Below are 43,587 nucleotides of genomic sequence, written 5' to 3'. Positions count from 1 at the left end.
CGTCGGGCCCCGGCGGCTTGGGCGATCGAGCCGATCCCGTAGCCGAACGCCCCGGCCACCGCGAATGCCAGCGCCATCACGGTCGTCAACGATATCCCGTTCCGTCCGCGGCCAGGCAGCGTACGGCGAACACGGTCGTCGGCTGGACAGCACGCCGGCGAGGGTCGCGCAGGCCGCGACCATGAGGCGTCCTCGGCCGGGCGCATTCATGTTCAATACGTGCCCGGCCGAGCTGCGGGTCGGATCGAATGTCGCCATGTAGATATGACACATCGACGCTTTGACAGCTTATCGAACATGATTACCATCTTCATTTAGCGCCAAGTGGTGCTGCTGACGATGGGAGCTTGTGTATGCGTTTCCGATCAGGGTTGCGAATGGCGGCATGCGCCACGGCCGCTACGGTCGCGGCGATCGCGGCGGCCGCACCGGCGCAGGCGTCGCCGGTGACAGTCATCTCCGAGGGCCACGTCGACGCGGTCGACGTCGGCTACGAGAACGGTCATCTGCAGATCGTGATCCACGACGAGCGCACCGAGCCCGGTGCGGAGCTCGACCCGGCACGCGTGGTGCTGGTGGCGAAGAAGGAGTCCGCGACGCAGGTGCCGAGCGACCCGGCATTCGGCTTCCTGGGTTCACCGGGCTCGACGGTCTACCTGCTGCCGGAGACCCAGGACGAGAACCTGCTCTGGCCGGGTCTGTCCACTGAGGACCTCGAGCCGGGCGTGTTCGTCAACGACGCGGTGACGATCCGGTTCAAGCAGTTCATCGGCCCCGACGGCGTCAGCCTGTTCACGTTCAACCCCGACGGCTCGCCGAACAAGCTGGTCGACAGCGAGGACGGCCTGCCCGACAACGTCACCCTGCTGACCGGCGCCCACATGCACGAGAACTGGGCGTTCGAGAAGGCCGGCACGTACCGCATCAAGGTCGACGCGACCGCGAAGCTCGCCTCCACCGGCGCGACGGTCACCTCGCCCGCGGTGTGGATCACCTTCTGCGTCAAGAACAAGTAAGGAACCCTGATGAGACTCGTACCCCGCATGTTCGCCGTGCTCACCGCGGCGACCCTCGGCGCCGTAGCGGCGGTGACGCTGCTGTCCGGCCCCGCCTCCGCCGCGACGATCACCACCGGCCACGTCGACGTCCTCGACGTCGACTACGAGGCCGGCGCCCTGTCGCTGAACATCAAGACCCACGCGCCGATCAGCCCGGAGACCGACGACCTGGACCCGGCCGGCACCGTCCTTCGGGTGCTGCCGTCATGGACGACGACGGTGCCCTCGGGCGCGGCGTGGTCGTGCCTCGGCCCGGCCGGATCGACCATGTACGTGGCACCGCAGGCGTATGACGCCAACAAGCTCTACGCCGGTTGGGACACCAACGACGTCGCCGCCGCGCAGGGCCCGATCAAGCTCGAACTCGTCAGCGTGGTCTCCAGCCCGGCCGGTGGGCGGTTCACGCTGTACACCACCGCGACCAGCGGCCTGTCCGTGGTGCCCACGTTCCGGCTCAACAGCAACACCGCGGCCGGCTGCAACGTGCCGGTGTGGCCGGGCGGCATCGGCGCCGCCACGCACGGCCACGGCAACTGGGCGTTCTCCCAGGCCGGCACCTACACGCTCACGTTCAAGGCCACGGCGCAGAACGGCGCCGGCGCCACCTCCGGCAACGTCGCCTACACCTTCCAGGTCGGCTGATGGGCGCCGCCGGGCGGCGGGCCCGCGTCCGCCGCGCGGCGGTGCTCGCCGTCATCGCCGCACTCCTGGCCGGCTGCGCGGCGAAACCGGTGCTGCGGGCGCACAGCGAACGGCTGCAGGTGGTGACCACGACCGGCCTGCTGCGCGACCTGGTCCGGCAGGTCGGCGGCGACCGGGTCGACGTCGTCTCGCTCGTGCCCGACGGCGGCGACCCGCACACCTACGAGCCGACCCTGCGCGACGCCCGCAACGTCGTCTACGCCGATGTCGCCTTCAGCAACTACGCGCTGCTGGAGGAGCACAACGTCATCAAGACCCTCGACGCCAACCTGCGCCAAGGCGCGACCAGCGTGTCGCTGGCCGAGGAGTCGGTGAAGTACGCCGCGGAGATCATCCCCCTGGTCGAGCACGCGAACCTCGACACGGTGTGGCTGGGCCTGCGGGTCCGCGGCGACGGCGCCGGGCTCGGGGCGACGCGTGCCTCCGACGTGCTCGTCTCCGCCACCACGATGACCGGACCGGGCCAGCTCTACGCCTACCTCACCGGCACCTTCGGTGACACCGACGTGTACGTCGACTCCTCCGACGGTTTTCGCGACGACACCGTGACGCTGCCGGCGGACGCGCACACCCATCTGTCGTGGGCGTTCACCAAACCGGGCATCTATCGGCTCACCCTGCAGGCGAAGCTGCGGATCACGGACACCGGCGAGCCGGCTCCGCTGGGGAAGACCACCTACACGTTCGCGGTCGGCGTCAACCCGGCGAGTGCCGGCATCGCGGGTGCGACCGTTCTGGACGAGGGCCACGCCGACCTGACCGTGGACGTGGACACGGGCCGGCTCGGGGTGCTCTACGACCCGACCGGCGGCGGCGAGCAGGCGCAGCGCTGGTACGCCGCCGACCAGGTCGTGATCGACGTGCCGGGCAAGGCGCTCGCCGAGATCCCGGCCGGCCCGCAGTTCCGGTTCCTCGGCCGGCCCGGGACGCCGGTGTACCAGCTGCCGCAGGCCGTGCTCGGCAAGCACGTGCACGGCGAGATCGACCCGCACCTGTGGCAGAACGTCCGCAACGGCATCGCCTACGTGAAGCTCATCCGCGACACCTTGATCGGCCGGGACCCCGCCGGCGCGCCCGCCTACCGGGCCAACGCCGAGCGCTACCTGACCGAGCTGCAGGCCACCGACGACTACGTCCGCCGGACCATCGCGGCCATTCCGAAGACGAACCGGTATCTCGTCACCACCCACGACGCCTTCGGCTACCTCGCCGCGGCCTACGACATCACGGTGGCCGGGTTCGTCACGCCGAACCCGTCGGCCGAGCCGTCGCTGGCCGACCGTCGCAAGCTCACCGAGACCATCCGCCAGCTGCGGGTCCGGGCGGTCTTCCTCGAACCGAACCTCAGGGCCCGCTCGTCCACGCTGACCCAGGTCGCCGCGGAGCAGGGCGTGCGGGTGTGCCCGATCTACGGCGACACCTTCACCGGCGCCGTGCGGACCTACGTACAGATGATGCGGTTCAACGCCGACTCACTGCTGACCTGCCTGGGCCGATGAGCCCCCGACCACTGTTGGAAAGACAGAAGACGATGTATCGGTACCGCACCGCCACCGCCGTTCTCGCCGCTGCCCTGGCGGTGGGCGTCAGCCCGCCCGGGGCCTGGGGGAGTCCGTCGGACGATCCGCAGCTGAGCCAGAGCCTCGACCCCAACCAGCAGATCGTGCACGGTCAACGGGTCCTGCAGACCGGCCACGTCGACATGGGACCACGGTTCGACAACGGACGCTGGCGGTTCCTCATCCACGACGACGCCCGCAAGGCCGACCCCGGCGCGGCCAGCGTGTGGCGCTACCCGGATGAGACCGTGCTGCAGGTGGCCGACGCGGCGAAGCTGCCGGTCCCCGCCGACCCCGCCTACGCGTTCATCGGCGTGGAGCCCGCGACGCCGGTGTGGGTCGTCCCGCAGACGCAGAACCCCGACGTCGTCTGGGTCGGCTGGAACACCCAGGACCCGCAGGTCATGCAGCGCATCGACCGCGGCGTCACACTGTCACTGACGGGCGTGCAAGGGCCCGGGATCGTCACCGTCTACCTGCACTCGGGCGACTTCGGCAAGCCGCAGATCCTGTGGGACTCGCGCAAGACCGACCCGCAGCCGTTGTGGGTGGACGTGAACACGCACACGCACGCGAACTGGGTGTTCACCAAGCCCGGCGTCTACCTGCTGCAGCTGCAGGCCAGGGCCCAGCTCCGCGACGGCACCGCAGCGATCGACACTCAGCTGGTCCGCTTCGCCGTCGGCACCGCGACACCGGCCGCCGACGCGCTCACCGCGACGTGGTCCGGTCCGGCGGCCGACGACACGTCAACACCGCCGGCGAGCCCCGCCCGTGTGGCTGCGAGCGCCGATCCAAGCGGGGCCGGCTCGGCACCCTGGCCTGTCGTCATCATCGCCATGGTCGCGGCCGCCGGGCTGACCGCCGGCATCGCGGTCGCGGCCCGGGCCCGGCGCGCCCGCCGCAGGGTCTTCGCCACCAGATCCGGATCCGGCCGATGAGCGCCGGCCTGGCCGTGGCCGGCTTGGACGTCGACCTGAGCCGCCGCCGAGTCCTGACGGCCGTCGACCTGCGCGTGGACCGCGGCGAACTGGTCGGCCTGCTCGGCCCCAACGGCGCCGGCAAGACGACGCTGCTGCGCACGGTGCTCGGCCTCGTCAGGCCGGCCGCCGGGCGGGTGACGCTCGACGGCACGGACGTGCGGGCCGCACGGGCCCGGATCGGGTACGTCCCCCAGCGCCACGAGTTCGCGTGGCAGTTTCCGATCTCGGTCGCCGATGCCGTCATGACGGGGCTGACCGGCCGCCTCGGCCTGCTACGACGCCCGGGCGAGACCGCCTGGCAGGCTGTCGCCGACGCGCTGGACCGGGTCCGGCTGACGGACCTGGCCGACCGGCCCATCGAACAGCTCTCCGGCGGCCAACGCCAGCGGATCCTGGTCGCCCGCGCGCTTGCGCTGCAGCCCGCAGTCCTGCTGCTCGACGAGCCCTTCACCGGGCTCGACATGCCGACCCAGGAACTGCTCGCCGAGCTCTTCACCGACCTGGCGCGGGAGGGCCGCGCCGTGCTCATGACCACCCACGACCTCGCCGGAGCGTTGTACACCTGCGATCGGGTCGCTCTGCTCAACCGCACCGTCATCGCCACCGGAACCCCCGCACTGCTGGCGGCCGACTCGGCGGCGTGGATGCGCACCTTCGACGTCTCCGAGAACAGTGCGCTGCTGCGAATCCTGAAGGCGGCCTGACCCGTGAACCCTGTCGAGTTCCTCACCGACCTGCTCAACCCGGACCTGGCGTTCCTGCCGAAGGCGCTGGCCATCGCCGTCATGTCCTCGATCGTCTGCGGCGTGGTCGGCTGCTACGTCGTGCTGCGGGGCATGGCGTTCATCGGCGACGCCGTCTCCCACGCGGTGTTTCCGGGCCTGGCCGTGGCGTTCGTCGTCTCCGGCAACCTCGTCCTCGGCGGCTCGATCGCCGGCATCCTCACCGCGATCCTGGTCGCGGTCTTCTCCCAGAACCGGCGCCTGCGCGAAGACACCCTCATCGGCGTGCTGTTCGTCGCGACGTTCGCCCTCGGCATCGTCATCATCTCCCAGGCACCCGGCTACGCCGGCTCCCTGCAACAGTTCCTGTTCGGCTCGATCACCGGCATCCCGACGTCCGACCTGTACGTCGTGGCGGGCACCGGCACCGCGGTCCTGGCCGTCATGTTCCTGTTCCACAAGGAGTTCGTCGCCATCTCCCTGGACCGGGAGAGCGCCCGCGCGATGGGCGTGCGCGTGTTCTGGCTCGACCTCGTGCTCTACGTCATCGTCACCCTGGCCGTCGTCATCAGCGTCCAGACCATCGGCAACATCCTCGTCCTGGCGCTGCTGGTCACGCCGGCGGCCACCGCCCGGCTCCTGACCGACCGTCTCGGCCGCATGATGGCCATCGCTCCCGGCATCGGTGCCGGCTCGGCCGTTGTCGGCCTGTACGTCTCCTGGTCCTGGGATCTCCCGACCGGCGGCACCATCGTGCTCGTCCTCACCGCGGTGTTCCTGACGGCATGGTTCGTCGCACCGGAGCGCGGGCTCCTCGCCCGGCGGCGGCGCGCGTCACTGCCGTGATGCAACAGCTTGATCGCTGAATGAAAACGAATGTCATCGCCGTTGATGCGATGCTCGACAATGAATGAGGTTCCTGATGCGAAGCGCGTTGCTGCGCCACCCCACGCCGCGCCGGCTGATCGCCGCCGGCGCCACCGTGGCCGCCCTGGTGTTCGCCGGTCTGTGGGCGCTCACCACGCCCGCGGCCGCGGCCGACCCACCGGTCAGCGGGCAGCGCCGGGTGCTCAACGACGTGCACACCGACGCGCTGGACGTGCGGTGGAGCGACGGGCAGATGCGGCTGCAGACCCGCATCGGGTACGAGCCGTTCGAGTACGAAGACCCGGCCCGGATCGTGTTCCAGCTCCGCGACACTCCGGACACGCAGGCCCAGGTGCCCGACGACCCCGCCTACGCCTTCCTCGGCCCGCCCGGCACCCCGGTGTGGCTGGCCCCGGAAACGCAGAACCCGGCCGTGATCTGGCCCGGCTTCGACACCGAGTCGATCGCGCCCGGCACGTTCGCCGGAGACACGGTCGACCTGCACCTGCGGGGCGTCAGCGGGCCGGGCACCCTCGAGGTGTTCTCGTTCAACCCGGACGGCACCCCGGCCCGGATCTTCTCGGCGACCGATCCCGCCTACACCTCCAAGACGCTGCAGACCGGCGTCCACGTGCACACCAACTGGTCGTTCACCGCGCTGGGCTGGTACACCCTCACCTTCGAGGCGACCGCCACCACCCCCGGCGGCGACAAGGTGAGCTCCGGCCCGGTCGCCTACACGTGGTACGTCGGCGGGGTCGCCGCGACCGACCTGGTCCCGATCGCCACCACGGCGAGTCTCACCGCGGCCCCGGACGGAGTCTCGGCCGGCGACCAGCTCACACTCACGACGCAGGTCACCCCGCCGGCCGCGAACGGCTGGGCGGAGTTCCTCGATGGCACCACCCCGCTCGGCACCGCCGACGTCGTCGACGGCACCGCGAGCCTCGTCACCTCCGCCCTCGCCGCGGGCGATCACACGCTGACGGCCCGCTTCGTCCCGCGGTTCGACAACCACTACGCCCCGGCGACGACGCCCGCCCTGCCGTTGACGATCGCCCCCGGATCCGGCACGTCACCGAGCACATCCCCGTCACCGAGCGCGTCCCTGTCGCCGTCGACGAGCCCGCCCGGGACCACGCCGCCGCCCACCGAGGGCACGACGACCGCGGTCCCCACGACCACCACCGGCGTCGGCACCCCGGCCCCGACCCGCACGACCTGTGTGCCGACGACGAGCACCACCACCGGCGGGGTGGTGCTCGACCAGGGCCACGTCGACTACGCCGCCCGCGTTGTCAACGGGCAGCTGGTGTCGCAGATCAAGGACGGCACGAAGGCCGGCTCGACCGTCTGGCGCAACCCCGCCGACGTGGTGTTCCACCTGACCGACCAGGCCGCCGCCAAGGTGCCCAGCGGGCCGTTCGACTTCATCGGCCCGGCGAACACCCCGATCTGGCAGATTCCGCAGACCCAGCAGCAGGGCGTGCTGTGGGCCGGCTGGAACACCGAGGAGGTCACCACCGCCCAGGTCACCGGCCCGATCACCTGGAAGCTCACCGGCGTGAACGGCCCCGGCGCCCTCTCCATCTTCGAGTACGACTCATTCGGCCAGCCAAAAGTCATCTTCAACAGCAAGGATGGCCTGCCCGACACCTACGCCATCCCGCTGGGCACCCACGCCCACGGAAACTGGGTCTTCACCGCCGCCGGCGCCTACCGGCTCACGTTCACCCAGAGTGCGACGCTCGCCTCCGGCAAGCAGTCGAGCACCACGCAGGTGGTCACGTTCGCGGTCGGCAACACCGACCCCAAGGCCCTGCTGCCGAAGCAGACCACCACGACCGGGTGCGGCGCGGGCGGTGGCCGACTGCCGACCACCGGCGTCTCGCTGCAGGGACCTCTCTACGGCGGCCTGTCCATGCTCGCCGCCGGCGTGGCGCTGGTGACGCTCGCCTCGATGCGCCGCCGGCCCGCAACGCCGCCCGCCACCCACGCGGCGGCACCGGGCGACGCGCCGGCCTGACCCAGACGTGGCCGGTGTGACCCTGGGCCGCGGGAAGCGTGAGAGCGGCCCTTCATCGCGGCAGTCGCGGACGTTCTTGGCCGGATGGTCGTGCCACAATCCTCAGCCATGCACGAGATCGTCACCGCAGCGCTGGTTCGCGAAGGTCGAGTCCTACTCGTCCACCGAAGTCCGAACCGCCGCGCTTACCCGGACGTGTGGGATCTGCCCGGCGGACACATCGAGCCAGGCGAGACAGAGCTGGCTGCGCTCGCCAGGGAGATTCATGAGGAACTGGGCGTGCGGATAGCAACAGGCTCGGCGACCCATCTGTGCCGGGTGGAGGCAGGCCGCGGCGAGGAGTCCGTGCGCTTCAGCGCCTGGCTTGTCGGCGAGTGGGAGGGGACACCGACAAACGTCGCTCCCGATGAACATGACGAGATCCGTTGGTTCCGTCCTGAGGAGGTGCCTCCGCTCGCCCACGAACTTGTGGGCCCGGCGGTGGTGGAAGCGATGCGGGGTGCCCACACCTGAACGTCAACGCGCCGTCATCGGCGGATCCGAACCCGCCGCGGCCCGCAAATACCACCCTGTGTAGTACCCGAGCGTCCCGAGCGTGACGCCGCCGCCCGCGGACTCCCAGCCGATCGCGCCGTCGGGCTGGCTGGCGATCCAGCACTGGCCCCGGCTGCGCAACTCGGTGCCGTCACCCGCTGCAGGGCGTCGTGCAGCCGCTGCGGTGTCCGAGGCCGATGGCCGGCAGCGGCGGATGCCGCACGGGGAGCACGACGACACGCCCCGCGTCAGCGCCTCCCGCGCCGCGGTCAGCGGCTGCAGCGTGAGCAGGTGCCGAAGATCTCCAGGGTGTGACCGATGTCGGTAAAGCCGTGTTCGGCCGCGATGCGCTCGGTCCAGCGTTCCACGGCCGGGCCGCGGACCTCGACGGTGGCGTTGCAGGAACGGCAGACGAGGTGATGGTGGTGGCTGGCGCCGCACCGGCGGTACAACTGCTCGCCGCCCGGCAGCCGGGTCGCGTCGACCTCACCGGCGTCCTGCAGCAGCTGCAGCGTCCGGTACACCGTGGTCAGGCCGACCTGCGCCCCGCGCTGACGCAGCAACGCGTGCAGCTGCTGCGGCGTGCGGAAGTCCGCGATCTCATCCAGGAGCGCGAGGACCTCTGAGCGCTGCCGGGTGTTGCGGGTCGCGCCGCTGATCATGTCATTCATGGCCACCCCAGCATATGTCGCGATGCGGGGTTCAGTGTAGGCGGCGCAGCGGTGCCAGGACCTCACGGCCGAGACGCTCGATGTTGGCGAGGGTCCGCCGCCGCTCGCCCGCACCTTCGACCATGAGCAGCAGCCGCCGCACCCCGGTGGTGCTGACGGTCGCGGCCAGCCGTCGCACGCAGCGCGCCGGCGGCCCGACCGGATGGATCGCGAGCAGGTGCTCCAGGTACGCGCCGGCATCGCGCCGTGGCGGTGCGGACCCGTCGATGCGCTCCGATCCGCCGGCGGCGGCCAGCCAGGCGGGCATCGTGCGGCGCAGTGCCGCCTCGGCCTCCTCGACGGTGTCGGCGACGAGGGCCAGGTGTGTCGAGGCGTGCCCGGCTCGCGGGGTGCCGGTGCCGGCCCTGGCGTACCCGTGCAGCATCGCGGCCTTTGCGGCGTCGTCGTCGTGCATGCCGAGCAGCAGCGGCAGGCCCCGGGCCGCGGCCAGCCCGACGGTCGATGATCCGGTGGCCGCCACCCACACCGGCAGCCCGCGCTCGGCGACCGGCACCATCGCGACCTCGCGGAACGGGAACCGGTGCCGGTCGCCGGCGACGGTGCCGGCGCCGGACAGCCCGGCCAGGAGCAGGTCGAGCGCGGCGGCGAACCCGTCGTGGCCGTAGCGGTCCAGGCCGGTGCCGAAGACCTCGAGGTCCACCCACGGGCCGCCGCGGGCGACGCCAAGGTCGAAGCGGCCGCCGGAGACGGCGTCGAGCAGGGCGGTCTCCTCGGCCAGGGCGATCGGATGCCGGTTGGGCAGGATGGCCGCCGCGGTGCCGACGCGCAGCCTGTCCGTACGCCCGAGCAGGTGCCCGGCCAGGACCACCGCCGACGGGCACGTCCCGTAGGCACTGAAGTGGTGTTCGGCCAGCCAGACGCCGTCGAAACCGGCCCGCTCCGCCGCCACGGCGTAGTCGACGGCGGCGCCGAGCGCCGCGGCGTGGGTGAGGCCGGGGAACAGGCCGGCGAGCAGGAACAGGTCGATCCGCAGCGCCGGGCCGGTCGGCACCGGCCCGGCGCCGCGGCGCGGTTCAGCAGTCACGCAGTTCCGGCGACTGGTTGAGCAGCTGCCCGCGCGGCGAGACGAAGGCACGGTGGCGCTCGCCGCCGACGGCCGACGGCGCGAACGCCGCGACCCGGTGGCAGTTCTGGAAGGCCAGGGTCACACCGAAGTGCCGCTCCAGGCCGCCCCGGATGGCGTCGCTGGCCAGCGCCCGCAGCAACTGGCCCCGCTCGGCCTCGGTCGGCGGCGGGACGCTGTGGTCGGCGAACTCGCCGCCCCCGGTGTGCAGGTCGGCGACGACGCCGCTGATGACCGTCCAGGCGTACGGCAGCGAGTCGCGCACGCAGGCGACGAACTCGGCGTCGTCGACCGGGCCGGCCTCGGCGCGCTCCAGCAGGGCGGTGGGGACGTCCAGGGACATGTGCTCCTCCTCGGTGCGATGTCAGCGCGCGGCGGCGGTCGCCGGCGCCAGGGTGAAGCCCGGGGCGATCTGGGCGGTCAGGTCGGCGCCGGCGCGGTCGTTGCCCCACGCGTGCGCGTTGCGCGTGTGGAACTCGGCGGCCTGCTCGGCGTACCGAATCCAGTTCTTTGTGCTTGTGTCGAGCGCGGCCTTGAGCTCGGCCAGGGCGTGGGCGTTGGCGGGTTCGAGCTCGCCGATCGGCAGGTGCCGGCCGCGCTCCGCGGCCTTGACGAAGCCGGAGCGGCCGAACCAGCACAGCAGGTCGTCGCCGACCTCACCCCGCAGGAAGTCCACGTCCTCGGCGTCGTCGACCTTGTTGCCGACCACGACGATGCGTACGCCGTGGTCGCGGGCGTAGCCGACGTACTGCCGGTACACCCCGACGCTGCGTACCGTCGGCTCGCACACGAGGAACGTGCAGTCGAAGCGGGTGAACAGGCCGGACGCGAACGAGTCGGCACCCGCGGTCATGTCGACGACGGCGTACTCGCCGGGCCCGTCGGCCATGTGGTTGAGCAGCAGCTCGACGGCGCCGACCTTCGAGTGGTAGCAGGCGACGCCGAGGTCATCAGCGGCGAACGGGCCGGTGACGGCGAGGCGCACGCCGCCGATGGCGCGCACGAGCTTCTCGTACAGCGGATTCGCCTCGGCCACGCCGACGATCCGCGAGCCGGGCCCGGGCGGCGTGGTCTTCAGCATCGCCGCGGCGGAGGGGATGCGCGGGTTGTCGCCGCGCAGGTACTCCTTGACCTCCTCCAAGTGATCCCCGAGCGCGGGCAGCAGCGCCGCCTCGTCCGGGTCGGCACCGAGCGCGACGGCCAGGTGCTGGTTGATATCGGCGTCGAAGGCCAGCACGCGCGGGGCGTCCTGGACCGCGAGGAAACGACAGAACAGCGCGGCGAGGGTGGTCTTACCACTGCCACCCTTGCCGACGAATGCGGCTTTCACCCCTTGTTGGTATCGGTTTCCATTTCCGGAGTCAAGCGGAACCGCCGAACGGCAACCGGCGTCCCTGACATGCAGTTATGCGCTTGTGGCAATGAATTCCACGGACTTGATTGCGACGATGTCCGTGGCCTAAGGTCTTCTTGGAAACGAATTTCATTACGGATACTTGATTGAAGGTGGCATACAGTCGTGGTACGTCGAGGTGTGACATGGTGGAGCGCCGGGGCGCTGTCGCTGGCGATGTTCCTGACGGCGTGCGGTTCGTCCTCGTCGCAGCAGCCGGCCGCGGCCCCGGCCAGTCCCGCCGGCGGGGCGACGGTGTCGGTCGTCGCGTCGACCAATGTGTACGGCGACATCGTCAAGCAGATCGCCGGCGACCGGGCGTCCATCACGTCGATCATCAGCAACCCTGACGCCGACCCGCACTCGTACGAGGCGAACACCCGGACCCAGCTGGAGCTGTCGAAGGCCAAGGTGGTCATCGAGAACGGGGGCGGCTACGACGACTTCGTCGACACCATGCTGAAGTCGGCCGGCGGCACCCCGAAGGTGCTCAACGTCGTCGACATCTCGGGCAAGAAGGCCGCCGACGGCGAGGAGCTCAACGAGCACGTCTGGTACGACTTCGCGACCGTGGAGAAGCTCGCCGACCAACTGGCGGCCGTGCTGGGCGAGGCCGACCCGGCGGGCGCGGCGACCTTCACCGCCAACGCCGCCACGTTCAAGCAGAAGGTCCAGCAGCTGCAGGCCAGGGAAGCGGCGATCAAGGCCGCCCACACCGGCGCGGGGGTGGCCATCACCGAGCCGGTGCCGCTGTACATGCTGCAGGCGTGCGGCCTGGTGAACAAGACACCGGCCGAGTTCAGCGAGGCGATCGAGGAAGGTACCGACGTACCGGCGAACGTGCTGCAGAAGACGCTCGACCTCTTCGCGCACAAGGACGTCGCGCTGCTGGCCTACAACGAGCAGACCGCGGGTCCGGAGACGGAGAAGGTGCTCAACGCGGCCAAGGCGGCCAACGTCGCGGTCGTGCCGGTGACCGAGACCCTGCCCGACGGCAAGGACTATCTCTCGTGGATGGGCGGCAATCTGACGGCGATCGAGACCGCGCTGCGATGAGCACCCGCACGACACCGGCAATGACCGACGCCGCGCGCGCCAGTGCCCCGGCACTGGCGTTGCGCGACGCGTCGCTGCGCTACGGCCGGCGCCGCCTGTGGCAGGGACTGAGCCTGCAGGTCGAGCCCGGCGAGTTCGTAGCGGTACTCGGCGCGAACGGCTCCGGCAAGACCAGCCTCCTGCGCGCCGTGCTGGGCCTGCAGCGGCTCGACACCGGCACGCTCATGGTCGCCGGTCACCCGCCCCAGCAGCGCCGCGACGACGTCGGATACGTCCCGCAGCAGCGCCACATCGATCCGCTGGTCCCGCTGCGCGTCCGTGACGTCGTCGGCCAAGGACTCGACGGCCACCGATGGGGCACCGGCTGGCCGCGGCCCGGCCGCCGTAGGCGGATCGAGGCCGTCCTGGCCGCGGTCGGCGCGACCAGGCTCGCCGACATGCCGATCGGGCTGCTCTCCGGCGGCGAGCAGCAGCGCGTCCGGATCGCGCAGGCGCTCGTCGCCGACCCGAAGCTGCTGCTGTGCGACGAGCCGCTGCTCTCGCTCGACATGCGCAGCCAGCGCACCGTCACCGCCCTCGTGGACAGCCGGCGCCGGACCAGCAGTACCGCGGTGGTGTTCGTCACCCACGAGATCAACCCGGTGCTGCCCTACGTCGACCGGGTCCTCTACCTGGCCGGCGGTCAGTTCCGGGTCGGCTCCGTCGACCAGGTGCTCAACTCCGCCACGCTGAGCGAGCTGTACGGCATGCCCATCGACGTACTGCACACGGGAGGACGGATCGTCGTGGTGGGCCTGCCGGAAACCGCATCGGACGCACATCACGCCCTGGGCGTCGCATGACCACGACCGGCTTCTGGGACCAGATCTTCAACTTCGCCGACTACCCGCAACTGCTGGCGCTCGTGCACAACTCGCTCATCGCCGGTGCGGTCCTCGGCGTGGTCGGCGGACTGATCAGCACCTTCGTCATGAAGCGCGACCTGCCGTTCGCCGTGCACAGCATCAGCGAGCTGTCGTTCGCCGGCGCGTCGGGCGCGCTGCTGCTGGGCGTGAACGTCGTGGCGGGCTCCCTGTTCGGCTCGATCCTGGCCGCCGTGGTCATCGGCGCGCTGGGCAACCGGGCCCGGGACCGCAACTCGATCATCGGCGTGCTGATGCCCTTCGGGCTCGGGCTCGGGGTGCTGTTCCTCGCGCTCTACAAGGGCCGGGCTGCGAACAAGTTCGGGCTGCTGACCGGACAGATCGTGGCGGTCGACACGCCGCAGCTGTCGTGGCTGATCGTGACCTCGGTGATCGTGCTGCTCGGCCTGGCGCTGATCTGGCGTCCGCTGAGCTTCGCCAGCACCGACCCCGAACTCGCGGCCGGCCGTGGTGTACCGGTCGCCGCGCTGTCGACGGTGTTCATGCTGCTGCTCGGCCTCACCGTGGCGATGTCGGTACAGGTCGTCGGCGCCCTGCTGGTGCTCAGCATCGTGTGTACCCCGGCGGCCGCGGCCATGCGCGTCACCGCTTCGCCCCTACTCGTCACCGTGCTCAGCGTCGTCTTCGCGGTCGGCTCGATGGTCGGCGGCATCCTGCTCGCCCTCGGCAGCAGCATCCCGATCAGCCCGTACGTCACCACCATCTCCTTCACCATCTACCTCATCTGCCGACTCGTCGGCGCCTACCGCAGCAGGCGCGGCTGGACGAGCGTGCCGATCGAGGCCGACCCCGAGCCGGATACCGCTGGTGCCGGCTCACGAGGAACGCGCACACCCTCCGCCCGTATCCCCACTGAGGGTGGAAACGTCAAGTATTGACAAATCCCGCTCATTGGCGGCAACCTCAACGAGCGTCGATTTCGGCGGTCGGCGGCCACTCACCGGATGACTGATCGGAGCGACGTGAGAAGGCTGCTGTGTAACATCCTGGCCGCGGCATGCGCCGCAGCCGTCACCGTGACCGCCGTCGGCGCCCCCGCGAGGGCCGCCGTCCCCGCCGACCTGACGAGCCTGGTCAATCCGATGATCGGGACGCAGAAGGAGGGGAACACGTTTCCCGGTGCGGCGCTGCCGTTCGGGATGGTGCAGGTCAGCCCGGACACGGGCTGGGGGACCGGCTACAACTACGACCACGCCAAGGTCTGGGGGTTCTCCCAGACGCACCTCTCCGGCGTCGGCTGCCCCGTCGCCGGGGAGGTTCCGCTCATGCCCACCGTCGGCGCGGTCAGCACGAACGACCCGAACACGTACGGGCAGGCGCTCAACCACGCCCAGGAGCAGGCCACGCCGGGCTACTACCGGCTCGGGCTGGGCAGCGGCGTGACCGCCGAGCTCACCGCCACGCTGCGGACCGGCTGGCAGCGGTACACGTTCCCGGCCGGTACCCAGTCCAACGTGCTGTTCAACACGGCGCAGGCGCGTGGGCAGGCGCAGGGGGCGAGCGACTCGTCGGTGTCCATTGTGGGCAGTGACACCGTCGAGGGCTCCGCGACCGTGAGCGGCTTCTGCGGCCCCTCGCCGGCGCACACGGTGTACTTCACCGCCCAGTTCAGCCGCCCGTTCGCCTCGTTCGGGACGTGGTCGGGCTCGACGTTCACCAGCGGCTCGCGGGCGTCGTCGGGCAGCGGCGCCAAGGGCGGCTGGGTGCGCTTCGACACCAGCTCCGACCGGGCCGTCACCGTGAAGGTCGGGCTCTCCTACACGGGGCTTGCGGGGGCGCGGGCCAACCTGGGCGCGGAGACGTCGGGCTTCAACTTCGACACGGTACGCCAGGCCGCCCACGACACCTGGAACGCCAAGCTGCACAAGGCGGAGGTCGACGGCGGCACCACGGACCGGCAGGTGGCCTTCTACACCTCGCTGTACCACTCCCTGCTGCATCCCAACCTCGCCGGCGACGTCGACGGGGCCTACCGCGGCTTCGACAACGCCGTGCACACCGCGTCCGGGTACACGCCGTACCAGACGTTCTCGCTGTGGGACACCTACCGCGCCCAGAACCAGCTGGTCGCCCTGCTGGAGCCGCAGGTCGCCCGCGACTCGGCGCTGTCGCTGCTCGCCGTCGACCGGGAGCTGGGCTGGCTGCCGCGGTGGGCGCTGGACAACACCGAGACGAACACGATGACCGGCGACCCGGTGACCCCGTTCCTCGTCGACCTGTGGTCGCGCGGGCTGCTGTCCGGCTACGAGGAGCAGTTCTACACCGCGCTGCGCAAGAACGCGTTCGGCACCCCGCCCGCCTCGACCGGGCTCAACGGCCGCAACGGCAACCCGTACTACGCGGCGCTGGGCTACGTGCCCACCGGCGTGGTCTGCAACCCCGCCAACCAGTTCGACCACGACTGCCAGTACCCGAGCTCGGCGACGCTGGAGTACGCGGCGGCCGACTCCGCACTGTCCATCATGGCCCGGGCGCTGGGCCACACCGCCGACGCGGACACCCTCGCCGCGCGCGGGCAGAGCTACCGCAACCTCTTCGATCCCTCGATCGGGTTCTTCCGGCCGCGTAACGCCAACGGGGTCTTCGCGCCGACGTACTCGCCGACCGACGGGGCACACACGTTCCACGAGGCCGGGGCGTACCAGTACCAGTGGCTCGTCCCGCAGGACCCCGACGGCCTGGTGGCGCTGCTCGGCGGCCAGGCGGCGGCGAACACCCGGCTGGACCAGTTCTTCGCCTACAACAGCCTGCTGACCGACCTGTCCGGCACGGCGCACAACACGTGGGTCAACGGCGCCTACGACTACTACAGCTTCACCACGTACAACCCGAACAACGAGCCGGACCTGCTGGCGCCGTACACGTACCTGTGGACCGGCCAGCCCTACAAGACGGCGACGGTGCTGCGCGGGGCGTACACGCTGTTCGCCAACGGCCCCAACGGCGTCACCGGCAACGACGACCTCGGCACCATGTCGGCGTGGTACGTCTTCGCCTCGCTCGGCCTGTACCCGCTCATGAACGGCGCGAACTTCTACGGCCTCAGCACACCCCAGTTCCCCTCGGCGAAGGTGACCGTCGGATCGTTCGGGTCCCAGCAGGGCGGTACCGTCACCATCAACGCGCCCGGCGTGAGCGACGCGAACCGGTACATCGCCACCGCGAGCCTCGGCGGCACCGCCTTCACCCGGACCTGGCTCTCCCAGGCCGACGTGGCCCACGGCGCCGCCCTCGACTACACCGTCTCCGGCACCCCGGGCGCCTGGGGGACCGGCGCCGGTGACAAGCCCCCGTCGGCGAACCACACCACGCCGCCGGCACCGCAGACGAACCTGGCCCAGAGCCGGACCGCGACCGGGTCCGCCTCCTGCGCCGCGACCGAAGGTCCGGACAAGGCCGTCAACGGCAGCGTCACCGGCGGCAACACCGACAAGTTCTGCTCGTCGGCCGGCCCGTCCTGGCTGCAGGTCGACCTCGGCTCGACGCAGACGGTGAGCAAGCTGGTCGTCAAGCACGCCGGGGCCGGCGGTGAGCAGGCCGGCTTCAACACCAAGGCGTTCAACATCCAGCTCTCCACCGACGGCAGCACGTGGACGACCCCGGTGACGGTCACCAACAACGCGGATCCCGTGACCATGCACCAGATCGCGGCCACGCCGGCGCGGTACGTCAAGCTCAACGTGACCACGCCGACCCAGACGTCGGACACGGCCACGCGCATCTACGAGCTGGAGGCGTACGGCGCCACGCAGACCAACTTCGCGCTGAACCGCCCCGCCACCGGCTCGACGGCGTGCGCGGCGAGCGAGGGCCCGGAGAAGGCGGTCAACGGCAGCGTCTCCGGCGGCAACAGCGACAAGTTCTGTTCCGGGGTCGCCGGGGCCTGGTTGCAGGTCGACCTCGGCGCGACCAGGACGATCAGCCGCTTCGAGCTCGCGCACGCCCAGGCCGGTGGCGAGTCCGCCGACTACAACACCAAGGCGTTCACGATCGACGTGTCCAACGACGGCACGACCTGGACCCGGGTCGTCACCGTCACCGGCAACACGGCCGCGAACACCACCCACCCGGTGAACGCCTCGGGCCGCTACGTCAAGCTCACGGTGGGCACGCCGACCCAGACGAGCGACGGCGCGACCCGCATCTACGAACTGCGCGCAATCGGGTGATTCCCCGGTTCACCCCCTAGTGTCCCGCGCCTGAAGTTCTTCGGCGGTCTTGGTCCAGATGAACGGGCGTGGATTGCTGCTCCATTCGGCGATCCACGCCCGGATGTCCGCCTCCAGGGCCTGAACGCTCTTGTGGGCGCCGCGCACAGCGGCCGGCCGGGCGCTGAGCATCGGCTCCCGGTCGGGCCGGTCAGCGGGGTGCCGTGCCGGCCCGCCGCGCCCGCCAGGTCAGCCGCAGCCAGACCACGACGAACGCCCCCAGCCCGGCCAGGAGCGCCGTGCCGATCAAGATCGGCGCGACCAGCCAGGTGAACAGGCTTGTGGTGGCCCGCTCCCCGTTGCCCCAGCCCTGGACCTCGGTGCCGGGTCGCAACAGGGTGCTGTCGATCGGCCCGGACACGGTGCGGCCGTCGCTCAGCCGCCACGTGCCCCGGCAGGCCTGGGTGGCCTTGGGTCCACTCAGGTCGCAGAACTCGACCCGGACGGCCACCCGCTCCGCCGCGATCGCCTGGCGGGCGAACATCACGGGCAGCACCAGGGCTGCGGCGATCAGCAGCAGCGGCATGAGCCGCCGTTGCCAGCGGGGCCGAGCGGCCATCCGCGCGGAGTATCCACCAGGGACGTACGCCGGGGGATGGGATGCCATGCTCCGGAGGCTATCAGCGGGGTCCCTCGTCCTGGTGTCCCTGGCCCTGGTCGCCGCTGGCGCCGGCCTGGGGCTCAGACGACGGCCAGCGCGTCGATCTCCACCCGGAACGCCGGATGCACCAGGCCGCTCACCTGCACCAGCGAGCTCGCCGGAGGGGCGGCCGGGTCGATGAACTCGTCGCGGACGGCCCGGAACACCGGCAGGTCCGCGAGGTCGGTGAGGAAGACGGGATGATGGGCTGGGTGAGCCCGGGCCGGGGGCGGGGGCGTGCCGCGCACGCCCCCGCCGTTGTGGTGTGGCGGACTAGAAATTGCCTGCCGTGTTGCACTTGGCCTTCTGCCGCACGCAGTCCTTGACCCGCTGGCCCATCGCCGTGTTGTCCCAGGCGAGGAACGCGTCGCCGTGGATCGAGGAGGCCATGCCCGAGGCCAGCGTGAAGCCGGCCGCGCTGCCGTGGGTCGGATACGCGATCACGAACGAGATGTTCGGGATGGCGACCGGGAACTGGCCCTGGCACTTGCCGTTGACCGCCGGGCCGAGGTGCGACTTGTGGTCCGGGCTGTCCAGGTGTACGCCGTCCCAGCAGTCCGGGAACACCAGCTGGTAGTTGAGGTACGCCGTCTGGGCGCACAGCGGCCAGTTGCCGTCGCTGCTGCGGCCGATCTCGCCGCCCGCGCCGGCGCACCAGAACTGGTTCGGCGAGCCCGCCGGCGTCGCCGCCTGGAGCTTGGCGTCGCCGGAGATCATCCGGAAGCCCTGCGGGAACGGCATCGTCACGCTCGGGTCCGGCAGCCGTGAACCGTAGTACACGGTCACGCCGCTGGGCTCGACGGCTACGCCGTTCTCGTAGAGCGTCGGAATCCAGTACGCCGACAGGTCACCGGCCGGCGAGCAGGACGACGCGCTGTTGTTGAGCAGGGTGTCGGTCGTCGTGTTCGCGTTGGTGCTTCGGTTGCCCAGGAAGCTGTGCATGTGCGAGGCGCCGGCCAGGCCGGGGAAGACGATCGGGTCGTCCTTGAACGAGTGGCTGTACGTGCACGCCGCGTTGAACTCCGAGACGCGCACGGCGTTGGCCGGGGCCGGGTGCGTCGGCAGCGCGTTGAACGCTGCCACCTGCGCCTGCCACTTGTTCTGGTCCATGTTCACCCAGCCGGCCCCGCTGCTGGGCGGGGTCGTGGTGCCGCCGGTGCCGAAGACCTGGAACTCCCACAGCGACACGCCGTACTGCGTGGCCCGCTTGGTCGTGTTGAGCTTGACGTAGCGGCCGGAGCCGTTCACGGTCAGCGTCTGGGTGCCGCCGGTGCCGTTCACCGTGGTGTTGATCGTGCTCCAGGCGGCGCCGTCGGCTGAGGTCTGGATGGTGAAGTCCGTGGCGTAGGCGTTCTCCCAGTTCAGCACGACCTTGGTAATGGTGGCGCTCGAGCCGAGGTCGACCTGGAGCCACTGCGGGTCGCTGAACGCGCTCGACCAGCGGGTGCCGGCGTTGCCGTCGACCGCGGCGGAGGCAGGGGTGCCGCCGTTCTCCGTCGATGAGGCGGTGGCGGTCTTGCCCTGGGAGATGGGAGTCTCGGCGGCGTCGGCGGAACGCAGCGCGAGGTTGGTCAAGAATGTGCCAACGAGCGCGGTGGCCGCAGCGCCGAGCAGAATTTTGCGCAGCGGGGATCGGCCCGCGCGTGCGGGTCGGGTCATGAAGCATCCTCCGGGGTTCGGCGGGTCGGCCGGGGGGCGGAGTCCGGCCGATCTTGCCAGAGAGCGCTCTCTGTGAAGTTCTCACTGTGAACCCGAGCCTTCACGCATGTCAATGCCTATAGCGAAATGGGAGAGCGCTCTCCCGCAGTGCCGCTTTATGACGAATTTATGACGAAGACGGAGAGCGCTCCCCGGCGAGGCGCTCCCGCGGCCAGAGATCCTCGCGGAGCTGGAGGGTCCTGGGCGGCTTCGACGACGACCTCGCCGGGACGGCTGAGGCCGTGGTGACCCGAACCGCGCTCGGCGCCCGCGCACACGGTCTGACCTAGCCTGACGACCATCGGGCCGATGCCGGCCGTCAGAGGGTACGGGTGCGGGCCTTGAGGTGGGCCCGCTCGCCCTGGCGGCCGAAGAGCACGAGCAGCTCGACCGGCTGGTCGCCGTCGGGTCCGAGCCAGTGCGGCACGAGTGTGTCGAACTCGGCGGCCTCACCCGCCTTGAGGATCACGCTCTGCTCGCCCAGTAGCAGGTGCAGCCGCCCGGCGAGTACGTAGACCCACTCGAAGCCCTCGTGCGTCTCCGGCTTCGGTTCGACGCCGGGCCGCGGCGGGATGATCAGCTTGTGCGCCTGCACCCCACCGGGCCGGCTCAGCGGCACGAACGTCATCCGGTCCCGCGTCACCGGCCGCAGATGGATACGCGGATCACCGGTCCTCGGCGCGCCCACCAGATGATCCAGCGGCACCGCGTAGACCTCGGCCAGCGGCAGCAGCATCTCCAGTGTCGGTTTGCGCGCGCCGCCCTCCAGCCGCGAAAGCGTGCTCTCGTTGATCCCGGTCTGCTCCGCGAGCTCGGCCAGGGTCAGCCCCCGGCGGTGGCGCAGTTCCCGCAGCCGGGGGCCGACCGCGGCGAGGACGTCCCGCTTCGCGCTGCTCATGTTCCCACCCTGCCGAACCGGCCCGGCCCGTCACCAGCCGAGTTGCCGAAACGGCATGCATCGTTGCGGCCCCGGCCCGGCCACGAGCAGTGTCAACGCATCGGGCCGGCCGCGGCCGGCAAGCCGCCACGATGTGCCCGATCTCCCTGCAACCATGAGGACTCGTCGTTCATGACTCCCGACATCGACACTGATCACCAAGGGGAAAGCCCGGTCCTGGACCCGCGGCGCTGGCTCGCCCTGACGGTGATCTCGGGGGCCACCCTGATGGTGGTGCTGGACAGGCCCGGGCGTTCGGCGTCTACGGCGCGCTGCAGGGCGCCGGCGGCGCGATCGGCCTGATCGCCGGCGACCTGCTCACCGAGTACGCCGACTGGCGCTGGTGCCTGTTCGTGAACACCCCGATCGCGCTCGCCGCCGCCCTGTTCGCTCTCGCCATCGCCTGCGTCGCACTGCTCATCCGCACCCGGCCCACCATCTCGCCCGCGCCCGCCGCGCTCATCGCCTGAGAGAGGTCACTCTGATGACCGAGACCACAGCCTCCGCCACGTTCTGGGAGCAGCACTACGCCGGCCTCGACACCGGATGGGGCACCCGCCCCAACGTCATCCTGTCCGGCCTCGTCACCGCCCTCGCACCCCGTCTCGGCAGGGCGCTGGACCTCGGCTGCGGGCACGGCGGCGACGCCCTCTGGCTCGCCACCCGCGGCTGGCACGTCACCGCCGTGGACGTGTCGGCGACCGCCCTCGACCGGGTCGCCGCGGGAGCCGCCGCCGCAGGCGTCGCCGACCGCGTCCACCCGGCCCGCCACGACTTGGCCCAGAGCTTCCCGGACGGCGCGTTCGACCTCGTCACCGCCACCTACTTCCACACCCCGATCGAGATCCCCCGCGACGATGTCCTGCGCCGCGCCGCCGCAGCGGTCGCCCCCGGCGGCCTGCTGATCGTCATCGAGCATGCATCGCTCGCACCCTGGTCCTGGCAAGCTGGCCAGGACATCAGGTTCCCCACCCCAGAGGAGTCCCTGGCAGCACTGCACCTGGGCGCCGGCTGGAAGACCGAACGATGCGACGCACCGAACCGGACCGCCACCGGCCCGGCGGGTCAGACCGCGACCGTCACAGACAACATCATCGCTATCCGCCGAACACCGTGACCTGACAGCCAGCCTCCTGCACCATCACGGCCTCCCGGTGCAGGAGCAGCCTGGCGGCACCAGATCGAGGTTTGTGAGGGCCGTCATTGCCGTCGCCGGGCGCGATGTCGCGCACCTGCTCGATGTACCCGGACCGCACCCACCAGGCCGGCTCGACGCTCTGCCCGACCGCTTCGCGGCCCGCGGCGCCGCCGCGGTTGTGGTCGGTACGGTCCAGAAGCGTGCGGGCGCGGTCCGCCGCGGCGGCCTCGGCGTGCTCGCGGGCCCGACGTTGCTCGGCCGGGGTCCCACCCAGCGTCCCGGCGATCGCGGCGGCGACAGCCCCGCTCGGGATGTTCTTGCCGCTGAGCACCTCGCTGAGGTAACTCGCCGAGATCTTCGCGGCCCCGGCGGCCGAGCGCAGGGACGGGCGTCCGGCGCGCTCGCGAAGTTCGGCGAACAGGTCCAGCAGATCGCGGTGGCGGCCCACCGTCCGGCGGTCGCCGCTCATCGTTCCGCCGCGATGTCCACCCGGACAGGGTATCGACACGCCTCACGCCGTTCGCTGCGCGCGCGCTGATTAGCGATCAGGTCGCCCGACACTACGCTCGCTGGATGCGCTACCTCAGCCGGCAGTTCGCCATCGGAGCCTTACGCCGCGGACACGGCATCGAACAGTTCCTCGGTGGCAGCGAGATCGGAGGCCAGCCCGCCATCCAGTGGGTCGCGATCAGCCCTATGAACGGTCAATACCGCATCTCGCTGCATACCGTGCAGGACCCTGATGACGACCAGGTAGGCGACCTGCCCAGCCTCATCTCGCTGGACCCAGTCGACGAAGCGTACGTAGGCGAAGGGCGAGAACTGGGCGCCAGTGAGGACGAGACCGAAGCGATATCGCTCGCCGAGCAACTCACGCACGCACGCCCCGGCCGCTGGGTCAACCACGCGGTAGCCGGCGACGAATACATGGATTATGTCCGAAGTCGGCGAGACTCTGCCCAAGCGGCGTAGCCGACAGAGGCATCACGAAGTTCACGCCAGAGCCTCGTTGTTATGAGCGAGGCCAGCATGGACCGCCACGCCGCGAACCGCCGGCTCAAACACTTGGCCGCCACCGCTGGCGTGGGGATGTCCCGGATGCACCCGCACAATGCTGCGGCACACGTTCGTGACGACCATGCGCGACGTCGGGAGCGAGTACGGTCGGCGCCATGACGGTTGTTGCACGCGTCGGATCGGTCACCCTCGACTGCGCCGACCCGCAGGCGTTGGCCAGCTTCTACCAGGCCGTCACCGGCGCCGATCGGGAATACGATGGCGACGAGGCGGTCGCGCTGGCCCCGGTTCAGCCCGGCGGGATCAATCTGTGCTTCCAGCGGGTCGCTCATTACCAGCCGCCACGCTGGCCTGGCCAGGCAGCGCCGCAGCAGTTCCACCTCGACCTGTACGCTGCCGATCCGACCGCTGCGGAAGCCCGCATGATTGAGCTCGGCGCTACCCGTGCGCAGCATCAGCCGGGTGGGGACCGCTGGACCGTGCTGCTCGACCCGGCCGGTCACCCCTTCTGCCTGGCGGCCGATCCGCAGCCGCCCGCTTGACAGCGCCCGGTTCCGTGCCGCGAGCCGTCAGGACGCGGAGGAGACGCCGGTCGGGTCGGTCGTAACACGATCCAGACGCCGGTTCGCGAACTGTGCCCCACCGCGACGCGCCGTCTGGAGACTTCGGCCAGCATGATCGGGTGCGGGGCGCACCCGATCAGTTCAGATGCGGGCATGCCCGGCACAGGTCATGAAGTGGTGCAGGCGTCGGTGACGGTCTTGGTCCACACCTCGGGGTGGGTGAACCAGAAGTCATGCGGTACACCGGGCACCGTAGAGAACCGCCCGTGCGGAACGAGTTCGGCAAGCTGCGCCAGAGGCCAGGACGGGCGGATGTCCTCGCCGGCGGCGATGAAATGCATCGGTACGCCGCAGTCGGCCAGCCCTCGCCACAGACCGGGCCGATGGATCCATTCGGTGAACGACTCGGCGAGCGCCGCATGGACCTCAGGCACCCAGTCAATGTCGACGACGGGCTCCGAGGCCTTACCGGCCTCGTAAACGTCGGACCACGTACGGTCACGCTGGGGGCCTCTACCGGCGATGCCGACCACCGCGGTTACCACCTCGGGATGCTCGACGGCGTAGCGCACCGCGAGGTCACAACCCCACGAGTGGCCAACCACGATCCAGGCGGGTGCACCCACCCTCGTACGAATGCTTTCAAGATCCTGGATTGCCTCTTCCATGGTGTGCGGGCCGCCGCCCGAGCGGCCAACCCCGCGCGGCTCCGGGTACCAGGCACGGTGGCCCAACGGAGCGATCTCGTCCCGCGCCAGATACTGAACACAACCGGGACCGCCCGTCAGCACAACGACGTCAGGTCCGTGGCCAGTCACCCCCACGGACAACGCAGCAGTTCCGACATCAACCGTCCGAGACTCCATGTCCACGAACGCTATCGACAACGGCCCGTCCGCTCATACCGCCGTGGGCGCGCAGCGGCCGGCCCGTGCTCGTCACAGCGGGTGACCAGCGGTTCACCAACGCGCTCGACTCTGCCGAGAAGAGGACGTCCTGTCGGGCTGGGTTCCCTTCGCTTGACGTGAGCGTTAGATCTCCAGCCGCAGTCCGGCCCAGCGGTCGAGCCATCCCTTGGCCTCCACGCGGCGCTGTACCTTCGCGCGGCCCGCTGCGTTGTTGAAGGCTGGAGAAGGGCGGACAACCATTCCCACAAGGTCCGCCAGCCCATGGCAGGTCACCAGGCGAACAGCGTCACCCCGCAGCGTAACCGCGACGCACGTTGCCGTTTCGGGCCAGCGCGAGATCGCGTCCAGGGCGGACGTGTAGGGCTCATCGCCATTGCGCAGATGCATCCGTGCTTGGTTACGAATCTCCCACGGCACCCCAGGCAGGGCCACCATGGCTCGGGCTTCGGCGCGTGCGTCCTCGCGCGGGTCCAGCTTCTGCGGGTCAAAGTAGGCGACATCCACGTCGCGCTCCGGCGAGGCCGGGAGGTTGCTGATCGCGTCCCAGACGCGGTTGCGTACGAAGCCGGCACCGATCCACCAGTCCGGTAATCCAAGGTCGGCCGTAGCCCGAAGGACGCTCATCGCTCCCGGGTCCGACTCGATTACGCCTACAACGTCCTGCGCGCTCAGAACCACCCCAGGGACCCTAGACCAGCGGAGGTACGCACCGCTTGCGAGGCGGGGGCTGGAGGCAGAGGTGTGCGGCGGCTGGCCAGCGCTCGTCACAGACGGTGACTGGCACGGCGAGGCTGAGGCTTCTTGTCCTGCCGATGAGCGAGCACGTCGTTCCGTCCGCCCGCGAGAAACCCATTGCGAGTGGCCGGCACCGGATGTCTGGTTGATCGGCCACCAATCGCAGGAGGGAACATGACGCCCAAGTCGCTGCCCACCCCCACGCTGCACACCGCTCGTCTTCGACTGCGTCCCTTCGACGACGCGGATGCGAACGACCTCTTCGCGCTGCACAGCAACGCCTACGTACTGCGCTACTGGGACGCGCCGCCGTGGCGCGAACGCGGGCGCGCTGAGCGGTTCATCACGGCTTGCCGGCAGATGGCAGAGGGGGGCACCGGGGCGCGGCTGGCCGTGGATCGTGGCTCCGGCGGGGCGTTCATCGGCTGGTGCGGCCTGAGCCGATGGAATCCGGACTACCGCAGCGCATCGCTGGGCTACTGCTTCGACGATGCAGCGTGGGGCCACGGCTACGCGACGGAGGCCGCGCGCGCGTTGCTGCGGTGGGCTTTCGACACGCTGGACCTGAATCGCGTCCAGGCTGAGACCGATACGCGCAACGTGGCATCTGCCCGCGTGCTGGAGAAGCTCGGGTTCGTGCGTGAAGGGACGTTGCGGGAAGACTGCGTCGTGAACGGCGAGGTCTCTGACTCGTGGGTCTACGGGCTGATCAGACGAGAGTGGCGGCCGTCGTCCGAGCCGCTGCCCGCCCGCTGAGTCCTCGCTCCCTCGCGCGACGTCGCCCGGCATCCAGGCGCTCCGCTTCGCTGCCTCGAGGGCCGATACTGGGCACTCTCATGCCGCCGACAAAGCGCTGGGGTCGTGGCCGTCGCCTGATGCGCCCACTCAGTCGTCGGCGGCCTTCACCGCGGCGGCGATCGGCTCGAGCCTTGCGATCAGCTCGTCGAGTTCGTTCGTGCTGAGCACGTCGTACGCCGGCGCCGCCAGCTCGTCGGTGAGGGCCTCGATCCGCTCCTTGGTCTCTCGGCCGGCGTCGGTGAACCCTCCGGCGGCGTCCACGAGGCCGCGGCCGCGCAGCCCGTCAACGACAGCGGCCAGCTGCGCCTTGGGCAGGTGGTGGACTCGGCCGAACTCCTCCGCCCGCATTCCGAGGGAGAGCGCGAGCAGGACGTGGGCCTCGGTGCCGCCGATGCCGTGGGCGACCAGGGCGGCGTTGTGGCCGTCCCCGCGATGCTCCCGCAGCAGCGTCGCCGCGTGCCAGAGCCTGGCCACCGGCTCCTCGGGCACGTCGAGCGCCCGGAGCCCGGCGTACAGCACGCGACCCTCAGTCGGCGCGCTGACCGCTGCTCGGGTAGCGAGATCGGCGACCCGCACCAGCCCGGGGGAGTCGGCGAGCTCCCCGATCATCTGCTGCAGCGCGGCGGCGCTGCTCCGCTCGCGCACGGCGATCGCCTCCTGCGGGGTGGTCTTCCCCCACACCCACGGGATGTGGCGCGCCACCTCGCCGTCGGCGAAGTTGTAGAAGACCGCGTGCACCACCTCGGCCGGTGCCAGCCCCAGGGGCGCGGCCCGTCCCGCGAAGTATCCGTCCCAGTAGTTGCGCATGCCGAGGGCCAGGAACGCCTCGTTCGGCACCTCCGAGAAGGTGACGGTGGCGATCGGCTCGACGAGCTCGAACATGCGGTGGACCTTGGCTTGTGCGTGCTGCATCGGTCGGCATCTCCTGAAGTCGTGACGGCGCCCGCCCTCGTGGGCGGCCCCTCACCCCGGCTACGAACAGCACTGCCCGGATACGACAAGTCCGGTCGACATCAACCTAGCCAAGATCACCTTACGCTCATGCCGCGGTGGGGGACTGCGATGTGCCGATCGCCGGCGCGGGCGGCTGTGCTCAACGGCGTCTGGGATAGCGGATCGTCACGCCGCGGGCCTCCATGCGGGTCAACGCGGCAGGGTCGTCGAGGCGGGCCAGGGTGACGTCCAGGTCGCGCAGCGCCGGCAGTGACTCCAGTGCCCCGGCCGTTGTGCAGTCGCCGGTGAGGAGCAGCTTCGCGAGCGTCGGGTGGCCCGTCAGCGGAGTCAGGTCCAGCGGCGCCGGGTGGTAGCCGTGGCCGTCGAGGTTCAATGACCGCAGGCCCGACAGTGCGTGGATGCCCTCCAGCGACGTCACGTTGTAGTCGTCGGACTCGCCGCCGGTGTCGATGTCCAGGGTCTGCTCGATGAGCATGTAGATCTCGTTGCCGCCGTCGAAGTCCAGCCGGTCGACCGCCGCCGCGAGGGCTGGCGGCACGGCGAAGGCGTGCAGGAGGTTCAGCGATGCCGCCAGGCGCGGGCCGGGGCCCGGATAGCCGTCGTCCGGGCCGTCCGGTCCGGTCGAGTCGATGATGGTCGTGAGATCGGTGGCGGCGATGCCGCCGACGTCCAGTAGGGCGCCCAGGACACCGAGGTGCATGCCTCGGTCGGCGAAGACGATGGTCACGACCCCGAACGTATCGCGTCAGGGACGGCTTCAGAGGGTGGAGCGGGTCGTCGGCCACGATTGGTTGTCGGCGCTGCGAGCCGCCGTCCGTGCGCGATCAGTCGTCAAGGCAGCCGGCACCCGCCCATCCTCGGCAGAGGGGACGCTCAGCCGTCATGACTTTGGCCGCCGCTCGTGCCTCGAATTGACTGGCGGCACCGTCTACCGGGAGCGGGTCGAGCAGGCCGCGCTCGCGCACCAGGACTCCTGACCTGCTCAACCACCCAGCGGTGAACACCGAGGCCGGAGGCACCTCGTGCAGGCGTTGCCACTTGCCAGCGCATCCGCTCTCGAAGCAACGCCGGCGTGCGCCGTTTGCCGATTTCACCTGGCGCGCGGCCCGGCAGATCGTCGCCGGCCGCGCATGCCGGCCGCCACCGCGGGTAGTGGACACGCTCGTGAGGCGGCGGCGACTTTCGCTGAGCTGCGCTGCTCTTCAGCCGCCTTGACGTATCGCGGATCCGAAATGACACATCGGAGGTGAGGCCATGCCGGCCGCAAAGTATCAGACCCCGCCCGCGGCGCCGGCCCGGCGGAGCTGGACCCCGCCGCGCGTCGAGTGCCTGGAGACCCGACCCGAGATCACCGCGTACTCCGGAGCCGGCGATCCGTGGCTGACGAACACCCGCTGAGTCGCGAGGATCTCGCCGCGACGCTGCGGGGGCTCTCGGCGCGCTACTGGGACAAGCACCCGTTCCACGTCCGCCTGCACGCCGGAGGCTGCTCGCCGGACGAGGTCCGTGCCTGGGTGGCCAACCGCTGGTACTACCAGCGCTGCCTGTCCCAGAAGAACGCCGCCATCATCGCCAGCTGCCCGCTTCCGGAGGTGCGCCGGCGCTGGGTCGAGCGCATCGCCTTCCAGGACGGCAGCAGCGACGGCGCGGGCGGGCTGCAGGACTGGCTCGTCCTCGCCGAGGCGGTGGGGCTCGACCCCGCCGAGGTCCGCGACGAACGCCGGGTGCTGCCCGGGGTCCGGTTCGCCGTCGACGGCTACGTGAACTTCTGCCGCACGAGGCCGTGGACCGAGGGCGCCGCGGCCGCGCTGACCGAGCTCTTCTCGCCGGATCTGATGGCGGACCGGATCCGCGCCTGGCAGCGACACTACGACTGGATCAAACCCTACGGCTTCGCATACTTCGAGAACCGCATCCCGGTCGTGCGGCGCGACAGCCAGTACACCCTCTCGCTCGTGCTCGACCATTGCCGCACCCGGGAGCAGCAGGACGCCGCCGTCGCGGCCCTGTCGTTCAAGTGCGACGTGCTGCGGGCGATCCTCGACGCCGTCGACTACGCGGGGATGCGCCGGTGAGCGGCGCCGGCCTGAGCGCCGGGGTACGGCTCGCATACGACCGGGTCCGCGCCCGGCCGGCCTTGCTGTACCCCGAGGGTGTCCTGTTGCTCAATGAGACGGCCGGGCAGATCGTGGCCCGGTGCGATGGCGTGCGCACGGCTGGTGACATTGCCGGCGACCTCGCGCGCGACTACGACGGCGTGTCCGTCGAAGAGGTCAGCGCGCTCCTCGGCGACCTGGCGGACCGTCGGCTGGTCGCGCTGGACGGCACCGGCCGCCCGGCCGGGACCGTCGGCTTCGACGCCGCGGGTGAGGATCCCGGCCCGTCGCCCCGCGACCCGGCGCCGCTCGGGCTGCTCGCCGAGCTGACCTACCGGTGCCCGCTGCACTGCACGTACTGCTCGAACCCGGTCGAGCTGTCGGCGTACCGTGACGAGCTCGGCACCGCCGATTGGCTTCGGGTGCTCGACGAGGCCCGCGACCTCGGCGTGCTGCAGGTACATTTCTCCGGCGGAGAACCGATGCTGCGCCCCGATCTGGTGGACCTCGTCGCCCACGCCCGCACGCTCGGGATGTACAGCAACCTCGTCACGAGCGGCATCCCGCTCTCCGAGGCCAGGCTGGCGGCGCTGGCCGGCGCGGGGCTGGAGCACCTGCAGCTGTCGATCCAGGACGCCGAACCGGCGGCGGCGGATGAGGTCGCCGGGATGCCGGCGCACGACCGGAAGCTGGCCGTGGCCCGCCAGGCGCGAGCATACGGGCTGCCGCTCACCGTCAACGTGGTCCTGCACCGCGCCAACGTCGGCCGGCTGCTCGCGATCGCCGAGTTGGCCGTCGGCCTGGGCGCCGACCGGCTGGAGCTCGCACACACCCAGTTCTACGGCTGGGGGCTGCGCAACCGGGCCGCGCTGATGCCGACCCCGGAGCAGGTCGCGACCGCACAGCGGGACGCGGAGACGGCGCACGCGCGGTACGGCGACGCGCTGGAGCTCGTGTACGTGGCGGCCGACTACCACGCCGACCGCCCGAAGCCGTGCATGTCCGGCTGGGGCGCCCGCCAGCTCGTCGTGGCGCCCAACGGCGACGCGCTGCCCTGCCTCGCCGCCGCGCAGCTACCGGACCTTGGCATCGAGAACGTCCGCGCACGCCCGCTCGGCGACATCTGGTACTCCTCACCGTCCTTCAACCGGTTCCGCGGTACCGGCTGGATGCCCGACCCGTGCCGCTCCTGCGCGCTGCGCGAGATCGACTTCGGCGGCTGCCGCTGCCAGGCGTACCAGGTGACCGGCGATCCGGCGGCGACCGACCCCGCCTGCGGCCTGTCCCCGCACCACGAGCGGCTGACCCGCATCACGGCGGCGGCCGGCACCGCGGCGGCGGCCCCGGTGCCGCGGCGAATGGCCTGAGCTCATGCGGGTCCGGCTGCTCGGCACCGCCGCGGGCGGCGGCGTGCCGCAGTGGAACTGCGCCTGCGACGGCTGCGCCCGCGCCCGCGCCGCCGGCGTGAACCGCACCCAGGACTGCGTGGCGGTCAGTGGCGACAGCCGCGCGTGGTTCCTGCTCAACGCATCGCCCGACCTGCGCACGCAGCTTGCCGCCACACCCGAGCTGGCGCCTGGCCCGGGCCGGCGGGACACACCGCTGCGGGGCGTGTTGCTGTCAACGGCCGAGCTCGACCACACCCTGGGGCTGCTGACGCTGCGCGAGGCGAGCGCGCTGACGCTGTACGGCAGCGGCTGCGTGCTCAACGCACTTGCCGGGCCCTTCCCGATGCAGCCGATCCTGGCGCAGTACACCACCCTGCACTGCACGGCCATCGAGCCGGGCGCCGCCATCGACCTGGACGGCGGCCTGCGCGCACAAGCGCTGACCGTCGGTTCGAAGCGACCGCGGTACGCCGAGGGCCTACCCGGCGACGACTGGGTGCTGGCATATCGCATGAGCGACCCGCGCACCGGAGGCGTCCTCGTCTACGCCCCCTGCCTGCCGGCCTGGTCCCCTGCGTTCGCGGAGCTGATCGCGGACGCGGGCTGCGTCATCCTCGACGGCACATTCCTGCACGAGGACGAGCTGCGCCGCTGCACGGGCGGGGGCGGCACCGCGACCTCGATGGGCCACCTGCCGATCGAGGTCTCCGAGCCGCTGCTGCCACGCCGGACCGAAACGCGGTACATGTACACCCATCTCAACAACACCAACCCGGTCGCGGTGCCAGGGACCGCGCTCCGGTTGGCCGCCGAGGTCCCCGCGGACGGTACGTCCTTCGAGCTGTAGGCAAAAGGGGCCGGTGGAGAACATCCACCGGCCCCTCCGCGCGCGGGCCTACCTGCCCACGTCCGGGCGGCGCGGAACACCCGGAGGACGTGGGGTGCCTGGAGTGCCTGTGGCGCCTGGGGTACGTGTCGTGCCTGAACTGCCCGGGACCTCACTGCGCCACTCGCCGGTGGCGCCGCCGCGCTGTTCGATGAACTCCTTGAACCGCTTGGTGTCGGCCTTCACCTGCCGTTCGTCGATGCCAACGGCGCTGCCGGCCTTCTCGACGATGCCCTCGGGCTGCCAGTCCAGCTCGACGGTGACGCGGGTGTTCTGCTCGTCGAGGGGCTGGAAGCTGACGACACCGGCATGCTTGGACTCGCCGCTGGTGCTGCGCCACGCGATGCGCTGATCGGGGCGCTGTTCGGTGATCTCGGCGTCGAACTCGCGGCGGACCCCGGCAATCTTGGTCACCCAGTGCGTGCGGCGGTCGTCGAGCTGTCTGATCGACTCGACGCCGCTCATGAACTGCGGGAACGACTCGAACTGCGTCCACTGGTCGTACGCTGTGCGTACCGGGACGTGGACCTCGATGGTGTCAGTGACCGTGCTCATGAGCACACCTCCTCGATACCGCTGTCATGCAGATGGTGTCCGCTGGCTTGAGCGGCTGACGTCCGCCGACCGCACCGTCACCAGTAGTGGCGTCTCCCGGCGATGGGTCGTCCGATGGAGCCGAGCAGGAACAGCACCGCCCCGATCACGAGCAGGATGATCCCGATGGTCGTCAGGATTGTGATGTCCAGGAACACGCCGAGCAGGAGCAGGATGACGCCGAGGATGAACATGACGTACCCCTAAGTGATCGAAGAGTTGTTGGGGCGTCCGGAGCGCTTGCAGGGCCACCGGCCCCGAACTTCAACGGGTGGGGCCGACCGCCTTGGTATCGCTGGACCCCGCCTGTGTGCGCTGGGCATGTCCTCGTGCGCTGGCATGATGACAACCTCCTGCCTCACCACTTCCCGGCTGCCCGTTCCAGGGCGAGCCAAACGAGCGCCGGGAACAGGTTCGTGCGGCGGCGCGCAGAATCTCGGCCGGGGTGACGGACAGCAGCGGTGGCGCTGCGACGGCCGGCCCGCGCAAGGCGCCGGGTGATGGCCCCGCTACGGCGCATCACCCTTCGGCACGGTCTGCAAGACTGCGCGCATGCACCAGCGTGTCGCCACGACCGCCTGGCCGGTCGGCACCGCGCCGGCCCGGCACGGCGCGCTGGGGCTGCTCGCCGCTCTGGCCGTCCTGCCGCTGCTCTGCGGCACACCCGCGGCGGCGTACGCCCCGGCACCTGGCCCTGGCTCGGCGCCGGCCCGGCCCCGCTCGGAAGCGCCCTGCTGATGGTGCACGCGGTGCACCGCCGTGCCTGCGCGCTGCGGGCAGGGCCACGATGGCGTGGACGTCCGTCCGCACTGTTGTGGCGGGTGATGTACCGAATGATCAGCCAAACCCGGCCGATCCGAACCTGTCACGTCTCGGCGGCGCGCGGGCGGCTTCTGGCGGGCCGCGCCCGCGACGCTGCGGTTCGTCGCACTGCGGCTGCCGCCGTGGTTGTGATCGGTGTCGCCGACGCCGTTGGCCGCGGTAGATCCAGCTCGCCTGACACGTGCCCGCCCACCACGACGAGCTGGTCCAGGAGATCCGCCAGGTGCGGCGTGGCGGCGCGGTAGAAGATCCGGGTGCCGTCACGGCGGGAGTCGACCATGCCGGCCTCCCGCAGCTTCGCCAGGTGCTGGGACACCGCCGCCACGTGGGCGTCAACCAGCTCGGCCAGCTCACTGACCGAGTACTCACGCGTCGACAGTGCCCAGACCAATCGCAGTCGGGTCGGCTCGGCCAGTGCCCGCAGGACGTCCATCATCGGCCCGAACTGTTCTTGCGCCACCACGCAACAAACCTAGCGGCTGACCCGCCGCCAGCCAACATGGCACGCATCGGCCCCCTGCCGTCACGCTCTTCCTGGCCGTTACCTTCGGTTCTGCTGGGGTGACAGGACGCGCTCGGCCTACCGCGGTGGGTGCTGTGAGATAACCCGTAATTGCGCAGGGACGCAAATAGGTGGCACACTCATGACGGCCCCTACTGGACCGGCTGGAGGAGGTGACTGGGCATGCGGAGTTGTGATCCTCCCTCCAGTCGTCGTCCCCGGCCGGGAAGCGCCGTCTGACGTTCGGCGAGCCGCCGGGGATGCCCTCGATCTGACGTGTCTGCGCGTCCTTGCGCCGTCATGTCGTCGCATTGCGTGTTGGTCGGGCGGGCTGCCTGATTTCACCGCCTCCGGGCGGTTCCCGTGTCGGAAATCCTCCCCATAGGGGGCTGTTCATGCTGTCCATGAAGCGCGTACCACGCGCGGCGTCGACGCTGCCGTGGCTGCGCACCCGGTTCGGCTGGGTCGACTGGGTCGTCGCCGCCGCGGTGCTGGTGCTGTTCTACGTGGTGTTCCGGGTCGCCGAGGGCACCACGGTGTCGTTCACTCCCGAGCACGTCGCTGTCGACACCAACCCCGCCCGGCTGCCGTACTACGCCGGCCGGAGCCTGCTGCGCATGTTCGTCGCGCTCGGCGCCTCGACTGTCTTCACGTTCGTCTACGCGTATGCGGCGGCCCGGTCGCGGCGGCTGGAGAAGATCCTCATCCCCGCGCTGGACATCCTGCAGTCGGTGCCGGTGCTGGCCTTCCTCACCGTCGCGATCGGCGCGTTCATCGCCCTGTTCCCGCACTCGTTCATCGGCCTGGAGCTCGCCTCGATCTTCGCGATCTTCACGTCCCAGGCGTGGAACATGACGTTCAGCTTCTACCACTCGCTGATCACGCTCCCGCGCGAGCTCGACGAGCTGTCGCGCAGCCTGCGCCTGACTCGGTGGATGCGCTTCTGGAAGATCGAAGTCCCCAACGGTGCCATCGGCCTGACCTGGAACGGCATGATGTCGTTCGGCGGTGGGTGGTTCTTCCTCGTCGCCTCCGAGGCGGTCACCGTGGCCAACTCCGAGTACGCCCTGCCCGGTGTGGGCGCCTACGCGGGGGCGGCGATTGTGCGGGGCAACCTGCGCGACGTGTTCCTGGCCATCCTCGCCATGGCGATCATGGTGATCGGCGTCAACTTCTTCTTCTGGCGGCCCATGACCGCCTGGGCGGAGAAGTTCAAGCAGGAGCAGTCCGAGGCCACCGAGATCCAGCGTTCCGTGGTACTGGACTTCCTGCGCCACTCGCACTGGCCGCAGATCCTCGCCCCGGCCAGGCGCACGATCACCGGCTGGCTCGGGCGGGCCGGGCGCGTCTTCGGCACCGACGACCGGCCACTGCGGGTCAGCGACACCCGCCGCCGTGCCGGCGACATCGGCTTCGCCGCCGCGACGATCGCGTTGATCGGCTGGGGCCTGTACAGCCTGCTGCGCTACCTGCACACCACCACCGGACTCGGCGTGTTCCTGGAGCCGCTCCTGCTCGGCCTGCTCACCTTCGGCCGGGTGATCGTCCTCGTCGCGATCGCCACGGTCGTCTGGGTGCCGATCGGCGTCCGCATCGGGTCAAGCCCGCGGCTGGCCCGCATCGCTCAGCCCGTCGTGCAGGTCCTCGCCTCGTTCCCGGCGAACTTCCTGTTCCCCCTCGCCACCTGGCTGTTCGTCAGGACCAGCCTGTCCATCGACATCGGCGGCATCCTGCTCATGGGCCTGGGCGCGCAGTGGTACATCCTGTTCAACTCGATCGCCGGGGCCATGGCCATCCCGACCGACCTGCGCGAGGCCACCGACAACCTGGGCGTGCACGGCTGGCAGCGCTGGCGCCGGCTGATCATCCCGGCGATCTTCCCCTACTACGTGACCGGCGGCATCACCGCCTCCGGCGGCGCCTGGAACGCCAGCATCGTCGCCGAGGTCGTCGGCTTCGGCGGCACCACCCTCACCGCACACGGCCTCGGCGCGTACATCGCCCACGCCACCGAAGCCGGCAACTACCCGCAGCTCATCGCCGGGATCGCCGTGATGTCGCTGTACGTGGTCGGGCTGAACCGGCTGTTCTGGCGCCGGCTGTACCGGCTTGCCGAATCCCGTTACTCGCTGGCCTAGACCGCGCCGGCCCACCCCCCCAAGACTTGAAGCTGCAGACTGTTGAAGGACGCGACCACCATGACGATGCAGAAGACGAACGAAGTGCTGCTGGCCACCGACCGGCTGACCAAGTCCTACGCCGGGGCCGACGGGGAACTGCCGGTGCTCGCCGGCATCGACCTGCAGATCCGCGAAGGCGAGATCGTCGGCCTGCTCGGCCGGTCCGGCTCGGGCAAGTCCACGCTGCTGCGCTGCCTGGCCGGCCTCATCCCGCCGAGCGCGGGCGCGGTCAGTTACCAGGGCGCCATGCTGACGGGCTCCAACCCCGGTACCGCCATGGTCTTCCAGACCTTCGCCCTGCTGCCCTGGCTGACCGTCCAGCAGAACGTCGAACTCGGTCTGGAAGCACGCGGCATGCCCGCGGCCGAACGCGCCCAAGCCGCGCTGAAGGCCATCGACCTCATCGGCCTGGACGGGTTCGAGTCCGCCTACCCCAAGGAACTGTCCGGCGGCATGCGCCAACGCGTCGGCTTCGCCCGGGCCCTGGTCGTTGAGCCGGACGTCCTGCTGATGGACGAGCCGTTCTCCGCCCTCGACGTTCTGACCGCCGAGAACCTGCGCGGCGAGCTACTCGAGCTGTGGTCGTCCGGCCAGTTCCCCACCAAGGCCATCGTCGTGGTGACCCACAACATCGAGGAGGCCGTCATGCTGGCCGACCGGGTGATCGTCCTCGGCTCCCGGCCCGGCATCATCAAGGCCGAATACCGCGTGGACCTGGCCCGCCCACGCGCCCGCGACGGCAAGGAGTTCGACGACCTCGTCTCCACCATCTACGCCACCATGACGGGACGCGAGCGCGAGCTCACCCCGACCGTACCCACTCCGCGGCGTACCCCCGCCAACACGCCCCTGCCACCGGCCAGCGTCGACGGGCTGTCCGGCCTGGCCGAGATCCTGGCCATGCATGACGAGCCGGTCGACCTCGCCGACCTGGCCGACGAGCTCGGCCTGGACGTCGACGACCTGTTCCCGCTCGTCGACGCCCTGGAACTGCTCGGCTTCGCCGTCGTCGACACCGACGGCGTGGCGCTCACCGACGTCGGCGCCGAGTTCGCCGGCGCCGACGTGCAGACCAGCAAGGAGATCTTCGCCGCCACCGCCAGCGAGATTCCCCTGGTGCGCACCATGCTCACGAGCCTGCAACGCACCGACGGCGGAACTCTGCGGGTCGGGTTCTTCCGCGACCTGCTCGCCCACCACTACACCAGCGAACAAGTCGCACAACAGCTCGACGTGGCCACCGACTGGGGTCGTTATGGGGAGCTGTACTCGTACAACGCCATCGACGAGGAATACGAGCTCGACCCCGCCCAGCGGGCGACAGGCAAGGAGCAAGTCCGTTAGTCAGCACGTGGCCACACGTGGCAACGGCGGCGCCCAGGTGTCGATGTTGTCGTGCGCCGTCGGTTCAGTCGTGCTCGCGCCGCTGGAATTGGGCTGCCCGGTCGCCGAAGACCGAGGCGTCCGTCTCCCACCAGGGGCGGCCGAGGCCGTCGCCGGGGTCCTCGGCGCCGGGCGAGCCGCTGCCGCCGGCAGCGACGGTGTCCAGCGCCGCGTCGACGGTCCGGGCCTCGCGGGCGTCGGCCCGGACCCACTGCAGCAGGAGCAGGGCGAGGAACGGGACGTCGACGGCCTCCCCGATGCACCAGAGGAAGTCGCCGCCGAGCTGCTGGTCGTGCAGGAGGCTCCCGCCCCAGGGCCGGCCGAGGGCGGCGAGGTACGCGCCGGCGATCACGTGGGTGTCGAGCCGGACAACGATGCCGGGCACGGCGTCGGCGAGCAGCTCGATCAGCGCGAACATGAGGGCCAGGAGATACGGGACGGGTGCCGCGATGGTGTCGGCCTCCCAGATCGGCACCAGGACGGCCAGCCCGGCCAGCAGCAGTGCCAGGTGACTCACGGAAGCCAGCAGCGGATGCTGCAGCGTTGCCTGGTACCAGGGCGTGAAGAAGATCAGGAACGGGATCACGGCGAGCAGGAACGGACTGATCACCGGCACCGTGAACAGGCGGGCCGCTCGGCTGTTCAGGACCGCGTCGAGCCGCGCCGACCCCGCCGGCCCGAGGGCGGCCTTGGCCAGGCCGATCGGCCGGCCCAGAGCGAGCAGCAGCGGGACCACCATGAGCAGCGCGACCACCTGCAGCGCGTACGCCGAGAACAGGACCGGTGCGTAGACGCCGAGCCAGCCCATCGTGGTCGCGGCGAGACCGACCAGGCCCAGGCCGAAGAAGGCGGCGGTGCGCGTCGCGGGCCAGTGCCCACCGGCGCGGCGGACCCGCCACACACCGATCAGGTAACCGCCTGCCACGACCACCACGGCGGCCAACACCAACGGGTCGGCGTGCCATGTGCCCGGTGCGGCGGCGAAGCTGGGCGCCGGCGGCCCGCCATAGCTGATCACGCTGAGTACCTCCCGCCGGACGCGCCGCTATCCGCGTCCGATGCGCCAACTCTATGCGCAGCGGAAGGCGAGGCCGTCGGCGACCAGGCGAGGCGGCGGCGCCCGCGCGTGCTCGTGCGCCGCTCGGCCGGCAACGCGGGAAGGAGTGCCCATCTGCCCGGTGGGCGACAGAGCAGCGCCCGGGCGGCCGCCGCCAACGTTGCGATGAGTGAGGTCTTCTCGGCAACGTGACGTTGCGGTGTGTGACGAGGTGCGGGCGCCGCTCGTGGCCTAGGTCTGCGGTGCCAGGGTGCGCAGGACGTCGAACTCGTTGCCCTCGGGGTCTGCCATGACCACCCAGCTTCGGTCTGAGCCCTGGCCCACATCCGCCTTGGTGGCGCCGAGGCCGAGTAATCTGGTCACCTCGTCCTCGGTGCTGCCGTCGATTGGGCTGACGTCGAGGTGAAGCCGGTTCTTCACCGTCTTGCCCTCAGGTACCTGGACGAACAGCACGGTGGGCGGCATCTGACGGGCCCGAACATCCTCGACGGTTGGCACCCACGAGCCGATCTCGACCTTGCCCTCGCTCCGGTCGATCACCTTGAAGTCCAGGACCTCGCACCAGAAGGCCGCGAGTCTCTCCGGATCGTGGCAGTCAACGGTCAACTCGGTGAACCTACTTGTCATGACGCTCCCAGGTAGTGCGGACGGGGCTCAGAGTATTGGCCGGGCCGCCCGTCCGACAGGCCTGCGAAGATCACGTTCCGGAACCCAGGGGCTTCACGCTTTGCCCAATATCACCTACACCGCAACACTCGCCGTCGGCAGGAGACCGCCGCCGAGCCGACGAGACCAGGCGCCCGGTCCACGACGACGTCTCCCACGACAGTGCATCCCCGAGGCAGTTGGACCGGCAACGATGCACGAATGTCAGGCAGTCGCTGGCGCCCAGCGTGACCCAGCCGCTGTGGGTGGTCGTCGCGGTCGCACCGTCTGGCCGGCGGGACCCGCCGAGCTGCGCGAGCTCGGCGGCGCCCTGAGCCTAGCTGCAGGTGGCTGATGCCCTACTTCGTCGTGTCGCCTTCTCCGGTGTGTTCCTTCGCCGACTGGACCCCCTTCTGCACCTGATCGGTGTACTTCTGATCAGTGCGCCGGTCGACCTGCTCGCCGGCCTTGTCCAGCCCCTCGTCGACCTTGTCGTCGTGCTTGCCGAGGAATTCCTTCGCCTTGTCCACAATCTTGCTCACGGCCGATTCCTCCTGCCGTCAGTGGTGATGTTCGACGTTTCGGCGACTGCTTGCCCGGCAGCCTCCGGCGGCTGCCGCTTCCACGGTAGCGCGGACGGCCACTGTGCCAGAGCATGAACGACGGGCGGGAGCGCTCGTCCCTGGCCTGAAGTCACTCGCTCGCGGTCACTCCTTGCTCGTTTCGTGCGCGCCGTACCGGGCCGTCCGCGTCAGCCCGTCACCAGGTATCTGGCTTACGGCTAGGTTTCGTAACGCCTACGAGCCGTGGAAATGGCCGATGGCCGGCCGCCCAGAACGGACTTTTCAGCATGATCCGCCACCGCATGCTAATTCGTATTAGTGTCTTGACACCGTCCGATCGGAACCGAGAAACTCATTGATCGTTCGTCCGATTTTTCGATCGGACGGAGGGTTGGGGAGTTTGAGTTTCTGAGTATCGAGGCGGTGGGCAACCCTACTCCTGGTAAAGATGGTCGATAGGGCATTAGTCCTTTGTGGACTATCGTCCAGCATGCCGGGGTGCGCAGCGTGGCGAGCGGGTCTCGGATCGTGCTGCATATCGGCATCCAATGGGAGTTCCCGCTCCAAGAGCTCGGGTTCGGGTCAGTCACTTGAAAGGGCAATACATGCGTCGTCTGCTCTCGGCCCTTGCGACATCCGCCGCGTCCGCGGCGCTCGTCGTGACCGCCGCGCTCGTCGCCCCGGCAGCGGTCGCTGACGACGCCCCCGCCTTCGGCGCCCCGGACGCCATCGCCGCCGACTACTACGGGGCACTGCTGCGCCACACCCGGTGGGTCGAGACGGTGTGGGACCCGGCCGCGGGTGCGTACCAGCTGACGGACTTCAACTTTGCGGTCGTCCTGGGCAACGCCGTCCTGCTCACCCACGGCAACTACGACGCCGACCTCGCGGGCGTGAGCAAGGACGTGCTGCGGGCGCAAACGCTGGCCACGATCAAGAAGTTCGCCGCGGACAACCGGCTCGTCCGGGCCAACGGCACGTGGGGCAAGAAGCTCTTCTGGGACTCGACATTCGAGTCGTACTTCCTCGACGCGGGCCGGCTGCTGTGGAACGACCTGGACCCGGTCACGCAGGCGAACCTCAAGACCATCGCCACAGGCCAGGCGAAGTACACCGCCGACCTGAACTTCGCGCAGGACCCGCTGTCGGGCAGCTGGGACGCGCGGTGGCCCGACGGCGCCTACCAGGGAGACACGGCGCTGGAGGAGTCCGGCGTGTACACGCAGGCGCTGTCCCCGGGCGTCGCGTGGGCGCCCGACGACCCCGATGCGGGGCGCTGGGCCGACCAGCTGAACACCTGGGGCCGCAACGCGGCCGGGCAGCCGACCGCGGACCGCAACAATCCGGCGCAGGTGGGCGGAGCGCCGATCTCGAGCAACACGATGCACAACATCAGCGACACCTACCTCGTGGAGAATCACGGGACGTACGCGCCGCACTACCAGTCGGACATCTGGCGGTCGGGCGGCCGCAACTCCATCCAGTTCATCCTCAACGGCCAGCCCGTGCCCGAGATCCTGCTGCACCAGCCGAATTCCGCGGAGCTGTGGAACTCGCTCCAGCTGGACATGTCGGCGCAGGGCGAGCCCTTCATGCCGATGGTGGCCGACCGCGAGTTCCTCTACGGCCGCGACGTGATCCCGCTGGCGTTCGTCGGCCAGGTCCTGCGCCGCCCCGAGGCGGTGACCGCCGAGAAGCACCTGGCCGCAGGCCTGGCCGCCTACCAGGCGTACGCGCCGGCGAACCGGCTGACGAAGTTCTCCGGCGAGGCGAAGTACGAGCCCGAGGCGCGCGCGGAGATCGCGATCTCCTACCTGCTGCACGACTACGCAGCCGGCTCGGCCGCCGGGCCCGTGCAGCCCCTGACCGACGCGCAGGCCCTCGCCGCCGCCGCGGGCGTGCGCGACCACGGCGCGGGCGCGGGGATCGTCATGCAGCAGACCACGAAGGCGTGGGCAGCCGCCCTCAGCAAGCCCGGGTACGTCAAGTTCCCGTGGGTGCCCGGTCAGGACTCGTGGCTGTTCCAGGTCTCGGGCACGACACCGTTCCTGTACCCGTCGACGAGCGCGAAGGTCGCCTCCCGCGACGTCACGACGTACGTACAGCCGCGCGACGGCTTCGACGGCACGGCGTCGGTCTTCCAGGTCGGGTCCGGCTACGCGGGGCAGGTGACGCTGCCGACGGGCGCGGCGGTCTACGCCTCCACGGGCGCCGGAGCCGACGACGGCATCGTCTCGGTCCGCAACCTCAACATGAGCGGCGCGTTCGGGCTCAACGGCTCGCGGAGCTACACGACGGCCGAGGGCACCACCACGGTCGCCCCGCAGGCCAAGATCCCCGCCGACCCGGCCGACGCGAAAGCCGCCCGCGTTGACGACCTCACGTTCGACGCGCCCACCACCGCCCGGTACGTGCGCATGCTCGGTCAGCAGGGCAACGCCAAGTACGGCTACTCCGTGTACTCGCTGCACGCGTACGGCCCCGGCGACGGTGCGGCGACGCCCACCGACGTCGCGGCCGGTAAGCCGGCGACGGCGTCGAGCGAGGACGTCGCGACCGGGTACACGGCTGCCCATGTTACTGACGGCAACCCGTCGACCCGCTGGGCCGTCTCGGTCGCCGAGCGCACCCGGCCGGACTCCTGGCTCCAGGTCGACCTGGGAGCCCCGACCAAGCTGGACTCGGTCCGCATCGCGTGGGAGTCGGCGGCCGGCGCCCGTTATCTGGTCCAGGTCTCCGACGATGGGCAGACCTGGCGCACGGCTGCGGCCTACGGCAACGCTCCGGCGGACGTCAACGTCGCGCGCCTCGACACCCTGGACCTGACCCCGCCCGGGCAGACGGCACCCGCGCCGGTCACGACGCGATACGTGCGGATGCAGGGGGTGCGGGGCAACGCCCAGTACGGCTACTCGCTGTACCACTTCCGGGCGTTCTCGCCCAACGGCACGGACCTCGCGGCCGGGCGGCCGGTGACGGCGTCGAGCGTGGAGAACGGGCTCCCCGCGAGCGCCGTCACCGACGGCAGCCCGACCACGCGCTGGGCCGTGTCAAAGGCAGACCGGCTCCGGGGCGACTCGTGGATCCAGGTCGACCTCGGCGGGCCCACCGCGCTGTCGCAGGTGCAGCTCGGCTGGGAGGCCGCGGCGGGGGAGGAGTACATCGTCCAGGCCTCGGCGGACGGCGTCACCTGGCAAGACGTCGCGCGGCACCGGGAGACCGGCAACCGCGTGCTCGAGTCGGGCGGCGGCTGGATCTCCGTCGAGAACAAGGGCGGGTTCGTCGTCCGCGGCTCCAACGCCCCGATCACCGTCGCCCGCGCGAGCGACACCCAGCAGGTGATCCGCCTCGCCGACGGCGGCCAGGGCCCGCGCCTGATCGAGATGGTGCCGGGCGCCGCCACCGCAACGGCCGCGCAGTCCGCGCGGCCCGAGCCGACGACGTCGAGCCCCGCCACGCAGGCCGCGCTGGTCGACGGCTTCCTTGTCGTCTTCAACCTTTCCGGCGCCGGGGTCACCACGGCGGTCACGATCCCGCACGACGGCGGTGCTGTTCCGCTGTACGCCGGCACGCAGCGCGTAGGGGCGACGTCCTCTGTGCTGGACGTGACGCTCCGCCCGGGCTCGGCCGTCGTGCTCGCCCCACGGGCCACCGCGGTCACGCCGGGTAAAGGGACGGCCCCGGACGGACTGACCGCCGTGGTCAACGACGCGCGCACCATCCAGGTCTCCTCCCACGGCACCGTCCGCTCGGTGCTGCTGCGCAACCTCGAGACCGGGGAGGTGCTGGGCGCCGGCCTGCCGCCGACCGGCATGGTCAAGACGGTGTCGTACGCCTCCGCCCACCCGTACCCGGTCGCGGACCTCGCGCTCGGCACCGAGACCTTCCCCGCGTCCGTGCTTCCGCAGGGCATGACGTCGCCGTCCCTCGCCGTTGACGGCCAGCCAGGCACGGCCTGGGTTCCGGGACCGGACGGGCGCATGGTTGTCGATCTGGGGCGGTCCGCCGCGATCGGCACGGTCAGGCTGACCTGGACCGGGGCGCAGGCGCCGGCGGCGAAGGTGTCGGTCAGTGACGACGGCCTGACGTTCACCGACGTCGGCTCGGTCGCGGCGGGCACGCAGCTGGGCTCGGTCAAGCTGGGCGTCACGGCGCGGTACGTCGCCGTGACCACCACGTGGCATCCGGGCGACGCCGGGCTCAGCACGCTGGAGGTAGGCCCGGGCGCATAGCGTCACCGAGTTCGAGTACAGCTGGG

General features: G+C 70.5%; 43 protein-coding genes and 1 pseudogene. 25 read left to right on the top strand and 19 right to left on the bottom strand.

Annotation, left to right across the window (positions count from 1 at the left end):
* The first annotated feature begins 446 nt into the window (after positions 1–446).
* The 8 genes from ABD352_RS38475 to ABD352_RS38440 all read left to right on the top strand — a co-directional run bounded on the left by ABD352_RS38475 (position 447) and on the right by ABD352_RS38440 (position 8,430).
* Positions 447–1,016 (top strand): choice-of-anchor M domain-containing protein, encoded by a 570-nt coding sequence (locus ABD352_RS38475; protein ID WP_344617491.1) that lies wholly within the window; start codon positions 447–449, stop codon positions 1,014–1,016.
* Positions 1,017–1,025: 9 nt separating this feature from the next.
* A complete protein-coding gene (locus ABD352_RS38470; protein WP_344617490.1) occupies positions 1,026–1,700 on the top strand; it encodes a choice-of-anchor M domain-containing protein in 675 nt (224 codons plus the stop codon).
* Positions 1,700–3,259, top strand: a complete 1,560-nt coding sequence (locus tag ABD352_RS38465) for an anchored repeat ABC transporter, substrate-binding protein (RefSeq protein WP_344617489.1) — start codon at positions 1,700–1,702, stop codon at positions 3,257–3,259. Before ABD352_RS38470 ends, ABD352_RS38465 begins: the two co-directional genes overlap by 1 nt.
* 32 nt (positions 3,260–3,291) lie before the next feature.
* The gene (locus ABD352_RS38460) at positions 3,292–4,260 is read left to right on the top strand and encodes a choice-of-anchor M domain-containing protein (RefSeq protein ID WP_344617488.1); all 969 of its coding nucleotides are present in this window, start codon (positions 3,292–3,294) and stop codon (positions 4,258–4,260) included.
* Positions 4,257–5,006: an anchored repeat-type ABC transporter ATP-binding subunit gene (locus tag ABD352_RS38455; RefSeq protein ID WP_344617487.1), complete on the top strand. Its 750-nt coding sequence runs from the start codon at positions 4,257–4,259 to the stop codon at positions 5,004–5,006. The genes ABD352_RS38460 and ABD352_RS38455 overlap by 4 nt, the downstream gene beginning before the upstream one ends.
* A gap of 3 nt (positions 5,007–5,009) precedes the next feature.
* Positions 5,010–5,870, top strand: coding sequence for an anchored repeat-type ABC transporter permease subunit (locus tag ABD352_RS38450; protein ID WP_344617486.1), 861 nt, complete (start codon positions 5,010–5,012; stop codon positions 5,868–5,870).
* A gap of 76 nt (positions 5,871–5,946) precedes the next feature.
* On the top strand, positions 5,947–7,917 hold the full coding sequence (locus ABD352_RS38445) for a TIGR03773 family transporter-associated surface protein (RefSeq protein WP_344617485.1): 1,971 nt from the start codon (positions 5,947–5,949) through the stop codon (positions 7,915–7,917).
* A gap of 108 nt (positions 7,918–8,025) precedes the next feature.
* On the top strand, positions 8,026–8,430 hold the full coding sequence (locus ABD352_RS38440) for an NUDIX domain-containing protein (RefSeq protein ID WP_344617484.1): 405 nt from the start codon (positions 8,026–8,028) through the stop codon (positions 8,428–8,430).
* Between the two features lie 290 nt (positions 8,431–8,720).
* Here ABD352_RS38440 and ABD352_RS38435 read toward each other — a convergent pair whose 3' ends face one another.
* The 4 genes from ABD352_RS38435 to ABD352_RS38420 are packed head-to-tail and all read right to left on the bottom strand — an operon-like array spanning position 8,721 to position 11,575.
* On the bottom strand, positions 8,721–9,122 hold the full coding sequence (locus tag ABD352_RS38435) for a Fur family transcriptional regulator (protein ID WP_344617483.1): 402 nt from the start codon (positions 9,120–9,122) through the stop codon (positions 8,721–8,723).
* A 31-nt stretch (positions 9,123–9,153) separates the two neighbouring features.
* On the bottom strand, positions 9,154–10,206 hold the full coding sequence (locus ABD352_RS38430) for an LLM class flavin-dependent oxidoreductase (protein ID WP_344617482.1): 1,053 nt from the start codon (positions 10,204–10,206) through the stop codon (positions 9,154–9,156).
* On the bottom strand, positions 10,196–10,588 hold the full coding sequence (locus ABD352_RS38425) for an SCO5389 family protein (protein ID WP_344617481.1): 393 nt from the start codon (positions 10,586–10,588) through the stop codon (positions 10,196–10,198). Before ABD352_RS38425 ends, ABD352_RS38430 begins: the two co-directional genes overlap by 11 nt.
* 21 nt (positions 10,589–10,609) lie before the next feature.
* Complete coding sequence (locus ABD352_RS38420) at positions 10,610–11,575, bottom strand: ATP-binding protein (protein WP_344617480.1); 966 nt, start codon at positions 11,573–11,575, stop codon at positions 10,610–10,612.
* A 204-nt stretch (positions 11,576–11,779) separates the two neighbouring features.
* On the opposite strand from ABD352_RS38420, the gene ABD352_RS38415 reads away from it, so the two are divergent.
* The 4 genes from ABD352_RS38415 to ABD352_RS38400 all read left to right on the top strand — a co-directional run bounded on the left by ABD352_RS38415 (position 11,780) and on the right by ABD352_RS38400 (position 17,786).
* The gene (locus ABD352_RS38415) at positions 11,780–12,694 is read left to right on the top strand and encodes a metal ABC transporter solute-binding protein, Zn/Mn family (RefSeq protein ID WP_344617479.1); all 915 of its coding nucleotides are present in this window, start codon (positions 11,780–11,782) and stop codon (positions 12,692–12,694) included.
* Between the two features lie 20 nt (positions 12,695–12,714).
* Complete coding sequence (locus tag ABD352_RS38410) at positions 12,715–13,536, top strand: metal ABC transporter ATP-binding protein (protein ID WP_344617478.1); 822 nt, start codon at positions 12,715–12,717, stop codon at positions 13,534–13,536.
* Complete coding sequence (locus tag ABD352_RS38405) at positions 13,533–14,495, top strand: metal ABC transporter permease (protein WP_344617477.1); 963 nt, start codon at positions 13,533–13,535, stop codon at positions 14,493–14,495. The genes ABD352_RS38410 and ABD352_RS38405 overlap by 4 nt, the downstream gene beginning before the upstream one ends.
* Before the next feature lie 84 nt (positions 14,496–14,579).
* On the top strand, positions 14,580–17,786 hold the full coding sequence (locus tag ABD352_RS38400) for a GH92 family glycosyl hydrolase (RefSeq protein ID WP_344617476.1): 3,207 nt from the start codon (positions 14,580–14,582) through the stop codon (positions 17,784–17,786).
* A 190-nt stretch (positions 17,787–17,976) separates the two neighbouring features.
* Here ABD352_RS38400 and ABD352_RS38395 read toward each other — a convergent pair whose 3' ends face one another.
* The 4 genes from ABD352_RS38395 to ABD352_RS38380 all read right to left on the bottom strand — a co-directional run bounded on the left by ABD352_RS38395 (position 17,977) and on the right by ABD352_RS38380 (position 21,061).
* The gene (locus ABD352_RS38395; protein WP_344617475.1) at positions 17,977–18,432 is read right to left on the bottom strand and encodes a hypothetical protein; all 456 of its coding nucleotides are present in this window, start codon (positions 18,430–18,432) and stop codon (positions 17,977–17,979) included.
* A gap of 74 nt (positions 18,433–18,506) precedes the next feature.
* Complete coding sequence (locus ABD352_RS38390; RefSeq protein ID WP_344617474.1) at positions 18,507–18,713, bottom strand: RidA family protein; 207 nt, start codon at positions 18,711–18,713, stop codon at positions 18,507–18,509.
* A 25-nt stretch (positions 18,714–18,738) separates the two neighbouring features.
* Positions 18,739–20,124, bottom strand: a complete 1,386-nt coding sequence (locus ABD352_RS38385; RefSeq protein ID WP_344617473.1) for a DUF1996 domain-containing protein — start codon at positions 20,122–20,124, stop codon at positions 18,739–18,741.
* Between the two features lie 358 nt (positions 20,125–20,482).
* Complete coding sequence (locus ABD352_RS38380) at positions 20,483–21,061, bottom strand: helix-turn-helix domain-containing protein (RefSeq protein ID WP_344617472.1); 579 nt, start codon at positions 21,059–21,061, stop codon at positions 20,483–20,485.
* A gap of 523 nt (positions 21,062–21,584) precedes the next feature.
* Between ABD352_RS38380 and ABD352_RS38375 the strand changes: the two genes are divergently transcribed.
* The gene (locus ABD352_RS38375; protein WP_344617471.1) at positions 21,585–22,217 is read left to right on the top strand and encodes a class I SAM-dependent methyltransferase; all 633 of its coding nucleotides are present in this window, start codon (positions 21,585–21,587) and stop codon (positions 22,215–22,217) included.
* Here ABD352_RS38375 and ABD352_RS38370 read toward each other — a convergent pair.
* Entirely contained in the window at positions 22,198–22,707 is a 510-nt protein-coding gene (locus ABD352_RS38370; RefSeq protein WP_344617470.1) for a helix-turn-helix domain-containing protein, read from the bottom strand. The two genes, ABD352_RS38375 and ABD352_RS38370, sit on opposite strands and share 20 nt — an antisense overlap.
* Before the next feature lie 104 nt (positions 22,708–22,811).
* Between ABD352_RS38370 and ABD352_RS38365 the strand changes: the two genes are divergently transcribed.
* On the top strand, positions 22,812–23,210 hold the full coding sequence (locus ABD352_RS38365; protein ID WP_344617469.1) for a hypothetical protein: 399 nt from the start codon (positions 22,812–22,814) through the stop codon (positions 23,208–23,210).
* A 200-nt stretch (positions 23,211–23,410) separates the two neighbouring features.
* Positions 23,411–23,797, top strand: coding sequence for a VOC family protein (locus ABD352_RS38360; protein ID WP_344617468.1), 387 nt, complete (start codon positions 23,411–23,413; stop codon positions 23,795–23,797).
* 188 nt (positions 23,798–23,985) lie between these two features.
* On the opposite strand, the gene ABD352_RS38355 is transcribed toward ABD352_RS38360, so the two are convergent.
* On the bottom strand, positions 23,986–24,684 hold the full coding sequence (locus ABD352_RS38355) for an alpha/beta fold hydrolase (protein ID WP_344617467.1): 699 nt from the start codon (positions 24,682–24,684) through the stop codon (positions 23,986–23,988).
* A gap of 165 nt (positions 24,685–24,849) precedes the next feature.
* Positions 24,850–25,404, bottom strand: a complete 555-nt coding sequence (locus tag ABD352_RS38350) for a nucleotidyltransferase family protein (protein WP_344617466.1) — start codon at positions 25,402–25,404, stop codon at positions 24,850–24,852.
* A gap of 231 nt (positions 25,405–25,635) precedes the next feature.
* Here ABD352_RS38350 and ABD352_RS38345 point away from each other — a divergent pair, with 231 nt between their 5' ends.
* Entirely contained in the window at positions 25,636–26,217 is a 582-nt protein-coding gene (locus tag ABD352_RS38345) for a GNAT family N-acetyltransferase (RefSeq protein WP_344617465.1), read from the top strand.
* Between the two features lie 129 nt (positions 26,218–26,346).
* On the opposite strand, the gene ABD352_RS38340 is transcribed toward ABD352_RS38345, so the two are convergent.
* Complete coding sequence (locus tag ABD352_RS38340; protein WP_344617464.1) at positions 26,347–27,171, bottom strand: SCO6745 family protein; 825 nt, start codon at positions 27,169–27,171, stop codon at positions 26,347–26,349.
* A gap of 181 nt (positions 27,172–27,352) precedes the next feature.
* On the bottom strand, positions 27,353–27,940 hold the full coding sequence (locus ABD352_RS38335; RefSeq protein WP_344617463.1) for a DUF6892 domain-containing protein: 588 nt from the start codon (positions 27,938–27,940) through the stop codon (positions 27,353–27,355).
* 37 nt (positions 27,941–27,977) lie between these two features.
* Between ABD352_RS38335 and ABD352_RS38330 the strand changes: the two genes are divergently transcribed.
* The 5 genes from ABD352_RS38330 (at position 27,978) to pqqB (ending at position 31,544) form a co-directional block, all read left to right on the top strand.
* Entirely contained in the window at positions 27,978–28,190 is a 213-nt protein-coding gene (locus ABD352_RS38330; protein ID WP_344617462.1) for a hypothetical protein, read from the top strand.
* A gap of 277 nt (positions 28,191–28,467) precedes the next feature.
* Entirely contained in the window at positions 28,468–28,611 is a 144-nt protein-coding gene (locus ABD352_RS38325) for a hypothetical protein (protein ID WP_344617461.1), read from the top strand.
* Positions 28,590–29,288 carry a pyrroloquinoline-quinone synthase PqqC gene (pqqC, locus tag ABD352_RS38320; RefSeq protein ID WP_344617460.1) on the top strand — a complete coding sequence of 233 codons (699 nt, stop codon included), beginning with the start codon at positions 28,590–28,592 and terminating at the stop codon, positions 29,286–29,288. Before ABD352_RS38325 ends, pqqC begins: the two co-directional genes overlap by 22 nt.
* On the top strand, positions 29,285–30,676 hold the full coding sequence (pqqE, locus tag ABD352_RS38315) for a pyrroloquinoline quinone biosynthesis protein PqqE (protein ID WP_344617459.1): 1,392 nt from the start codon (positions 29,285–29,287) through the stop codon (positions 30,674–30,676). Before pqqC ends, pqqE begins: the two co-directional genes overlap by 4 nt.
* A gap of 4 nt (positions 30,677–30,680) precedes the next feature.
* Complete coding sequence (gene pqqB, locus ABD352_RS38310; RefSeq protein ID WP_344617458.1) at positions 30,681–31,544, top strand: pyrroloquinoline quinone biosynthesis protein PqqB; 864 nt, start codon at positions 30,681–30,683, stop codon at positions 31,542–31,544.
* Between the two features lie 147 nt (positions 31,545–31,691).
* On the opposite strand, the pseudogene ABD352_RS38305 reads toward pqqB, so the two are convergent.
* Together ABD352_RS38305 and ABD352_RS38300 are read right to left on the bottom strand one after the other, a co-directional pair.
* Positions 31,692–32,138 (bottom strand): annotated as a pseudogene (locus tag ABD352_RS38305) (SRPBCC family protein); the annotation flags it as partial.
* Positions 32,139–32,215: 77 nt separating this feature from the next.
* Positions 32,216–32,371: a DUF6131 family protein gene (locus tag ABD352_RS38300; protein ID WP_344617457.1), complete on the bottom strand. Its 156-nt coding sequence runs from the start codon at positions 32,369–32,371 to the stop codon at positions 32,216–32,218.
* A 358-nt stretch (positions 32,372–32,729) separates the two neighbouring features.
* Here ABD352_RS38300 and ABD352_RS38295 point away from each other — a divergent pair, with 358 nt between their 5' ends.
* Positions 32,730–32,915: a hypothetical protein gene (locus ABD352_RS38295; protein WP_344617456.1), complete on the top strand. Its 186-nt coding sequence runs from the start codon at positions 32,730–32,732 to the stop codon at positions 32,913–32,915.
* A 127-nt stretch (positions 32,916–33,042) separates the two neighbouring features.
* On the opposite strand, the gene ABD352_RS38290 is transcribed toward ABD352_RS38295, so the two are convergent.
* Positions 33,043–33,462: an ArsR/SmtB family transcription factor gene (locus tag ABD352_RS38290; protein ID WP_344617455.1), complete on the bottom strand. Its 420-nt coding sequence runs from the start codon at positions 33,460–33,462 to the stop codon at positions 33,043–33,045.
* 443 nt (positions 33,463–33,905) lie between these two features.
* Between ABD352_RS38290 and ABD352_RS38285 the strand changes: the two genes are divergently transcribed.
* Positions 33,906–35,639, top strand: coding sequence for an ABC transporter permease (locus tag ABD352_RS38285; protein ID WP_344617454.1), 1,734 nt, complete (start codon positions 33,906–33,908; stop codon positions 35,637–35,639).
* A 60-nt stretch (positions 35,640–35,699) separates the two neighbouring features.
* On the top strand, positions 35,700–37,025 hold the full coding sequence (locus ABD352_RS38280; protein ID WP_344617453.1) for an ABC transporter ATP-binding protein: 1,326 nt from the start codon (positions 35,700–35,702) through the stop codon (positions 37,023–37,025).
* Positions 37,026–37,089: 64 nt separating this feature from the next.
* Here the strand turns inward: ABD352_RS38280 and ABD352_RS38275 are convergent, their stop codons facing one another.
* The 3 genes from ABD352_RS38275 to ABD352_RS38265 form a co-directional block, all read right to left on the bottom strand.
* Positions 37,090–38,082 carry a cytochrome c oxidase assembly protein gene (locus ABD352_RS38275; RefSeq protein WP_344617452.1) on the bottom strand — a complete coding sequence of 331 codons (993 nt, stop codon included), beginning with the start codon at positions 38,080–38,082 and terminating at the stop codon, positions 37,090–37,092.
* 270 nt (positions 38,083–38,352) lie between these two features.
* On the bottom strand, positions 38,353–38,748 hold the full coding sequence (locus ABD352_RS38270) for a VOC family protein (protein WP_344617451.1): 396 nt from the start codon (positions 38,746–38,748) through the stop codon (positions 38,353–38,355).
* 377 nt (positions 38,749–39,125) lie between these two features.
* Positions 39,126–39,308 (bottom strand): antitoxin, encoded by a 183-nt coding sequence (locus ABD352_RS38265; protein WP_344617450.1) that lies wholly within the window; start codon positions 39,306–39,308, stop codon positions 39,126–39,128.
* Between the two features lie 626 nt (positions 39,309–39,934).
* On the opposite strand from ABD352_RS38265, the gene ABD352_RS38260 reads away from it, so the two are divergent.
* On the top strand, positions 39,935–43,561 hold the full coding sequence (locus ABD352_RS38260) for a discoidin domain-containing protein (protein ID WP_344617449.1): 3,627 nt from the start codon (positions 39,935–39,937) through the stop codon (positions 43,559–43,561).
* Positions 43,562–43,587 lie beyond the last annotated feature (26 nt).

Origin of the sequence: Dactylosporangium salmoneum, assembly GCF_039532525.1 — a bacterium.
Taxonomy (GTDB): Bacteria; Actinomycetota; Actinomycetes; order Mycobacteriales; family Micromonosporaceae; genus Dactylosporangium; species Dactylosporangium salmoneum.
Note: the sequence above shows the minus strand (reverse complement) of the source record. Positions and strands in the feature narration are given on the sequence as shown.

What these genes read in the sequence shown, in the direction of transcription:
- ABD352_RS38360 (WP_344617468.1), top strand. Translation starts at nt 23,411, where the DNA reads ATGACGGTTGTTGCACGCGTCGGATCGGTCACCCTCGACTGCGCCGAC.
- ABD352_RS38385 (WP_344617473.1), bottom strand. Translation starts at nt 20,124, where the DNA reads ATGACCCGACCCGCACGCGCGGGCCGATCCCCGCTGCGCAAAATTCTG.
- ABD352_RS38280 (WP_344617453.1), top strand. Translation starts at nt 35,700, where the DNA reads ATGACGATGCAGAAGACGAACGAAGTGCTGCTGGCCACCGACCGGCTG.
- pqqB (WP_344617458.1), top strand. Translation starts at nt 30,681, where the DNA reads ATGCGGGTCCGGCTGCTCGGCACCGCCGCGGGCGGCGGCGTGCCGCAG.
- ABD352_RS38470 (WP_344617490.1), top strand. Translation starts at nt 1,026, where the DNA reads ATGAGACTCGTACCCCGCATGTTCGCCGTGCTCACCGCGGCGACCCTC.
- ABD352_RS38410 (WP_344617478.1), top strand. Translation starts at nt 12,715, where the DNA reads ATGACCGACGCCGCGCGCGCCAGTGCCCCGGCACTGGCGTTGCGCGAC.
- ABD352_RS38395 (WP_344617475.1), bottom strand. Translation starts at nt 18,432, where the DNA reads ATGGCATCCCATCCCCCGGCGTACGTCCCTGGTGGATACTCCGCGCGG.
- ABD352_RS38460 (WP_344617488.1), top strand. Translation starts at nt 3,292, where the DNA reads ATGTATCGGTACCGCACCGCCACCGCCGTTCTCGCCGCTGCCCTGGCG.
- ABD352_RS38440 (WP_344617484.1), top strand. Translation starts at nt 8,026, where the DNA reads ATGCACGAGATCGTCACCGCAGCGCTGGTTCGCGAAGGTCGAGTCCTA.
- ABD352_RS38375 (WP_344617471.1), top strand. Translation starts at nt 21,585, where the DNA reads ATGACCGAGACCACAGCCTCCGCCACGTTCTGGGAGCAGCACTACGCC.
- ABD352_RS38425 (WP_344617481.1), bottom strand. Translation starts at nt 10,588, where the DNA reads ATGTCCCTGGACGTCCCCACCGCCCTGCTGGAGCGCGCCGAGGCCGGC.
- ABD352_RS38285 (WP_344617454.1), top strand. Translation starts at nt 33,906, where the DNA reads ATGAAGCGCGTACCACGCGCGGCGTCGACGCTGCCGTGGCTGCGCACC.
- ABD352_RS38380 (WP_344617472.1), bottom strand. Translation starts at nt 21,061, where the DNA reads ATGAGCAGCGCGAAGCGGGACGTCCTCGCCGCGGTCGGCCCCCGGCTG.
- ABD352_RS38435 (WP_344617483.1), bottom strand. Translation starts at nt 9,122, where the DNA reads ATGAATGACATGATCAGCGGCGCGACCCGCAACACCCGGCAGCGCTCA.
- ABD352_RS38295 (WP_344617456.1), top strand. Translation starts at nt 32,730, where the DNA reads ATGCACCAGCGTGTCGCCACGACCGCCTGGCCGGTCGGCACCGCGCCG.
- ABD352_RS38270 (WP_344617451.1), bottom strand. Translation starts at nt 38,748, where the DNA reads ATGACAAGTAGGTTCACCGAGTTGACCGTTGACTGCCACGATCCGGAG.
- ABD352_RS38260 (WP_344617449.1), top strand. Translation starts at nt 39,935, where the DNA reads ATGCGTCGTCTGCTCTCGGCCCTTGCGACATCCGCCGCGTCCGCGGCG.
- ABD352_RS38345 (WP_344617465.1), top strand. Translation starts at nt 25,636, where the DNA reads ATGACGCCCAAGTCGCTGCCCACCCCCACGCTGCACACCGCTCGTCTT.
- ABD352_RS38455 (WP_344617487.1), top strand. Translation starts at nt 4,257, where the DNA reads ATGAGCGCCGGCCTGGCCGTGGCCGGCTTGGACGTCGACCTGAGCCGC.
- ABD352_RS38405 (WP_344617477.1), top strand. Translation starts at nt 13,533, where the DNA reads ATGACCACGACCGGCTTCTGGGACCAGATCTTCAACTTCGCCGACTAC.
- ABD352_RS38370 (WP_344617470.1), bottom strand. Translation starts at nt 22,707, where the DNA reads ATGAGCGGCGACCGCCGGACGGTGGGCCGCCACCGCGATCTGCTGGAC.
- ABD352_RS38445 (WP_344617485.1), top strand. Translation starts at nt 5,947, where the DNA reads ATGCGAAGCGCGTTGCTGCGCCACCCCACGCCGCGCCGGCTGATCGCC.
- ABD352_RS38340 (WP_344617464.1), bottom strand. Translation starts at nt 27,171, where the DNA reads ATGCAGCACGCACAAGCCAAGGTCCACCGCATGTTCGAGCTCGTCGAG.
- ABD352_RS38365 (WP_344617469.1), top strand. Translation starts at nt 22,812, where the DNA reads ATGCGCTACCTCAGCCGGCAGTTCGCCATCGGAGCCTTACGCCGCGGA.
- ABD352_RS38325 (WP_344617461.1), top strand. Translation starts at nt 28,468, where the DNA reads ATGCCGGCCGCAAAGTATCAGACCCCGCCCGCGGCGCCGGCCCGGCGG.
- ABD352_RS38465 (WP_344617489.1), top strand. Translation starts at nt 1,700, where the DNA reads ATGGGCGCCGCCGGGCGGCGGGCCCGCGTCCGCCGCGCGGCGGTGCTC.
- ABD352_RS38355 (WP_344617467.1), bottom strand. Translation starts at nt 24,684, where the DNA reads ATGGAGTCTCGGACGGTTGATGTCGGAACTGCTGCGTTGTCCGTGGGG.
- ABD352_RS38300 (WP_344617457.1), bottom strand. Translation starts at nt 32,371, where the DNA reads ATGTTCATCCTCGGCGTCATCCTGCTCCTGCTCGGCGTGTTCCTGGAC.